This is a genomic window from Bacillus sp. ISL-39, assembly GCF_018613295.1.
GTDB lineage: Bacteria > Bacillota > Bacilli > Bacillales > Cytobacillaceae > Mesobacillus.
Map to the genome: position 1 here is coordinate 1 of NZ_JAGGQM010000015.1, position 51,322 is coordinate 51,322.

The window sequence follows — 51,322 nt, forward strand, 5'->3', positions numbered from 1 at the left end:
ATCAAACTCTCCAAAAAAGAGTTATGAGTTAGCTCATAAGTTAAAACGTTGGCTCATGTTCTTATAGAAGAAACATGATCATTTATTGTTTGTTGACGCTTGTTTGTTTAGTTTTCAAAGAGCAAGTTGTGCGTGCCGCTCAGAAGCGACTTTAATAATTTATCATATCACAGCGTTAAAAGTCAACAGCTTTTTTGATTTATTTTTTTAACATCAAAATGTTGTTAACCTGTTTGCGACTGTTTCTATATACTATCATCGGACATGCCCAGAGTCAACACGAATAACCCTTGAAATAATTGGGAAATATTTTGCTGCTGCTTTTTCTTCTATATATAAAAACAGCCGGCCTCCATTCAGGAGACCGGCTGTTTAGTTTCAATCTTATTTAGAAATTGTAATGATATTCTCGTCCTTCACATCCACATTGCCTTTCTTGTTGATGACAATGCTTTCCCCTTCTGAAAGGTTAGTGAATACGATTGGAGTAATAATGGATGTTGCGTTTTTCTTGATGTAATCAAGGTCAACCTTCAACAATGGCTGCCCTTTTTTCACAGCGTCATTTTCAGATACAAGTGTTTCAAATCCTTGTCCCTTCAGGTTCACTGTATCTATGCCCACATGGATAAGGATTTCCCGTCCAGAGTCAGATAGGATTCCGATCGCATGCTTTGTCGGGAACAGGTTGACGATTTTTCCGTCTACTGGTGATACAACTGTACCTTCAGCAGGAACAATAGCAAATCCGTCTCCCATCATCTTTCCTGAGAATACCTGGTCAGGGACTTCTGTGATTGGCAGGATTTCACCTTTAATAGGAGAAACGAATGCTTCTGCTGCAGAATCTGCATCATGATGCGTCTGCAACGCTTCCGGATTTACTTCTTCAATTTGCTGCTCAACCTCTGTTGCCTGGTTTGTTTCAACCGGACGAGGCCTTTTACCATTCATGATATCTCTCATCTGACCCTTAATCGTCTCTGAACGCGGCCCGAAAATGGCCTGGATGTTGTTGCCGACTTCAAGTACTCCGGCAGCACCCAGCTTTTTCAGACGATTTTTATCGACATTGTTAATGTCATTTACAGATACACGTAGTCGAGTGATACACGCATCAAGGTGGGCGATGTTTTCTTTGCCGCCCATTGCGTCAAGAACTTCATATGGAAGGTCGCTAGCTTGGCCTTTTGCACCGCCTTCTTCCTGATCTTCTTCAACCGCTTCACGGCCAGGAGTCATCAGGTTAAACTTGCGGATCGCGAAACGGAAACCAAAGTAGTAGATTACCGCGAACACTAAACCTACCGGAATGACAATCCACGCATTTGTCTGAGGATTGATCAGTCCAAACAGAATGTAGTCAATAAGACCACCAGAGAAAGTCATACCGATTTTTACATCTAATAGATGCATCGTCATGAATGAAAGACCTGCGAAAATCGCGTGAACTCCGAATAGTACTGGAGCTACGAACAGGAATGAGAACTCAAGAGGTTCTGTGATACCTGTCAGGAATGAAGTCAAAGCAGCAGATACCATCAAACCGCCGACTACTACTTTTCTTTCCGGACGTGCTTCATGGTAAATCGCTAATGCTGCAGCCGGAAGGCCAAACATCATGAACGGGAATTTACCAGTCATAAATGTACCAGCAGTCAGGTTTTGAACATTGTCCGCAATCTGAGCCATGAAAATACGCTGGTCACCACGGACTACATTGCCTGCCTCAGTCGTATAAGAACCAAACTCAAACCAGAATGGTGAATAGAAAATGTGGTGCAATCCGAATGGAATCAATGAACGTTCAACTACACCAAAGATAAATGCTGATAGTGTCAAGTTTGCGTGAACCATGTTTTGCGAGAATGCATTCAGTCCATTTTGGATAGGAGGCCAGATGACAAGCATGGCCAGGCCAAGCAAAATTGCTGTTCCTGCTGTGATGATCGGCACGAAACGCTTACCAGCGAAGAATCCAAGATAAGATGGCAGCTCGATTTCAAAGAATTTATTGTAAAGAGCTGCGGCAATAATACCAACGATGATACCGCCGAAGACACCCGTTTGCAGGGTCGGAATACCAAGGATGCTCTGGTAGTTAAGACCGTTCACATCCTCTGGAGTGATTTGAAGAACAGTACCCATTGTCACGTTCATGATCAGGTACCCGATGATTGCTGCCAGACCGGCAACACCTTCACCGCCAGCCAAACCAACAGCTACACCGACCGCGAACAACAACGGAAGATTTCCGAAGACAACGTCCCCGGCATTTTGCATAACAGCAGCCACCATATCGACGCCGCTGTTATCTAAAAACGGAGCAAGCTCCAATAAAGCAGGGTTTCTAAGCGCGGCACCAAGAGCTAGCAGAATACCTGCTGCTGGCAGCAGTGCAACTGGAAGCATCAGCGCTTTACCTACTTTTTGAAGAACACCAAAAGCTTTCTTAAACATAGGAAGACCTCCTGAAATTTTTTCTCCTAAAGCGGTTACAAACAGTAAAAAAACAAATAAAAAAGGCATGAGAAAGATGTCTCGAAAGAAGCATACGGATATATTACCCATAAAACTCCATTTCAATTACATTCTTTACTCATGCCTGATCGAATCAGTAACACGTAAGATATAACTGCTTTATTTAACTTTTTTCTGAAGCCTTTGCAAATGCATCGTCAGATACACGGCTTCAGCATCGCATACTTGTTTTTTCAAGGTCTGTTGCATCACTTTAATGAGTTTCCACGAAAGATTGTAGCACACTGGATATTCTTCTTTCAAGAGGATTGCAAATTTTTCTGGCTCCTCTACCGTTTCACCATTATTGACCCTTTCGATCGTAAAACGTATGTGGCGTATAAGCCTTGTGTAGTCTATACCTTCTTTATCGATGGTTATATCGAGATTTTCTTCAATTATCTGTACCAGTTTTGTCACAAGTTGCGAGTGTTTATTAACATCAGACAAATTTCGGTTCATTACCGCACTGTGGATATGGAGAGCAACAAATCCGATCTCCCCATCAGGAAGTTCAATCCCTGACTTCTCTTTAATCAGCTGTACAACATCTTTCGCGATTTCAAATTCGGTAGGATACAGTGTTTTTGTTTCCACCAAAAAAGGGTTTTTGAATTCCATGCCTTGTGCGATCCTGTTCACCGCAAACATTAAGTGATCTGTCAGGGCAACGTGGATGTGTTCGTTCAGCTGGCTGTCTGTCCTTTTCTTGATTAATTCAATAGAAGAAATGATGGCCTCATGCAGATCATTCTCAACAAAAGGCAAAAGCTTGATATAGTTCGCCTGCTCCTTTTCATCCTTCAGGACAAACATTTTCTCTGCCTGCCCCTCTTCAAGCCTGTCTCCTTTTTTTCGATTAAAGCCAATGCCCTTGCCGATCAGGATGACTTCCCCTAATGTTGGGTGGTCAGCAATCAAGACATTATTATTTAAACCTTTTTTTACTTCGATATTGTCCATGCCGGATCCCCGTTTCAGCTTGTTCTATGGGAATATCGTATAAAAGGAAGATTTATAAGTCAATCCGGAGTAATTAACACGACCTGTTCAATTTTTGCCAAAAAAAGATCCAGCGTCATCCGCTGGACCTCCTTGCTATTCTGTCAAAAACACAAAGTAAAGAACGAAAATCACAAAGAACAGATACATAATCGGGTGTACTTCTTTTGACTTTCCTTTTACAATCATCGTGATTGGATAAAAGATGAAACCTGCTGCGATTCCAGTTGCAATGCTGGATGACAATGGCATCGCAATCATAGTCAGGAATGATGGTACCGCGATTTCAAAGCGGCCCCATTCGATTTTACCAAGAGAAGAAACCATCAGGACTCCAACAATAATCAATGCTGGCGCTGTTACAGCAGAAGTAACGACTGAGAGCAGCGGGAAAAAGAATAGTGATAACAGGAAGAATCCAGCCGTAACAAGCGAAGCAAATCCGCTTCTTGCTCCTGATGCTACACCCGCAGAGGATTCAATATAAGATGTCGTTGTCGATGTTCCAAAAATGGAACCAACAAGTGAAGCGATTGAATCTGCAAACAATGCGCGGCCGGCGCGCGGAAGCTTGTTATCCTTCATTAAACCCGCCTGGTTGGCAACCGCCACAAGTGTACCGGCGTTATCAAAGAAATCAACGAACAGGAATGTCAGGATGATCCCGAGCATGGTTGATGTATAGAATGATGGATCGCCGAAAGCGCTGAAAACTGCTCCAAAGGTTGGTGCAACACTTGGTACTGCTCCGACTACTTTTTCAGGTGTTTCAATAAGGTTGAAAATCATTCCGACAATGACGCTTAGGATAATTCCGAAGAATACTGCCCCATGAATCCCTCTTGTCAGCATAATGACTGTAATCAATAAACCAAAAAGCGCTAGTAATGTATTGGCACTTGTCAGATCGCCCAGACCAACTAGGGTTGCTGGATTATCGATGATAATGCCCGCATTTTTCAATCCGATAAATGTGATGAACAATCCAATACCGGCTCCGACTGCGTGCTTTAGTTCAACCGGGATGGCATTGATCAATTTTTCCCGCCAGCCTGAAATCGTCAGGATCAGGAAGAACACACTGGAGATGAACACTGCTGCAAGCGCATGCTGCCATGGTGCTCCGTGGCTTAGGACGACTGTGTAAGCAAAGAATGCGTTCAAGCCCATTCCAGGAGCAAGGGCGATTGGGTACTTACCGATCAGGCCCATGATGATGGAGCCAACAGCTGCGGCAAGTGCTGTCGCTACGAATACAGCTCCTGTATCCATCCTCAATGCTTCCGGAAGGTCGGGTATGTCTGCCAGTGTGAGTATATTAGGATTAACAACCAGGATGTAGGCCATGGCGAGGAATGTGGTCATTCCGCCAATGAATTCGCGGCGATAGTTTGTGCCGAGCTTTTCAAATTCAAAATACTTCTTCATTTTTCTTTCCCCCTGAATAGAATTCAGGAAATAAGGCCAAAAAGAAAACGCCACGGGATACCGGGCGTTGACTGAAGGTAATAGGAAAAATGATGGCAGCAATCGAGTATTAGTTTGATAGATCGCCAGCCATGATTTATATACCTCGTAGTCAAGCCATTTACGGTAGCTCGGTAGAAACTTTTGGGCCATATCCCCAAGATTATACGACGAATTATGACAAATTATTTAAGTTCAGTTTTATTCTAACAGGGCTTTTGACCTGAGTCAATAAAAAAACGAACATTTTCATGTTCGTTTTTAAAATCGTTCGGATTTTATTCCCATTCAATTGTTGCAGGCGGTTTGCTGGTGATGTCATAAACGACCCGGTTCACGTGAGCCACTTCATTGACGATTCTTGTCGAGATGATTTCAAGGACATCCCAAGGAATCCTTGCCCAGTCTGATGTCATTCCATCAATCGACGTTACCGCACGGATTCCAATTGTGTAATCATAGGTTCTCGCATCACCCATAACGCCAACACTGCGGATATCAGGCAGGACGGTAAAGTATTGCCAGATTTCACGGTCAAGACCGGCTTTCTTGATTTCATCGCGGAGGATGGCATCTGATTCACGAACAATCTCCAGCTTTTCTTCGGAAATGGCTCCAAGGACACGGATACCGAGACCTGGTCCAGGGAATGGCTGGCGCCAGACAATTTCATCCGGTAGGCCAAGCTCTGTTCCGAGGGCACGCACTTCATCCTTGAATAATGTATTTAAAGGCTCGATCAATTTGAACTGCATATCCTCAGGCAATCCGCCAACATTATGGTGGGACTTGATCGTCTGTGCTGTCGCCGTACCGCTTTCGATAATATCGGTATACAATGTTCCCTGCGCAAGGAACTCGATGCCTTTCAGTTTTTCGGCCTCATCATCAAACACATAAATGAACTCATTTCCAATGATCTTACGTTTCTGCTCCGGATCGGAAACTCCCTCAAGCTTGCTGAGGAAACGGTCCTTCGCATCGACTTTGATGACATTCATGTTGAAGCCATCAGCAAAAGTCTTCATGACTCCCTCTGCTTCATCTTTACGCAATAAACCGTGATCAACAAAGATACAAGTCAGCTGGTCGCCAATCGCTTTGTGGATCAGCACCGCTACTACCGAGGAATCCACACCCCCGCTTAGCGCGCAAAGCACTTTCTTGTCACCGACCTGCTGGCGGATTTTCTCCATCTCGATTTCGATGAAGTTTTCCATCGACCAGTTGCCCTCGCATTCGCATACTTTGAACACGAAGTTTTTCAAAAGTTCATTTCCGTAGATGGAATGGCGAACCTCAGGATGGAATTGGACTGCGTAAAGCTTGCGGCTCTCGTCACTCATTGCTGCAATTGGGCAAGATGGATTGACGCCATCCACTGAAAATCCCGGCGGTGACATTGTGACGAGGTCTCCATGGCTCATCCAGACAATCTGTTCGCCCGGTGTTCCTTCAAACAGTCTGTTCTGGTTATGCAGAGTCAGCAAGGCCTTTCCGTATTCACGGTTCTTTGCCTTCTCGACCTTGCCGCCGAAATGCATCGTCATCAGCTGCATTCCGTAGCAGATGCCCAAAATTGGCAAACCAAGCTCAAATATTTCTTCATCACATCGGAAAGCCCCTTCATCATAGACAGAGTTCGGCCCTCCGGAGAAAATGATTCCTTTTGGATTCATCTCCTTGATTTCAGCTGCCGTAACCGTATGTGGATGAAGCTCGCTGTAGACGCCAAATTCCCTGATCCTTCTCGTGATCAGCTGGTTATACTGGCTGCCAAAATCTAATACAATAATCTTTTCCTGGTCTTTCAGCTCGGTTTTCATAAAGTCACCTCATTATAAAAATAGGAACGCGGAATATTACGTAAGCAGAAGGTATATAAATAGTATGGTTTGTCGCCGCGTTTTTTTTGCATGGCTCTGTTAAAGCAAAATATTGCATTTCAACTCCTGTTGATTGTAGTGGAAGGCGCGAAGACTCCTGCGGGATGAGAAAGTCATGGGGAGACCCCGCAGGCGCTTAAAGCGCCGAGGAGGCTCCCCGACTGCAAGGAAGAATTTGATCTTGAAAAAGCCGGCAGTAGGGCTTTTTCTTAATTCTTCCACGCGGAAAGCGAAGCGCCTGGAACGAAAATCAACAGTCAAGTTTAACAGAGCCTTTTGAATAAAAAAAGCCAGAATCCTGCCTCCAAAAAAAATAGGAAAGCAGGATTCCAGCCCGTTACGAACAAAAAGAAGCCTGCCTTCATAGTCAAATCATTTCCGGTGATTTGGTAGATACTTTCGAACCATATTATCGAGGATATATGAAGGTTGATTCTATATAGTTGCAAACATTGTATCAGTATAATAATTTATCGGTCAAGCACTAACTTTCCGGATCATGAACTCCCAATACTTTTTCGCATCCTGCCACATTTCTTCATCCATATCGCCGCGGTAAAGATACTCTTCATATTTTTCCGTGAGCCAGCGCATCTCGTTTGTAGAGAAGAATGAATCCACATAGTTGGCAAAGTCGCGCAATGTCTGGCCTTTCTCTCTCTTCAGGCCATATCTCCCTAGCTCTTTCAATAGGACGATATAGGCTTTCTCCAAGTACTTGTTTTGCTTTTTGTACTTATAAAGAAGGATATACACGATAGGGAGCCATTTCCCTCTCAATCTATATGAGATTGCGGCGAACACAGCAACTACGAGTAATGTGAGGAAAATCTTCTGCAGGTTATCCTTCAGGAATGCTCCTGCATTTTTCAAGCCTTCTGAAAAAGAGGCCTCTGGCTTACCGACCATTGCCTGCTCCTCTGGCAGTTCAGGCTTCACCGGAGCTGCTGGTGTTGTATCTTCCTCTTCTCCTTGGCCCGTTTGGTTTTGTGAGCCATTTTTATTGTCATACTCAAATTGAACGTTATTTGAAAATCCTTGCGTCGGCTCAAATGGCACCCAGCCGACACCAGGGAAATAACCCTCTACCCATGAGTGGGCATTGTTATTGGTAACCTCATAAAGACGGCGGCCATTCCCTAGTGTATCGATATATTCACCTTCTGTATAACCCTTTACCCATCGCGCTGGAATGCCGACGGAGCGCATCATGACAACCATCGATGTTGAGAAATTGTCACAGTAGCCGCGCTTTGTTTCAAACAGGAATTGGTCGACATAATCCTGATCTTCACCTGGGATTGCCACATTCGATTGATCATAGACAAATTCGTTCGACCGGAAGTACTTTTCAATCGCCTGTGCTTTTTCCAGCCACGTCCCTTTGTCTTTCGTAATCTCCTCGGCAAGCTCAACTACCCGCTCCGGAAGCTCTTCAGGTACCTGTGTATATTTTGAGAGAAAGGCAAACTCTGCTTCCACCTCTTCAGGTCCGGCTGCCTTAAGCTTTTCTACACTGTAGACCGGGTGATCAAAAGTAAGCGAGTATGGTCCAATCGAACCCGCTTGTCCATCCGCCATTGACATAATTTTTTCGGTTGTCGGATCAAGGCTGAATTGGAGCGAGGATTGCCCCGCAGATGCCTTGACTTGTGTCACCCCCAACGGATAGACAAGGTGAGGATAACCAATCTTGGGGATAACCTTGCTCGTCCGCTGTTCCGTTTTGACTTCTTCTTCAAAAGGCTGCATCGGGATGGTCTGCTCAGGTGAAAATTCCACTGGCACGGCAGTCCCCTTGTCTGTAATCCACCCTTTACCTGTATAGACGTCTTTGGTCTCGATCCGCCAGTAATGACGACCATCGGCTTCCGCAGTAAAAACGACCCGATCGTCTCCGATGAACGGCCCGCCAAGTGCGGAATCATCCGTTCCGTAACCGACTTTTTTAACCCCTCCGCCTCCTTCACCTGAATCCTCATTATATGAGGTGATGAACGGAACAGGGTCCGGCCAGATTGGGTCAGCCTTCGGGGCTGCATAGCCAATCCCTACGCTCAGGACAATCATGGCGACTAGCGGTACCATCCACCTTTTCACACTTTTCAGGTTCTTATTTATCTCTTCCTTATCTGCAATCCGGTAATACGCCAGAATCCCCATCACAGCAAAACCCGCAATCACGGTCCGGACGATCGCCAGGTCTGCTTCATAAGGAGTAAACGTATCCAGTACCGTAATATAAACGAGAGTCATGAAGAAAAACACGAAAATTTGTTTCCTGTTAATCAGCCAGTATTGAATCAGGTATGCCATCAGCCAAAGCAAGGTGAAAAACAGCAACGTCCTGAACGCATTGGAAATTTCGGTCCATTCTGCATTCATGATAATCCCTGAATTAGCGACAACCTCATTGAACAACTGGCCAAACCACTCCAGGCTGAAGAAAGTTCCCTCATAATACATAAAGTGGACGGAATATAGGATAATGATAATTTTTATGATAGATGACGGAAGAAACGGCATATTGAAGTAGGACATCATCAATGAAACAAACACAAAACCGAGAAACACACTTAGGTGTCCGGTATCTGTCAGTTCCTTCAATGGCCGAAGCCACTCCCACAGCAGCAAAAAGCTGAAAATATATAGCAAAAAGAAAGTGATGTCTTTTTTTGGATTATCGTTCCTCAACCTCTATTCACCTCCGAGAAGGCTTCCGCGAACTGTCCGTCATGTACCATAACAAGATGGATTCCCCTTGCATTGGCCGAGGCTCTTAAATTTTTCTCCGTATTCGCCAGGGATTCCTGACGATTCTTGACCAGGAAAATGCTGACTGATCCGTTCCGTTGATTATAGAAGGCAGCTTTTTCAATCAACTCTTTTGTCAATTGTGCGGTTATCAGCATGATGGAATTGTTCTGCTGCGCTAAAAAGCTCTCTGCCTCAAGGACCCGGTTAAACGGGACTGGGGACTCATCCCGGATTTTAGCAAGATGGTAGAGCAACTGTTGCTGCTGACCTTCACCGCCACGGGCAGGAAATGCCTTTCGCTCAGCACTTAGCGTCAATAAGCCTACCTGCGCGCCTTTTCGTAAAATCGCCCTGATGACTGAAGCAGTGAAAGATACGACAACTTCAAAGCGCGGTTCAGGGGCACAGTCCATCAGAACGGTCACATCATGCGATTGCCTCTGTTCGAATTCCTTTGTCATAATGTCATTCCGCCTTGCAGTCGCCTTCCAGTTAATCCATGAGAACCGGTCTCCCGGCTGGTATTCACGGACACCAATAGCCATTGACGTATCACGCTGGACACGCTCCTTCGAGGCCGTCATCCCCTGGTCAAAATGATGGGCGGCCGGCCTGTAAACCATATCCTGATACGCAGGATAAACCAGAATCTTGTTTTCAACCGGCAGCAGCTTTTCTTTTTCAATTAATCCGAGCGGATCCCCCGTTTTAAACTTGATGCCCTGTAATGTATGCTCACCGCGAGGAAGGTTTTCAATCGAGTAATCAAAGCCGAATACCCGGTTGAATCTTGGAAACAGCATAGTCCTCGCCTTTTGCAAATCCCGGTGACCGGAAAGTGTATCCCCGACTGCTTCTTCGCCAATCGCATAAAACAGCGGGAATATCCTTTTCCTTTCAAGTACGATGCTGGCTTTGAACTTCTCTCCAGCGTTAAATTCCTGTTTCGTATACACCCTTTCCGCCTTGATATCTTTTATAGAATAAAAAGCGAGGCCTAATGCATACAGAGCGAATGGCAAGAAGCTGTAAAACAGGAACCAGCTGACAAATCCGCCCTGGAACATGGCATAAGAAAAGGTAATCAAAATCAACAATAGTAAAACGATGAGCTTCCAAACTTCTTTGAACTTTTGGAAATATTTTTTCATATTACTTCACGAGCCTTTGAACCGGCACAGGCACTCTCGCCAACACTCTGTTGACAACATCCTCGGTTGTGATCCCTTCGAACCTGGCCTCTGATTTCAAAATGATCCTGTGGGCGAAAACATATGGTGCAAGGTACTGAATATCATCGGGAATGACATAATCCCTTCCGTAAATAAATGCATATGCCTGGGCAGCCTTCATCAAGGCGATGGATCCACGAGGGCTGACACCAAGATATACACTTGAATGACCGCGAGTCCGGCTAGCCAGTTCTACGATATATCGCTTGATCGTATCATCTACCACTACTTCTTTAATGCTCTGTTGCAGGTCACGCAGATCTTCAAGCGTTACAACAGGCTGCAGGTTTTCGATCGGAAGATTCCGCTGCGCCCGATGCAAAACTTCCATTTCCTCCTCCAGAGCAGGATAACCCATCTTCATTTTTAACAGAAAACGGTCAAGCTGTGCCTCCGGCAATGGATAGGTACCCTCATAATCAATTGGATTCTGTGTCGCCATGACGAAAAACGGCTTGCCAAGTATATGGGTCACACCATCAACCGTCACACTATGCTCTTCCATTCCTTCCAAAAGAGCCGACTGTGTCTTTGGAGATGTCCTGTTGATCTCATCAGCAAGAATGATATTTCCCATGATTGGGCCTGGCCTGAATTCAAACTCCATCTCTTTTGGATTGTATATCGAAACCCCTGTCACATCGGAAGGCAGCAGGTCTGGTGTGAACTGGATCCTCCTGAACTTGGCGCTGACAGACTTCGCGAGCGCACGGACCATCATCGTCTTTCCGACACCGGGTACGTCCTCTAGCAGCACATGTCCTCCGGCAAGCAATGCAATCAAGCTAAGCTCCGACACATTCCTCTTACCCGTCATCACCTTATCAATATTCGCTAATATTCTTTCAACTATTGGATTCATATGATTCCCCACTGAAACTTCCCCCTTAAAATCTATTTATCTATTTAAACTATTACTTTTTTACTCTAATAAGTCTATATTCGCTATTTTCTGCCAAAATCCTGTAATGTTCAGGGTGAAATTATTTCCACTTTGTGATAGACGGAAGATTTATCAGGAATGTTTCATCAAAAAAAAATAACGGCCTCATCCCCGAGAAGCCGTCATCAACACTTATATGAACTCTCTTTAACTTGCTGCCTTTGGTATCGCTCCCATGCCCTCAAGGATGATTTTCGCATCCGTATTTAAGTAGGCTTCAATATCATTCCGTAAAAATAATAGTGAGTGGTCCCTGATGATTACCTTCAAGCCTCTCAAGTCAAACTTTGAAGCATAGCTGTTCACCGTATTGATGACCGCCATTTCTTTCCTCGTAAGCGGCTGCTGTCCATCTTCCATCCTTTTCGTCAAAAATTCGAGCAATTCCCTCGCATTTGATTTTAAACGGCTGCGATGTTCATTCAGGATTTCGATGTTCTCCTCCATATACATCCTTGCGCCAGCAAAATCGAGTTCTTCGACACAATTGTTGATTCTCGCAACCAAATCCAAAACATGCATTACTTTCTCCTCCTGGTGTTCAAACTCTGCTTATCTTCTATATCGGACGGTAATCCTTCCACTCCATCATTTATGTATAATTTAGTGAATAAGACTTAGTGGCAGAATTTGATTTTAGGTAGAACAGGCTATATTAGAAGCGGGGCTGCATATGGGCACATTTCAGGGATAAATACACCCCTTTACATCGGATTTTCCTTACATAAGGGCACACTTTATGGATAAATGTACCCTTATGCATGGTGTTCGAACAAGAAGCTCCGTGAAACCTGCCATTCATAAGAAGCAGCAGCTGGATTCCACCAGCCGCCTCTTCCTTTATCTATGAGTCTTTCCATTTTCATCGACATAGATGGATTCAATAATGGTTCTTTCGAAAGGCTTCGCTTTCGCGTCTATTCCTGTTACTTCTGTTGTCAGGTTGTATACACCTGGCTCGGCAAGATCACCGTCGAGGACTTTGCCAGCTTTCGAACCTTTTCCTGCTTCCTTAAGCTTCTTTTTGCCATCATGCTCATATTTGATCCACTTTGTTTTATATGAAGCTTTCACACCTTGACTTACTTCCTTTTTCAGTTCAGCATCAAGCGGACTGTCAATGCTGACAACCATCAGGTATGAGGCGGCTGGCCCTGTCACTTTCCAATTCCCTGCCTCTGGATTTCCGATTTTAAAAGTATGGACCCATGCACCTTCGAAGAAGTCACCGGCATCCTGTTCGACTTTTGCCGCCTTATACTCCTGGCCATCCGGCCCCTTCAGTTTGAGCGAAGCCATCTTCTTTTCACTGAGGAATGCCATTTGGAAGCTTTCTGCGCCTTCCTCGATCACGAAACTTTCTCTGATCGCTTTCTCAGCTTTGCCGCCTTTGACAATTCGATTTGTCTCAGGTTCTGCCATGCTCTCGGCAGCTGAGAATGTATTTGAAATGGCCGGCTGTTCTGAGAGTGTATATGGTTTGAATATGGAAAAAGTATATGAGCCTTCGCGAATGGTCGTATGGTTCCAGGCCCCTTCCCGGATGATTGATCCGCCAGGCAAACGGGAGCTGGAAACCGTGACAACGCCATCATTGGAACCATAGCTGCTTAAATACAGACCTCCCCAATATAAAGCACTGCCGAATGAACCCCATTTGTATCCGCCTAATGTATAATAGCGGTTCAATTTTGCCTCAGCCTTTCCATCCGTAATGCTTCGGACATATCTCATATTCCCTGTCTGCAGTGAACGTGTCGCATCATTATTGTTTCCAAGCAAGGCTGCCAGCCACCAGGCAGAGCTGCTGTGGGCTAGGTCTGATAGCTGTGTGCCATGATGCGGTGATGAAAGAGTGATGACATTCGATACATACTGGTGCGCCCCGTAATGGACAAGCGCGGTCTGGGTATCGACTCCGCCTTTGCTGTGGCCAACCACGACCAGCTTCTTGGAGCCGAAATACTCATAAATTTGCCTTAGCTTTCCAGCCAGCATTGCCCCATTTTCCCACATATCTTTTTCCGGATAAAGGTCGATGAATGCTGTTTGATATCCATTGGCCAGAGCGGTCTCATACATATCATTGCCGTCCCACCAGACTGAGGCCGAACTGTTGTAACCATGAATGAAGACGATCGGCGACTTGGCTGGATCTACCCATGAAGGGTTAGAACCAACATACCATGTTCCAGGAGTTCCGGAAGATCCCCCGCCTAAATCTCCAGCTTTTGCAGCAACCGGCACCATCAGCAATAAAACCATCAATAATGACATAATCCTCTTACTCCTTCGCAAACCCATACCCCCTTTTTTCACATCGTTAAAAAGTATTATGTTTTGGTTTTATTTAGAAGGGTATTTCGGTTTATTTAGATTAGGAAAATAGTATCATCTGGTCAGCTGAACAAGAAATGCGAAAGCGCCTTGGTCAGCCCCGACAAGCGTTGGAGGGCCTGACAGTGAAGTCGTTCTTTGACTTCATTGGCAGGACCGTAACGTCTCGAGGGGCTAGGCGCTGGAGCTGAACATTTCTCGAAGTAAAATTTATACTTTCTTTTTTATTAATAAGAGCCTGCAAAAACCCTGCAGGCTCCACCCTATTATTCTCTTACAATTTTTGCATCTTTGATCATATCCTCAGTCAGCGTGATTCCTTCCTCTTCAGCGGCTTTTTTGTTGATGACCAATTCCAGGTTTTCCGGATAGCCAACCGGAATATCGCCAGGCTTTTTGCCCTTGAGGATTTCGACTGCCATTTTACCAGTGGTGTAGCCAAGGTCGTGATAATCTAGTCCATAGGAAGCGAAGGCTCCTCGTTTTACAGAATCTCCTTCACCCACGAACATCGGAATATCTTTATCATTTGCAACTGTGATCACAGATTCGAGCGCTGCTACGACAGTGTTATCCTTGGGGATATAGAGAACATCTACACGGCCAACCAGGGATTCAGCGGCCTGCTTCACTTCAGAGCTGGCTGAAATAGTAGTCTCTACCGCTTCGAGTCCCTCTGCTTCCAAAGCTTCCTTTGCATTTTTCACATTTACGACAGAGTTGGATTCCCCATTGTTATAAATAATCCCGACCTTCTTGGCATTTGGGATGAACTTTTTGATGGCAGCGATTGTATTCTGAATGGCATCCGGATGTGTATCTGTTGTACCCGTAGCATTTCCTCCTGGCTTCTCCATGGATTGGACCAGTTCAGCACCGACAGGATCCGTAATGGCAGTGAACAGAACTGGAATATCCTTTGTCGCCTGGACCGCCGCCTGGGCACTAGGTGTCGCTATCGCTAAAATAAGGTCATTTTTATCCGAAACGAACTTTTGCGCAATAGACGCATTATTGTTCATATCACCCTGGGCATTCTGGTAATCAAACTTCAGATTCTTTCCTTCCTCATAACCTGCATCCTTAAGCGCTTCAATAAATCCTTCCCTCGCTGCATCAAGAGACGGATGTTCCACAATCTGGGTAATCCCTATTGTGACTGTTTTCTCTTTCTTGTCACCACTCGCCTGGTTACTGCCTCCGCCACCGCACGCAGCAAACAGGAGCATCGCACCGCTTAGTATAACTGCCAGACTCTTCTTCATCTTTTATCCTCCCCAACTTTACGAAAATGGTTATGTAATGTCTTTGGTGAGTGAAAAGCCACTCCTCCTCCGGTAAATATTTTTTATATTATTTTTAATATTCTGATATTAACACGTGTACTTAGGTTTGGACAATATAAACTTTCAAAATGTTATCTAAGGAAAAATAAAATATTTAGACCTTCGAGATTAATAAAAAAGCCAGAGATACTGAAAACAAAAGCGACCTATCCTCAAGGGACAGGTCCTCATTTTTCCGTTATACTCTTGAAGGCTTGAAACCTTTTAATCTCAATGCATTCAACAATACTGATACCGAACTTAGGCTCATGGCCGCACCGGCAATCATTGGATTCAGCAATGGTCCGCCGAACAGGTACAAAATTCCCATTGCGATTGGGATTCCTACGACATTATAGGCAAATGCCCAGAACAGGTTTTGTTTTACGTTGCGGATGGTTGCTTTGCTTAATTCGATTGCAGTCGGTACATCCATCAAATCGCTCCTCATCAGGACTATATCTGCTGACTCCATCGCAACATCTGTTCCGGAGCCAATGGCAATCCCGATGTCAGCCTGTGCAAGGGCAGGTGCGTCATTGATGCCGTCTCCAACCATTGCCACCTTCTGGCCTTCATCCTGGAGCTTTTTGACTTCATTTGCTTTGTCTTCTGGTAAAACTTCGCTCAAAACGCGGTCGATTCCGACTTGTCTGGCGATTGCTTCAGCTGTGCGTTTGTTGTCGCCGGTAATCATTGCGACTTCAATTCCCATTTTATGAAGCTTTTCAACAGCTTTGAGGCTTGTTTCTTTTACCGTGTCAGCAACGGCGATGATTCCGGCAATTTTGCCTTCCTTTGCGATATACATTGGAGTTTTGCCTTCGTTAGCAAGTTGGTCAGAGATCTGTGCCAAATCTGCAAGTTGTATTCCTCGGTCATCCATTAGTTTGCGGTTTCCGAGCAATAAATTCTGGCCTTCGATCGTCACCTCGATTCCGTGGCCGACAATTGCGTTAAAGCCTACTGTTTTTGCCAGGCTGAGACCTTTCACTTGCGCCTCCCTTACAATCGCTTCGCCCAGCGGGTGTTCGGAACCCTTTTCAGCGGACGCTGCAAGGGTGAGAAGCTCCTCTTCTGTGATGCCATTAACCGTGACAATATCAGTCACAACAGGCTTGCCTTCAGTGATCGTACCGGTTTTATCAAATACGATAGTATCAACTTTGTGGGCCGTCTCTAGTGCCGCGCCGCTCTTGATCAATACGCCGTTCTCGGCACCTTTACCTGTTCCGACCATGATCGCAGTAGGAGTGGCCAACCCAAGCGCACATGGGCAGGCAATGACAAGTATAGAAATCGTGATTGTAAAGGCGAAGAGACCTGTCTGCCCTCCGAAATACCAGGCAAGACCCGTAAGAATTGCAAGTACTATGACGATTGGAACAAAAATCCCCGAAATGATATCCGCCATTTTCGCGATCGGCGCCTTTGATCCCTGTGCATCTTCAACCAGCTTAATGATTTGGGAAAGAGCTGTATCCTTTCCGACCTTTGTTGCTTCATAACGGACTGTCCCGGTTTTATTGATGCTGGCACCGATAATGTTAGAGCCAACCGTTTTTTCGACCGGGATGCTTTCTCCTGTCAGCATCGCTTCATCTACAGAAGTCGTTCCCTCGACGACAATCCCATCTACAGGCATCTTTTCCCCTGGTTTTACGATAACGATATCGCCAACCCGGACTTCATCGACAGAGACTTCCACCTCTTCTCCATCTTTTAAAACAGTAGCTGTCTTCGGTGCAAGGCCCATCAGCTTCTTGATTGCTTCAGATGTTTTACCCTTAGAAAGGGCTTCGAAGTATTTACCCAGCGTGATCAGCGTTAAAATAACCGCCGCCGATTCATAATATAGATTCCCCGCGTAGCTTTCATCGCCAATGACAATCATGACTGTCGCGAACAGACTATAGAGAAATGCGGCACTTGTTCCCAATGCAACAAGTGAATCCATGTTAGGGTGCCGCTTAATCAGTGTCTTGAAGCCGACTGTGAAAAATGGCTTCCCTAAATACATCACTGGAATTGTCAGGATCAGCTGGACAATTGCAAATGCAGCTGGATTTTGCATCGGGTCAATCACTTCTGGAAGCGGCATTCCGAGCATATGGCCCATTGATACAAGCAGCAATGGGATTGTAAATACACCTGAAATCCAGAAGCGTCTCCACATTTCCTTGATATGCAATTCCTTTTTCTCTCTGTCTGCATCAGCAGAAATCTCAGCGCCAATATCCTCCTGTGCTTCATAGCCGACGTCGGCAACTGCATTCTTGATGTCAGCCACCGTAACAGAAGTCGGATCGAATTGGATCACCATTTTTTCTGTTGCCATATTTACATTTGATTCCATGACTCCACCCAGTTTCCTTGTCGCTTTCTCAACCGACTGGACGCAGGATGAACAGGTCATCCCGTTAATAATGAAGGTCTTTTTTACAACATCTGTGATCGCCTTGTATCCCGCACCCTCTACAGCATCCTGGATATCTTTTATTTTCAGAGCATTTTCATCGAAATTAACCTTTAATTTTTCAGTCGCCAGGTTTACACTTGCTTCCTTCATGCCTGGCAGCTTTTTCGCAGCCTTTTCAACAGACTGAGCACATGATGCACAGGTCATGCCTTCAATCGTCAATGTTTTTTCAGTCATCTTAAATCAGCCACCTTTTGGATGTGGATTCAGATTCATAACCAGCTTCACGGACCGCCTCATTCATCTTATCTATTGTTTGTTTGGAATCATCATATTTCACTTTTGCCGTACCCTTCTTTAAATCCACCTTGGCTACTTCTACGCCAGGGAGCGATTTCAAGGATTTTTCAACCTTTCCAACACAGTGTCCGCATGTCATACCATCTATCTTCAATATAATCTTTTCCATTAGTAAACACTCCTTTGATTTAATGGCATTCCATATCATGATTTTCTTGGCAATGGCACTGACCGGGAACACAATTGCAGACAATCAGCTCCACTGCTTCCTTTTTCTTTGACTGTAAAACTTTCTCAAGCATCGCAATATCGTCATGGCTCAGTGTCGCTTCTGCAATGAGATCGGCGATTGTTTTTCCTACCGCCGTATTGCAGATGTGATTGAATAATCCAGCCTTCAGTGATTTAAGGCTTTCCTCCTCACTGACAGCCGCAGTGTATATGAATTTTTTTCCAGACGCCTCTGTGTTTAGGGCACCTTTTTTGACAAGGCGGCCAATGAAGGTTTTCGTAGTCGCAGGCTTCCAGTCTTTCTTATCCTGCAGCACATCAATGATCTCTTTGCTGGTCGCCTTCCTGCGCGTCCAAACAACCCTCATTACTTCCCATTCAGAATCGGTAATCTCTAGATTTTCTTCCTTTTGCATAGCCAGCACCTCTCTTGTTTACAATTGTAATCGATTTGTACTTACAGTTTACAACCGTAAACGATTATTGTCAACAGCTGAAATCCCAAATATATTTTTGATGTTTTACAAACGATGATACCCGCTGCAGTATTAGATAAACAGTCTTTAAATAATGACTTGTCCCTTTGCTGCTGAATCTCTTCGAATCTTAGATAAAGCAATAAATTGAAATGCAGGGGAACTTTTTTCTATAAGCGGAAAGGCAAAAGAATTTATAAAATTAGCTCAATAAAAAGGTCCCCCGCCAGTTGTGTAAACTGAGAAGAGACCTGTATGGCTGATTAGCAATATATAAGGTAATTGGTTTGATCCATTACTTCACCTAATGGAACCGGAGCAACCACGCCCCAAATCACAAATCCACTCGCAAGAACGAGAGAAATCCAGAACATATTTGATACCTTACTCACTTCTGCCAACTCCCCATGATCGATTTCCAAATAAGATATCGTTATGTTTCCCTATATCAATGCATCGATTCGCGAACACAACATAAGGGAGAAGAGCAAAATTCCCAAAATTCTGTACAAGTGTATATTATTACGTATTTATTAAGTTACCATTAAGGAGTATGATAGTAAGTAAAAAGGAAGTTTCGAGGCATACGAAAAGGTCCTGAACAAAGAAAGAGGTTTCCAAATGAATACAGCATATACTCCAACCAAAGAAACAACTAAAACAAAAGTTTTAGTCATTAATGCGCTATTTATTGCATTGACTGTCGTGGCAACCATGTTCATTAACATCAGGCTGCCAATTATGGGTAATGGAGGCCTGATCCATATGGGCAACATTCCTCTATTTATTGCCGCTTTCGTCTACGGAAGGAAAACAGGTGCAATAGCAGGAGCCTTCGGTATGGGCTTGTTCGACATCATCTCCGGCTGGGCATTGTGGGCACCGTTCACTTTCGTTATCGTCGGTGCAATGGGGTATGTAGCGGGATTGATGGCTGAAAAAATGCCCGGCAAGAAAGTGATTGTTTATTCCTTGGCAGTTGTCGTTGCCCTTGTCATTAAAATCGTCGGCTACTATTTTACTGAAGTAATCCTATACGGAAACTGGATCCAGCCATTTGGCTCTATCCCAGGAAATGTCATGCAGGTAGCGATTGCAGGTCTGATTGTCATCCCACTTGCAGGACGCATGAAGAAGTTGTTATAACTATGAAAAGCGCAAGCGCCTTGATCAGCCCCGACAAGCGCTGGAAGGCCGCACAGTGAAGTCGCTCTTTGACTTCATTGGGTGGATCGAAATCGAAAAGTATAGCCGACTGCCCAGAAACTCAGAAACTGGAGACTCCGACAAAGAAGCGCTTTTTGCTTCTGCGGGCGGAGTTGAAGTTTCGAAGTTTCTAGGAGGCGACACTGGACAAGCGACTCGAGGGGCTAGGCGCTGGAGCTAGACACTAATCTTAGTGCAGAGATGCTATACTTTCTTATAAAGATAAAATCCCCTATGGACCATAATCCATAGGGGATTTTATTATGTATTCATTGATCCGAGTTCAGTTAATATGGAAGTGCTAATTTTTTGTCGAATGCGTAATCATAAATTGTAGATATTTCTCGGGAAATTGTTGAATTTTGAAGGTGGGGTAATCGACACCTGGTTTTGCTGTCCGGAGGCATATTGAATGTATTTCGCATAGCGTATCGTCAGGCGATATATCGTAAAGCTTTCTGAAACACACAAATACTCACTTTTAGCAGTGCTCTTGTTCATATCGGTCAGCAATACGCTCTGTTCTTCTTGTTTTTTCAGTTTATTGAAGGTCTTTCATGCAACTTATTTCCGGAAAATCGCGGAAAGCCAACCCCATTTTCTATTCTTTAATTCTACTTCTAAACGTTTATTGAAATCACTTTGGGAGTTCCACTCATTCTTTTGCTCTTCCCGCATTTTCTGAATCTCTTTTTGCAGGAGCTCACTTCTCTCTCTTTCCTGCTGCAGCAAGTCTTCGTAATGGGCATTTTGCTGTTCGAGGATTTTTTCAATCTTCGCATTTGTTCTTTGTGCTGAATTCCCAATGCTGGAACTGATCACATGATGGTCCTGCTGAAGCTGGGAAACACTTGTTTTCATCTGGGCCATATCGTTTTTCAGCTGCATATTCATTTCACGTGCTGCTGCCAGTTCATTGACCATGAAAAGCAAAACCTCTTTCAATTGCTCAGGGTCCTGCGGTAAATTATTGCCATATGTATCGTTGATTGCAATCTCCGTACTGCCTGATCCATTGAGCCTTTGTTTTTGCTCGGCCACAAGATCTTTAGCCGTATCGTCCAGTGGCTTGTCCGTATCGCGCAGCGCTATAAGCGCTTTTATATCAGACTGGACAAAGATTCGGCGGTCGCCATCTTTCAAAAACTCGTAACCGTTGCGCTCCAGAATTTGTCCATACTTTCGGACAGTTGGAGTAGCAATTCCTACTTCCTCCGCCACTTCTTTTGTTGAGAATGCCTGTTCATTCGGCTGTATATCGTTTCGCATATCGCACCTCCTATCTACAATATGACGAGTTTCAACAATATTTGCAAGAGTCATATCGTCTAAATTTATATTTTAGCAGATATATCGCTATCCCTATATCGTTTGGAGATTATCTTCTTCACTCTGAATAAACACAGAAAGCTGGCTTTATTGTGAATTTGTTTTTAACTTTGGACCCTGTCTAGTTGTAAAAAAACCTCAGAGCCATTCCAGCTCTGAGATTTTTCTCAATACGATATTCCCGTTCTTGTATGTGTTTTTTCAAACTCGGCCATATTGGGATCAAAATACTTTTCATCATATTTTGCCACAAACTTGCCATCGTCTACATACCCGGAACCCCAGGTCGGATCCATGGTGATCCATTCACCATCAATTTTGGCTTCGACCCACGCATGTCTTGAAGGCCACCAGCCGCCGCGGGCCATGCCCTCAACGAACCGTGATTCTATATCGCTCGCTCTCAATAAAGCAATTGCCAGATAAGAATAGTCCTGGCAAACACCTGTTTTTAAATCCAGTGTTTTCAGAGCGCTATCATCCCATTCAAAATCATCCGTCTCCAGCTTTTCAACATCATAGGCAACAGTTTTGGCTACATACTCATAGATTGCTTTAGCCTTATCCCTCTCCGTGCTCTTTCCCGCGGTGATTTCACTTGCCAGCTGTCTGATCGGCTCTGAGTCGGATTGAACGCCCCTTGATGGCAGCAGGTCGCGCTGATCTTCACCGGTTGATTCAACCTCAAAGCGGGCAAACCCGTAAAATCGGAAGTAATCACTATTTTCTTCTTTTATCTCAGGCACGCTAAGTATAACCTCATATGTTCCGGGACCGAACCGCAGATAAAAGGAGTCATCAAATGTAAAGTCCTTAACCGGTATGACATCTAACGCTTCATCTTCTCCCTTTTTAGTCGTGATATAGATATGTGTTGTTTCAGGGCCAAACTTAGCATTAGGATCAATTTTCCCTTTTATACTGTACATTCCTTCCGTCTCTTCTCCGCCATATCCAGGGGACTCGAGCGTAACGCCGCGCTCTAGGTATTGATCCATATACTCAATCGGCAGCATCGTCTTGTCTGACTCATTATCAATTAAAATAGTCGTAGCCGTCTGGTAGTAATTCTCACGTTCTTCATCCGGAACGAGAACCTCGAGTTCATGTACACCTTTACCGTAAAATAAAGGCACGTCATAGCTGAATTTGCCATCCTTGATCGGCATAATATGCTTCCAGCTCTCCATATCCTTAGTCAGCTGAAGCATGACGGTATCTTCATCTGTCAGATTTCCAACTTCCCCTTCCAATCTAAAAAACTCGTTTTCTTTCACATAGCCAGATTCCATATCCAGCGCAACTTCCGCCTCTTGGCCAAACGGCGTCAGCACAAGATCACGCTGAATTTCAGGATTCACATTGTAAACATCAAAGGCGGTCGCTTCAAAATAATAATTCTCCGTTTCATCGCTAGGGATATGGACACTCACATGGTACTTGCCTTCCCCATTAAAAAAACGAATTGTCTGCTTGTACTTCCCATCCTTCAGCTTAGCGTAGTACTCATGCTGCTGTCCCGCAGGCCCTTCTTCATCTGCTGATACTTTGATCAATATATAATCCGACTTCAAAGAAGAAAACTTGTCAATCTTCCCTTCGACAACAACCTTCCCGTTGACCGCGAATTCTTTATGCTCCGGACTGGAAAAAGTGGAGCCAATCTCCCCGGCATAGGAACCCAGTTCAAGCGGCTGAAGCTCAAGCTCCTTGTTTTTTTTCTTCACCAGCTTTTCGTATTTATCCTCTTGTTTCTTCTCAGCCTTTGCCTTCGCATCACTCGGACTCGCATCACTGCATGCAGACAAAATGAAAAACGAGCTTAACAACAACAGCAAAACTGTTAAAATAGGATTCTTGCGGTTCATGAGTACCTCCTCCGGATAACTATCCATTTATTGTACGAATTTTTAAGGATGTTTTATTTACGGTTATCAGCCTGTTAAGTTTCTGGGACTTAAGACTCTATTTTACAAATATTCCTAAGTGGACATGACTCATATTTAAAAAAAGATTAGCCTGCTTAAATGCTAATCCAGATTTTATACAGTATAATAAATTAGCTACTTAGGTTGAAGGTACAATTTATAGCGTAACTGAAAGTCTCCATAGGAAGAAAATTGCTGCAAGTGCCAAACCAAAAAAAACTGTCTTTTTACTAATTGTATCGCCTTCTTCGTTAGTAGCCTTTAATGCTATTGAACCAGTAACAAATCCTATTATACCTAGTAACAACATCAAATAGACGTAATTTTCATTTCCTTCGAGCTGTATTCTTCCGTTTTCATCAGCTGCAGAAAATACCCAGATAAACGAACCTACTAAGGTTACCGTTAAAAAAATACCAGAGATAAACGTGAGTAACTTCTTTGACATGAAATCACCTCTAATTTCTCATGTCCAAATAACAAGTTGGGCCATACCAAAGAATTCGATGGTGAGGGTCTTTGTTCGTTCACTACCTCAATAGGTTTCCCCCATGAAACTAATTGTCAGGAGTATTTTCTTTGTAAATCTTGTCTATTTCCTCTAAAGTCTCATTCATTTCTTTATCTGTGGCATTAATCAGAACTGTTTGTAGTTCTTCTATAGAGTTCCTTTGTGTTTTATAGAAACTTTCGTTCATATCTAAAAGCTTGCTTTTCTGTTCAGACGTGATTTTCCCTTTGTTTTTCAAATCAGTAATTGAGAACATTATTTTGTTCTCCTCAAGGGTGATATTCGACTGCCAAGTATTGGTTATCATACGTACAGCCATTGACTGGTTATTATACTTCTCGTACGTATCTAACTCTTGAATATTACTCCAGTTCAGCCACTTTAATGACTCCTCAACCGTTTTAAAGAATTCATCCCTTAGCTGTTGCTGGCTTTTTACATTGGCATAGGATCCACCTGCTGCTTTGGCGATTTCCTGAAGCTGCTGCTGATCCTTGCCCGCCAAATCAATCCCGATGATATTGACTACAGGGGCAATCCCGGATTCTTTTAAACTTTTCGCTGCTGCCACGGGGTTCCCACCGCATGTTTCGATACCATCACTGACGATGTAGAGGATGTTCTTATTTCCGTCCCCTTTATATTGACTGAGATCCTTTTGCGCTTCAGTGATTGCTTGGGCTAATGGTGTCCAGCCCGCAGGCTTAAATTTACTGAGAGCCTGGCTTAGGCTACCCTTGTCATAAGGCTGCATTGGATAAACGAGCTCATTGGACGAGCATGACAGGCTCTTATCCTTATCCGAGCCGGTGCCTTTATGTCCATACACCCTCAAGCTGATATTAGCTTCTTTCGGGAGGGGGCGGCGAATTTTTCTATCGATTCCTTCGCCAGTTCCATACGTGTCTTTCCATCCATTTGTTTTGCCATGCTTCCGTTGGAATCGAGGATTACTTAAATATTGAAGGTTTCCGCCTTTACTTAAGACGGGGCTTCCTGACCAGGTGCGCTGACAGTTCCAGACGTCATGACTGCCTTTGGGTCTTCATATTCCTTTTTAAAAAGTGAACAAGTGCTCAAATAAGCTGGTTAATTCTGATTCAGAAGCCTCCTCGGAAAGAGCCGGAATAGCTTCCAGAGCATTTTTGACCCCTTCATCACCAATGCCCTCCGCAGAAGCAAGTGGCCCAACTGGATATACCATCATTTCCTCGAGATTGCTAGGCACTGGTGAACTATCTAAATCAAACTCTTCTTCTTTTTCATTAGGCATATCGGCTCCTGCCGCCTTTTCTGCGGTTTCCTTTTCTTTCTGCTCACTTTTCACAACTTCCTGGGCTTTTGTATCTTCCTTTGGTTCGGACGAACATCCTGTAATAAATAACATACTGAACACAAGAAAGATGATTCGTCGTTTATAATTCACTTTTTTCTCCCCCTTGTAATAGATTTTTAATTGTGGCTTCTATTTGCTATATTGATAGATTGCAATGATAAGCCTCCAAAAAGACGGAACAGTAAGCTATTTTGACCCGCGCTATTACATTTGGATCACCTATATCCCTCATCAACATTCTTTATTGGAATCCTCCCTATCTCGTACCTGTTCAGGAATGCTAAAAAAGAGATTAGCTTAGGCTAATCTAAATTAATCAACTTATAATTAGGAAAAGATGTAACGTTATATTGTGACTGACAGTCTCCAAAGCATAAAGATAACGGCAATGGTTATACCCGAGATTACTGTTTTCTTACTTATCGTTTCACCCTCGTCATTCATAGACCTTAAACTAATAAACCCAGTCACTGAACCAACTATACCAAGTAACAAAAAGATTAATGCAATATTTTCATTTCCTTCAAGGTATATTTTTCCATTTTCATTTTGCTCAAAGTATGCCCACACCAAGAAAGCAATCAATGTCCTCAAAATAGTAACTCCAGAAAAAATATCAAGTGCTTTTTTTGACATTTAATCACCCTACCTACACATAAAAATTGAAACTTGGTTGAATTCAGGATTAAAGATAATTTTTATCAAATCATTATTATTGTTTATATCCTGCCTACCACAAGGCGGAGGGACGGTTCCGCTGTCTCAAAAAATCATATATTATCTTCCATATGTTCCATCCTGTATGTAAACTAGGACTCTTACTTATTCTTTGGAAGATTCCAAGTGTATGCATTCTATAATGCAACCGAAAGCCTCCAGATGAAGAATATCGTTGCTATTGCCAACCCAGGAAGCACCGACTTTTTACTAATAATGTCACCCTCTTCATTCGATGCTCTTAATGATATTGAACCGGTAATCAGGCCAAGAATAGATAAGCCCAAAAACATATAAGCGATATTTTCATTGCCTTCAAGATATATTTTCCCATTTTCGTCCGCTTCAGAAATAGCCCAAATAATAGCTCCGGTTAAAGTACCCACAATGATAATCCCCGTTATTATGGTTAACAACTTCTTTGACATGGAATCACCTCTAATTCCTCATGAACAGGATCATGTTACTGAATGTAATCCAATTATCCTTTAGACATCATTCTTTATTAACTGTCATTATTTAAGTTCTAAAAAAAGAGATTAGCCTGTTAAAGCTAATCTCGATATTAAACGGCAAACACTCTATGATTTATGGTGATTGAAGTATAAAATAATATTAAACGAATCTTACACTAACGACATAAACACCCTCCAAACTAAAAATAAAAGAGCAATAGTGACGCCAGTAATTACAGATTTGCGTGTGATTTTATTACCTTTTTCCTTTTCACTACTGAAATCAATACCAGCCAATATAAGACCAACAGTCATGAAGGCAACGAAAATTATTAAAGTCGTCTGGTGATCTTTAGGGTCAATAACTCCACTTTCTTTTTCTACATCATATGCCCACACAGCAAATAGCCCAAACACTATAAAAGTGTATAAATACGTTATTGGTGTAAGTGCTCGTTTCTTCAACTATATCCCCCCAATCAAATTTTAATTGTATGTTGGATTTATATTTGGATTCATCCTATTGTTCTGGTTTTGCAAATGACTTCCCGAGTCTGTTTGCTCATTACTACCTTCATTGTTTTTTTCAGTATTAGATGCATCTTTTTTATCCGTAGTGTCTTCTGCTTCAGGAGCATTCTTCTCATTAGAACCCTTCTTTTCAGAAGGCTTTTCACTATTGTTACCATTTGATTCCCCGGTATTGTCAGCATCTATTAACTCATCTATTTGGTCGTAGCTCCACTTAACTAATTCCTCAGCAGATTTTGTGCCCACTTCATTCAGATGTTCGCTGACAACCATTCTTGATATTATATTCTCCACGGCAACACCTATAAGTTTAGTGGATAAAACCGAAATCCCAAACCCTAACAAAAAGTTCTCAAATGACCAATCATTAGACTTGAAGCCCTCAACCAAATAGTTTTCAACTCCACCGTAAAGACCTAAAAGGCCAACAACAGACCAACTCAAAGTTACTCCTGCTAAAATGATAGGCCCTAGTATAGCTCCTGAAAACCCACCAATTAATGCATCGATCAACATTTCTTTAAAAGTAAAAGTTTCACCTTTAAATAGTTTACCTACAATGGATGCAGTGCCCCCGCCTAAAAATCCAATAGGAAACCCTTTAACCATTAATCTCCAAAAGGCACCTGAATAAAATCCTCGAAGCTGCCCCCATAACGGCCTCACCTTCACCCATCTATAGGCAGCAACAGCTTTCGTTCTTATCCAAGGCCAAGCCACAGTCCTAGCCCAGCCCCAAATAGCAGCCGGGCGTCCTCTAAGCCATGGCCATGCGGCCGTTCTCCACCAGGTAGCGGCAGCAGGCCAGGCAACTGTCCTGATCCAGCCGATTGCTGCGGCGAATGCGCCGGTGGCATAGCCAATATACCCTAGTACTCCTCCAACAAGAGCGAAACTAAACGCTCCCCAGAAGCTGTAATTATCACCCGCGAGCCATTGATAGGTGAATCCGCCAATAAGCGCACCAGCCACAATAATCAGCCCTGCGACAATCCCAAGAGGAATAGCGATTACTCCAAAGAAAACAAGGAGCGCAATGACACCGATGATAATGCCCGCTGCAAGAATTCCTCCGAGCAGCGTCTGTGCCCATTCATTTTCACTGAACCAGTCTCCAATACTTTTAAAGAAGTCTTCGATGTTACCCCACACGTCTGTTGCAAGATCCCAGGCATCATTCCAGTTGTCTTTTGCGAAATCCCAGGCATCATTCCATTCATCAACCGCCCAGTCTTTAAACTTGTTCCAGCCATCGATCAGACTGTCACCAATTTCACCCAACTCATTCAATGCCTTTTTCCACCAGGGCAGGGGACCATCTTCACCATCAACCGGTTCCCCTCCCGATGCATCGGTTGGTTCTGTTTTACTCAAACCTTGCTTATTGGTTTCGACTTCTGTCAAATCCGCCGAGGCAGGGATTAGAACGGCAAACTGTATCAGAAATAAAGCCATAAATGCTAAAACGATTCTAAATCTTGGATTTTTAATTATCATCTACTTTATCACCCTTTTAAAAAGAAGTGAATGCTCCATTAATCATGGGTTAATGGACCATTGTGCAGACTAGTCACAGAATATGTCAAAGCCATCTGGCTCCCCGATCCTTGCAGATGATTCTGCGGTGATAGCCGGGACTCCTTCATCTGGGACTGTCGTATATTGACCCTTCCGTTCTGTCACGACATAGATGCGGAAATCCTCGGGGATAAAGGTCATTTGTTTTATTTTGTCATTCTGGTTTTCCTTCGCGAATTTCTCCGCTTCCTCACGAGCTTCTGTCAAATTGTCCCTGACCGCCTTGCAGGCAATATCCCTCACGCCATCATCATCAAAGAAAAACTTCATGGCTGTCTTTGCTTTGACTTCGACAGAATGATCCAAGATCCAGCTGACCATATCGCCAGGCATATTTCGGCCATCATAATGGTCTTCCATCATTTCTACAAACTCTGCTAATAGTTCACTTTCAGAAGGAGGCGGCGGTGGTTCCTCTCCTTCCGCAGGAGGCTCTGAATCTGCAGAATCCTCCAGGAACTGTTCCCAGGCTTCTCCTAATGCATCCAGCTCCTCCTGGGTTTTCTCCTGCAGCGTTTCCTTCATCGTGTCCTTGGAGGACTTTGCCGCCGCCAAGGCCGCCGAGTCAGCACCTGTTTGGGTCACCCGCTTATTGATGAATACATTTGAGAAATCAAAGAACATCATAGCTATGAAAATAGCAGCTATTAGCATGCCGACCATAATGATCAGCATGCCGCTGCCTCTCTCATTGTTAATATAGTTTTTCAGATTTTTAATCGTCATCCGGTTCTTCCTCCATTGGCATCACTGCATCCATCGCAAAGGAGAATTTCATTTCCGAAATCAGCGGAAGGGCCACAATTGGCGCCTGGACCTCCACCTCAACCCTGGCTTCATCAGAACCAGGACCACCTGATATACTTAAAATTTTCACGCCATAGGCTGATCTTTTGGTGACATTTTCCCAGTCAGGATCATGTACAGAAGCTGCCCTTGCACCATCCCGGGCAGCCGATTCTGCGACGACAACTGAAAAGGCAATCAGCGCAACCTGCCAGATGATCAAGAAAGCCAGAATAACCAGCGGGAACATCGCGACAAATTCGATCGACTGTGAACCCTTTTCATTATTAAGAAGCTTTTTTATTTTCCCTTTCAAATTTAACAACCCCGGATTTTTATTATGCTCCTGCGCCAATCTTTCCTACCAGTTCACTCAACTTATTCATAATCGTTTTTCCAAGAGATGTATCCTCACCGATGCCTGAAGCAATTGCACCCATGACCGCAAGGACAACAAGGCCTAATGCAACCCACTCAAGCGCCTGGGCACCTCTCTCATTGTTCACATAACGATTGTATACACCGGTCATCTTCACCATAGTTTTCTTTAACATATTATTTCATCTCCCGATTTGTATTTTTTATAGTTAATCCTTCTACTTAAAGAAGGAGTCCAACCCAAATGCTTGAGGATTGTAGAAAATATTTAACGCAAGCAAACCGATGATAAGGCCGAATACGGCTGGAGCCACGAAAAATGTGGTAACCAGCGTGATTTGCGGACTTGCTTTGGCTGCCTTTTCTTTAGCAATGAAACCTCTTGTCGCCCTTAAATCATCCGCCTGGAGTTTAAAGGTCCGGGATACCGGCACACCAAGTGAAGATCCTTGTATCAATCCGTTAACCAGTGAATGAAGTTCCTTCGAAGAATTCCTTTCTATCAAGCTCTGATAAGCGGTCAACCTGGGAACACCGAGTTCGACTTCCTTGTTGAAGCGATCAATTTCTTCGCTTAGCGGCCCCTCAAATTGCTTTGTTACTTGTTTCAGGGCTGAATCCAAACCAACCCCGGCCTGCAGGGTAACACTGACGGTATCAAGAAAATCAGGCATCATGATGCTGATTGTTTCCTGTCTGTATTTCGCTTTGAAATAAAGCCACAGACTTGGTCCTAAAAATCCGCCTAAAATGGAGATTAATAGAATCTGGAGTCCTGATGGCATTCCCAGAATAGAGTAGAAACTGCCAAATCCAAGCCCGATCAAACCAAGCACAAACCTGAAACCATAGAAATCCTGGATTTGCATCCCTAGAGGGTTTCCCGCCTCCTTTAGCATGCGGTCGTGTTTATCGATCTCCGCAAAAAACGGATATTTAATCCCGACCGGGCCTGCCTTGATTCCCCATTGGAGAATCGGTGACAACAATCTTTCTCTTAATGGGGTCTTTTTCTTCCGATTTTTTGGATTATATCCCTGGGAAAGCAGGAGCTTTTCTTTTTTTGCGATAAACAGATACAGATAGACAAACCCAATGAAGAGCGTCAGCAGTATGAGCGAAAACATCACCATTGAGAAAAAACCGATTAATTTCATCTTATCTACACCCTTATATTTGTAATTCTCTTAATTAAAATGAAGGCAAAAAAGACTAAGGCTGAAAAAGCTAAAAATAACAGCAAACCAAAAGGTGTAAATAAAACATTCAAAAACCCTTTGATGAAGAGATTCATCATCATCGCCATCAGAAATGGCATAACGACCAGGATATAAGCGATCGAGCGGCTTTCTGCCGTGACGGTCTGGATTTCCTTATGGACACGGCTGCGTTCTTCCAGGGTTTCAGCCATTGAAGAAAGAACTTCAGCAAGGTTCCCCCCCACACGCTGCTGTATCAAGATTGTACTGACAAAAATATTGATATCATTACTCGGTACACGCTCCCTAAAATCATTCATAACGGTCTCAAGGCTGTCTCCGAGTTTAAATTGGTAATCCATCTTCTGAAATTCCAGGCCGCTGGGCTCCTTCATATCCCGCCCAGCCATTTCAATTGCCTGCGGTATGGTTTGACCGGCCTTAATACCATTTGACATCATCCGGCACACTTCCGGAAGCTGTTTGTTGAAAACTTCTGTCCGTTTATTTTTAGTAGAATTCAGGTAAAACTTAGAACCCAATGAAACGATTAAATAAGCGAACAGGATTGCCATGATGATATAAAGCCCTAAGACAAAGTGATTGATAAAGGTCAAGAGCGCAAGCAGCAGAATATAGATTCCCATATATTCAGAAGGTTTCAACGGAATATTGCCCTGGTACAGTTTCCTTTCCAATTCATCTGAGAGTTCTGACCGGTCGAAACGGTCACCTATTAACAAGACGAAGCTTTTTCGTTCCAGGCTATCGCTTTTATCGAACCATTGATCTACTCTTTTTACCGTCCCTCTTGTATTACGGCTCTGCACAATATAAAACATGCCAATGATGAAAAAGAAAATGCAGCCAGTCAATAACAGCAAGGCAGTTGTCATGTTACTGCACCCGCCTGGAAGTGATCTTTCGCGAATTCAACTCCATAAGATACAAAGCGCTGATAGAGCTTTGGCACATAGCCTGTCGCAGCGAAATTGCCGACAATCGTTCCATCAGCCATTGTTGCTTCCCGGTTGAAACGAAAAATATCACGCGCAAAAATTCCCCCGTCTTCCTCCACCAGTTCAGCAATGCTGACGATCCTTCTTTTACCGTCAGAGAAGCGAGAGGTTTGGACGATTAAATCAAGCGCCCCAACGAAATAGCCTCTGATTACCTCAACCGTCAACGGAAGTCCTGACATTATGACCATTGCTTCCAATCGGCCAAGGGCATCCTTCGGGCTGTTGGCATGGACAGTCGTCAAAGACCCTTCATGACCTGTATTCATCGCCTGAAGCATATCGATTGCTTCCGAGCCACGGACCTCACCGACAATGATCCTGTCGGGACGCATCCTCAGCGCGTTCTTAACCAGATGGTTGATCGTAACTTCCCCTTTTCCTTCCATGTTCGGCGGCCTGGCTTCAAGCCTTACCAGGTTGTCATAATTGAAACGAAGCTCTGCCATGTCCTCGATTGTGACGATTCTTTCACCTCTTGGAATCGAGGCTGACAGGACATTCAGCAGGGTCGTTTTACCGCTTCCTGTCCCGCCGGATACGAGGATATTTGCTTTTGCTTCAACTGCAGCTTGCAAAAAGGTTGCCATTTCATTTGAAAAACTGCCAAATCCCATCAAATCTTCTAGCGTAAATGGATCCTTTTTGAACTTCCTGATCGAAATCGATGGACCATCAATACTGATTGGTGGAATGACGGCATTTACACGGCTTCCATCCAGCAAACGGGCATCTACCATCGGTGAACTTTCGTCGATCCTCCTGCCAAGCGGCGCAATGATCCGATCGATAATGTGCCGGACATGCTCATCGTCCTTAAACCGCACATTCGTTTTTTCTATCTTCCCCTGCTTCTCTATGAACACCTCGTAAGCACCATTCACCATGATTTCTGTAATCGAATCATCTCTTAACAGAGCTTCCAGTGGTCCATATCCCACAGACTCATTAATAATCTGCTGGATAATCTGTTCAATCTGGTCATTGGGAATAATAACTTTTTCTTCATCGATCATTTGCATGATCAGTCGTTCGATCGTCTTTTTTCGTTCGACAGGTGATAAGGTCGTTATGTTTTCAAGATTGGCTTCCTTTATCAGACGGGATTTATAATGCCTCACCCATCTGTCGACCTGGGATTGTTCTACGTTCCATTCACGTTGCGGCGTGATTTTTTGTGTGCTTAAAATGGACGCTTTCTCTACCCACGACATTCAAATCACCCCTTTGTACGATTTTGCATTTCATCCACATACTTTTTCATGGATTTCGAGACCTTGTTGCTGCCCTTATCCTTCTTCTTTTTATAAAAGCCTTCTCCCATATTGATGAATGGCTGGATTGAGAAGAAGTCAGATTCAATGCTGCCATTCACTTCACGGCCAATGATTTTTTCCATATCCTTAAGAGTTAATTCAAGCTTTGGATGGTATCGATTAATCAGGACTGATACCTCTCCTCCTCTGCCAATCTGGAATCGCTCAAACAAATCCTCTGAATACTTAAAGGCTCTCAGCCCTAGGCTGTCAGGTGTCAGAATGTAATGAATATGATTAGCTTCATTCAGTCCCGTAAAAGTTGAATTGTTGATGTGGGGCGGCAAATCAAGAATGATGTAGTCATAATGGCTTTTTGCTACACGAATCAGTCTTCCGATTAATTCATCAGGAATTGATTCTGCCTTTGCCGGATTCGCTGGACCGGTCAAAAGCGTTACCTTTGTTTCTTCATGATAGTTTGAAACGTTTTGCAGGTGGCGGATATCCATCTCATCCATAACTGGAATTAGATCAAAATAAGAACGGCCAGGCTGAATGCCAAAAAGAACATCTGCATTTCCGAATTGAGCATTCAGATCAATGAGCAGAACCTTAAAACCATGATGGATACTCAAGGATTGAGCCATCAAGCTGGCGAGCAAAGTCTTGCCGCTCCCGCCCTTCGCACTATAAAAGGCATGAACCTGGCCATTGCCATATCCCATTTCTGTTTCTTTTTGGAACTTAAATTGCTCTTTCGAGGCTTTCAACGCTTCTAACAACCTGTTTTTCTCACCAGGCAGGACGACTACATCCTTTGCCCCTGCTACAAGCCAGGTTCTCGCTTGCTCAAATTCGTAGTTGCGTGTGAGACCCAGGACAATGCTTGAGGAAGACATTGGAATTTGCTGCGGGTTCTCAATTGTATCTAGATCAACAAATATATAATGATAGGACTGCTGCTCACGAAACGTCCTCTTCCATTCAGTCACAACGGATATTTCGATGTTTTCCTCGCTGACCAACTGCAGCAGTTCCTCACTCCAGCTCCTATCCTTGCTAATCAGCAAACCTTTATATATACTCACACTTTCGCATCCTTCCAAAGCAATGAAATATTTATGATTAAGGTGTTACTCTCAGGAGTGATGCCCCCTGAGTTTAAAATGATATTAGATTAAAATTTTAATATATTCTAAGGTTTAGACTGTTCCTTAGATGCAGGCTTGTCGGCTGGCTTGGCTGTCTTCCCGGCTGGAGCTTTCTGCTGGTCTGTATTTCCTGCTGCTCCAGCTTCCCCATCAGCTTTATTTGGTTCCTGCTGCTTTTGGTCTGCTCCTTCAGCTTGTTGGGAATTCTCCGCTTCCTTAAGCTCTTGCTTACCTGAAGATGCCTGATTTACCCTGAGCACCCTGATTTGCTTTGCTGAGTTCTGGTAATGGATTAAGCTTTCTGCATCTTCAATCGGCAAGGAAATCCGCACCCGGGGCGGTTCTTCATCAATCTCTTCTACTTCCACAACATAGATATTCTGGAATATGCGTTTGGTCTGCATTTTGTCATCTTTTCCGGTAGTAACAATGATATCTACAAGGTCGCCCGGGGCAATGGTCTGCTGATCGACCAGGACGATCTCCGTCGCATTCAGCCAGACAACCCTTTCGTTTTCCGGGATATCTATTTTCTTTCTCACAAGGTTTTTAGTAAGTAGGTCTCCACCATTTAAATCCACGACGGTAATGACTTCTTCTAAATCCTTCTCATCTGTAATGAATCCTTTTTGTGCGCTTGCTTTTGGAAGCTGGATCCATTCAATGTCTTTAGCTGTAAGCTCATAATAGGATTTCACATCTTCCTTTACCGCTGCAACCGCTACAGTCTTACCAAGCTTCTCCTGTGCCTGGTTGATCTGGACGAGGATGACCCCCGCTGCTACTAGAGCAAGTAAAAAAGAAATCGTTAAAAATAAAATTGCTTTTCTTTTAGAGTCAATCATTCATTTGTCACTCCATTAGTTTTCTTCACATACAGCGGCACGGCCTGATCAGCAATCAAAATATCCACCACATCTGAGTGGACTGGCAGCCCAGTGCTTTCCAGCTGGTAAAAGCTCGCTCCCTGGCATTCAAAATCCAGCTTTGTTCTCGATGCCATAATCAGCATATCGGAAGGATTATGTTTCAAGATTTCATCAAGCAGCCCTTGTTTCATTCCTGAGACAAGGGGCTTTTCACTCGTATGCTCAAATAAAAAATACTGCTTGGATTTTCTTTCCTTCAATGCAAGGTAGTTAGAGGGTTTGCGGTATTTCTGGTTGTTAACTACTGTCAGTCTCTTATAATTTCCTGTGAAAGCAATCTCCTCTGCATCAGCAAGATTGGCTTGCTCAAGAATGAGGTATACTGCTAGTGCCTTGTTTTCCGAACCATCAAGAATGTAAAGCTTTTCATTAGGAAAATACCAGTTTTTCAGCCGTTTGATGATCCCGCTATCGGTTGTAAAAGCATCATAGATATATAGAACAGAGCGATGGGTTTCCAGTAAAGCCCCTACTTCTTCAATCTCCTCCTGTAGAGTGCGCTTGATGAGCGGCAAGCTTCTTTGGAAAATGCCGCCCTTTCTTGAGGATATATAATCATGTAAAGAATCTGCTTTTTTCAATTTAGAAATCCGGATTGTTGCAGAACCCGTAATGTCCTTTGGGATACCCAATGATTCATCCACCACAATATGCATTCTGGATCCTCTCTTCTCTCATCAGCTGGCATTAATCTGGTCGATTAATTCCTGGCGTCTTTTGTCTACTTTTTCTTTTGCTTGTTCCATCAGGGATTCACTGAAACTGTTTAACTCCTCATATCGGATTTTAATCAAATCATAGATGGCGTCTCTGTCTTCGGGTTTAATTTTTTCCTGCTTCTGCAGTTCCGATAATGCATCTCCTAACAGCATTCTTTCCGAGTCTGCAACATCCATGAAATCACGCCTGATTCCTCCGACCTGCTGCTTTAAGTCTGCGGTCCTGAAGTTGATCTCTGTTTTGCTGGATGCTTTAGAGATATTTTTCTCAATGGAAGACATCGCTTCACCCATCAGTTTGTTTATTGTGTTTTCCAGTTCTACCTTTGAGTTGACTGTATAGTATTGGCCATTTCCTGCTTGAGCTGCCGCTTTAAGCTGCCTCTGTCCTTCATCATCCACATTAAAGCCAATGATATTGACCTTGACCTGCAAATCAGAGTTTGCGAGCTTTCTAGCTTCTTCAACTGGGTCACCATCACATGTTTCAATCCCGTCACTCACAACATAAAGAATATTTTCTGTATTTTCAGCTGCCTTTGTTTTTAAGTCGTCATATCCGGCTTTTATGGAGGCTGCTATTGGCGTCCAGCCGCTTGGCTTAAACTTATTCAGCGCAGCGCTGAAGTTTTGTTCATTATAAGTATTGGTTTCATACATGACCTCTGTACTTGAACAGGATAGCTGTTTATCTTTGTCATCTCCTGTTCCCTTATGTCCATAGGTACGTAAGGTGATCGGCGTCTCATCCGGAAATCCGGCCGCAAATTTTTTGACGGCATTTTTGGCTAAATCCATTTTTACTCCGCCTGAAACCTGCCCGTTCATACTTCCGCTTGAATCGATATGTATAGCAATATTCTTGGTTTTTTGTTTTTCGCCGGCAATGTCATAATCACCATAATCAGGTTCATAGTTTACAAGGTTTTGGTACACTCCTGTATAATCCATGCCAAACCAGTGAATCAGTCCATTTAAAATCTCCTGGTCAGATTGCTCTTTCGTTTGGAATTCCGCCATCAATTTGTCCATGTCGCTTATAGAATCTTCTTCCGCCTTTCCTGCCTTGGAAGCTGCCTCTGCCATCTTTTCTCCAATTAGCTGGTTGACGATTTCTTCACCTGTCATTGCAGCTTCGGGATAATCAACCTTTTCTGCAGCTTCCTCTTTCTCTTTCTTCTCCTCCTGCTTTACCGGCTCACTGCTTTCTTTCTCAGCCGCACCCTGATTAGAACAACCAGTGGATAGAGCCGCTATAGCAATGCCGAAAATTAGTGCTGCAATCCTCTTCATTTCTTTCTCCCCTTCTCTTGCTCAATCTTTAAGATTTTTCTCTTTTTCTCGATATGAAAATTATGGAAATATTTATTTGTTTATTTCCAGTTTTATGATTCATTAAACCCATTTATTTGGAACTTCTCATTTTTATTACTATATATTTACTATCACTTGTTCACTAAACCGTCAAATAATACCCTTGACAAACCAACTCACTCCAGTGATTATTTTCCCAGAAACATCTTGAATCTAAGATTTTTCCATAGGTAATTTTTCATGCTTTTATTTTTAATTAAAAATATTCTAGCTGTTGGATTTTGTTGGATTTTGTCGGATTGATTTCAAATGTTAAGTTTTATAGGCATACAGATCTATTTTTAGTGTTGAAAAGGAAATATTTTCATTCATCCCATGCTGCTTCCTTCATTCCTTTTCTCTAATAAGTTATACGTTTGGGCACTGGTGAAATTTTCAGACTTTTTACTCATCTAGGGATAGTAGGAAGAAACCATTTTATTATTCTTCACTCTCTTAATAAACCGTAATAACACAATCTTAATTCGTTTAGACATTAATGATGGTCCTCTTTTGTTAAGGCTCTTTTCGTAAAATTTTTTGCTTTCTCAACCAAAAGTAAAAAACGGCACCTGAATTTTTATGAGTTCTAAAGCTATCTATATTCAGAAGTCTTCTCGAAAAGAGCCCGATCCCTTTTATACCCCCGATTTTTAAACATGTTCGAAAAGCAACAATCAATGGGAAAACAGCCATTTTTACAAAAGATTGATTAACGCTTTTTCCACCCAACTAGAGAAGGAACCTTTTATAACAACAGCAAAGAAAAAAGAAAGGAGCTAATACCCCTTTCCCTTTTCTCAACATTCCCGTTATTTATCTAACTGTGAAAAACACAATTTTAAGATGAATTTGCCGTTTATACACCTTGTGAATCAAAAACCGCAAAATCCTGATCGTCCAATACAAACATGGAGCCGTTCCATTTTAATCTATTCTGTATAAAATCTAATGAATCTGCGTAAAACCTTCCTGCAAACTGTTGGTACGCAAATAGTTCATATACTTTATTTCCGTCAAAATCGAGCTTTCCATTTGATGATTTCGCAACTGTCCGGAGACAACCATTGATTTCTCCGCTTGTTGTTATGAATATGTTCTGTAACATAATTGCTTATTAATACATCTGTAATCTACAAATTAACAACAACCACGATACACACGAACAAAATGATGATAAAGCGATTTATATCAAGTATTTTAAAAACTAAAAATAAGCGGCCCGCTTTGGACCGCTTAAAATTAAGGTAGACACCAACGAATTTATGATGGTTTTTCATTCTTTGCCAGTCAGTATTTAATTGTTCTTAAACATTTTATCCCATGTATCAAATTTTAATTTCAAGATCAACTGAAGACTTGTAATAATTAATGTAATTTCGATAGCTAAAGTGAAATCAATATCGTTCTTTCCCTGTATCTTTAAATTTTATTTTTGGGTTATAAATTATTTAATTGAATTCTTATATTTAGTTAATGCCTGGTCACTTACTTCAACTTTATCTTTATCAGGGATTCTTTTGTATTCATTCATTATTTTCATTGCTTCTTCCTTAGCTTGATTCATAGCTTTATTATCACCCGAACGCTGAGCTTCAAAATATTTCGCCTTGCTTCTGCTTAAATCACCATTTAGTGAGACTTCGCCCAATATAATAACCCCTTTCCAAAATATCTAGGGCGGCATTCTCCCCTATTTATAAGCCAATACCCTTGTACATTTTTTTAGCTGTTAGAAAAAGTGGTCGGCAAATTTATTTCTCCAGCTGAATTTTCCATTAACATCCGGATAAAAGCATTCTAATAACATCTGAACCTTTCGCATGAACTGTTGCCTGCCATCCGCAATCCCTCCTGACTTTTATATGTTAGCACTAACTAACAATAAATCTAAATAAAATTGTGGTTTTACCCTGCCTTCTTCTCTTGATTCACCGGAAAGAAAAACTTTTTCATTAATAGATTAACTAAAGGTGTTTTTGATATGAATTGCACCAAATAAGGCCTTATATTAGATACAACAGGATTGGTAGTAAAAATCAATGATTCTACTTTAATCTGTAATTTTTGAAGTTGGTCTGCTTCCGGTTTCCTTTTCTTTTCAATCTCTGACAATTTGTATTTTGAATAATCTTTCTCCAATAATGCTTCATGTATAACATCCGCAGCAACAATAGAATCAGCTAAAGCAACATTGATACCAATGACTCCAATGGGGGTCATAACGTGTGCAGCATCTCCGACTAAGACTAATCCATCCGTTGCCCAATGTTCCAATGTTAAAGAAATGACTTGTAGCTTAACAAACTGTTTGGAATTCTCTACTTGCTCTTTTAACTCTGGAAATTGTTCAATTACGAGGCTCCTAATTTCTTGATAGTTATTTTCTTTTACCCTGGCCTGCTGCTCTTTGGTAAATGTATATCCTATTTGCATTTTGTCTGGATACTTTGGAATCATGAATAAATTATTCTTCCCTGTAAACATATACATTAACTCATGAGGCAAGTGTGATGGCCAATCTATAGTGAACCAAACCAAATTACTGCGATGGTGTTCATTAGTAGCCTTAAATGATGTTTGTTTTCTTATAGTTGATTGTCTTCCGTCACTACCAACAGTTACATTAGCATAGATCTCATTTGGTTCTTTTTCAATGGTACCGGACACCCCATTTATATGATTATCTTCATCTCTAAGAATTGTTTTAATATTAGAGTTGAAATACATTTTAAAATTTGGGTGTTTTTTTGCTTCAACTAACAAGGCTTGGATAAATGTTGATTGAGCCATTTGAATGGCATAGGGATATTCTTGAGATATATCATTCATTTTAAATTCCATAATTCTATTACCTTTAAAGTGTATCCCCCCTTGTGCAATTTTCTTGTGGGGTTGTTCAAGAATATATTCAAGTAAGTTTATTTTGTCGAGTAACTGTAAAGTAGACGGCTGCAGAATTTCACCTCGATAATCACGGTCAAAGTTAGAGAATTTCTCTAATAATATTACCTCGTGTCCTTGTTTTGCTAATAATAAGCCAAGCAAAGCTCCTGAAGGCCCTGATCCTACTATGCATACATCTGTATTTATTTTTTTCATATATTATTCACCCCAGTTATAAAGTATTTGTTAGTTAGCATCAATATTGATCTAGTAGTTACCCAAAAGACTATAACAAAATTAGTAATGTTAGTAACTACTTACATTCATTATAGTTGGATTTCTGCCGGATGTAAATATTAAATTTAATTTTTTTTAAATTGAATAAGATATTTTCTATGCAAAATAAATAGCAAGAATGTTTGTATGAATTGTTCGCTTACGAATCCTAAATGGTTAAATGAAATTTATGCAGTTAAGAAGTGTAATTAATTTGAAGGGGTAAAAAGTAGAGAAGGTACCAAACTTTCGTTACTATTCTAGTACCTTTATGTCACGCAAGAAACGAAAAAAGAAGCTTCCCACAAGTTTGGTCAACTTATGAGAAGCTTCTTTCATTTTTCATTATGTTAGCAAATCGCTTTAAGACCCTTATAGATCAAGGCGTAAAGCGGCTTATTACATCATTCCGCCCATGCCGCCCATGCCGCTCATGTCAGGCATTCCGCCGCCGCCTTCTTCTGGAATGTCGGCAACTACTGCTTCAGTAGTCAAGAACATTGCAGATACGGATGCTGCGTTTTGAAGTGCATAACGAGTCACTTTAGTTGGGTCCACGATACCGGATTCGATCATGTTTACCCACTCGCCAGTTGCAGCGTTGAAGCCTGTGCCTACTTCTTCGCGCTTCAGGCGCTCAACGATGACTGATCCTTCAAGGCCAGCGTTGTGAGCAATTTGGCGAACTGGTTCTTCCATAGCGCGAAGGACGATGTTCACGCCAGTAGCTTCGTCGCCTTCAGCCTGGATTCCAGCCACTTTGTTGTATACGTTAAGAAGCGCTACGCCTCCGCCTGATACGATTCCTTCTTCAACTGCAGCGCGAGTTGAGTTAAGGGCATCTTCAATGCGAAGCTTGCGTTCTTTCAATTCAGTTTCAGTAGCAGCACCAACCTTGATGACTGCAACACCGCCAGCTAGCTTAGCAAGGCGCTCTTGCAGCTTTTCACGATCAAATTCAGAAGTTGTTTCTTCCATTTGAACACGGATCTGGTTTACGCGGCTTTCGATTGCAGCGCTGTCTCCAGCACCTTCAACCACTGTTGTGTTTTCTTTTGTAACCACAACTTTAGAAGCGCGTCCAAGTGATGTGATTGTAGCAGACTTAAGTTCACGGCCAAGCTCTTCAGTGATCACTTCACCGCCAGTCAATGCAGCGATGTCTTCAAGCATAGCCTTACGGCGGTCACCAAAGCCAGGAGCCTTGACAGCTACTGCGTTGAATGTTCCGCGAAGCTTGTTGACTACTAATGTAGCAAGTGCTTCACCTTCCACATCTTCAGCAACGATCAATAATGGCTTGCCTTGCTGGACAACCTGCTCAAGAACAGGAAGGATTTCCTGGATATTGCCGATCTTCTTGTCAGTGATCAGGATATATGGATTTTCAAGAACTGCTTCCATTTTGTCAGAATCAGTTACCATGTAAGGAGATGCATATCCGCGGTCGAACTGCATACCTTCAACAACGTCCAATTCTGTAGTGAAGCCTTTAGATTCTTCGATTGTGATAACGCCGTCGTTGCCAACGCGCTCCATTGCTTCTGCAATCAATTGGCCTACTTCTTCGTCAGCAGCAGAGATTGCCGCAACTTGTGCGATCGAAGCTTTGCCTTCTATTGGCTTGGAAATAGCCTTTAACTCTTCAACAGCTGTAACAACAGCCTTTTCCATACCTTTGCGGATGCCCATTGGGTTAGCGCCGGCCGTTACGTTCTTAAGACCTTCGCGGATCATCGCTTGAGCAAGAACTGTTGCAGTAGTCGTTCCGTCCCCAGCAACATCGTTTGTCTTGCTTGCTACTTCAGCAACAAGCTTAGCACCCATGTTTTCGAATGCATCTTCAAGCTCGATTTCTTTTGCGATCGTTACACCATCATTCGTGATAAGAGGTGAACCGAATTTCTTCTCAAGAACCACGTTGCGTCCCTTTGGTCCAAGAGTTACTTTTACTGCATTTGCAAGAGAATCTACCCCGCGAAGCATCGCGCGGCGTGCTTCTTCACTGAACTTAATTTCTTTTGCCATTGTAAAAAGACCTCCTCAGATTATTAATATTTTAACGTTCTGTCTATAATCGCAGTGATTATTCTACAACTGCTAGAATGTCGTTTTCACGTAGGATCAGGTACTCAGTTCCCTGGTACTTTACTTCTGTGCCTGCGTATTTTGAGAAGATAATGCGGTCTCCGACTGCAACTTCAAGAGCAACGCGCTCACCGCTTTCAAGAACTCGGCCAGTTCCAACAGCTACGACTTTACCTTCTTGAGGTTTTTCTTTCGCTGTGTCGGGTAAAACGATACCGCTTGCAGTTTTTTCTTCAGACTCAACAAGCTCGATAATAATGCGATCTCCTAGTGGCTTGATCAAGTGAAACAACCTCCTCAAATTATATGTAGATTATTTTTTATTAGCACTCGCCTCAATAGAGTGCTAACACAATTTATATAATAATGAATCTCCATTTTTTTTGCAAGCGTGAAGCCTAATTTTTTTATAAATTTTAGCATTTAAATCCAGCCTCTTTCCCTTCGACAGCATGTACTATTTTTCGCATATCCGTGGGAAGCCCGGCTAAAAAAGACCACCATAAAGAGTATGCCAGTTCACAGGAATTTTAACCAAAATATTCACGAGACACCCTGATATTTGAACTTTCCCGATGATTACTAGTAAAATGGATAGATAGCATTCTTATAATTGCTTTTATGGCATACACATAGACCGATCCGAATAGAAGGAGATTATCATATTGAAAAAGGAATACTGGTACGTCATTATCGCCTATATCGCCATGCAGCTTTCAAGCTTGATCGGTATCCCGATTGTTGCCTTTATCGGAGCCGCAATGGGAAAAAGCCTGGAGGAAATGGAGACCCTTTCGATTCCCTACTGGCTCGTGATCAGCTTTTCGCTGACACTTGTGATTGTGCTCCTGCTCCTAAGGAAGGAACGCCGGACAGGCGCCGACCTGCGTGATGCTTCATCACCGGCAAGCTCAGCTGTCTGGGCATTCGCAGGTGTATTCCTTGCTCTGTTCGCCCAATCGATTGCTGCAAGCATCGAGAACATGCTTGGGATCGAAATGGGCTCGGAGAATACACAGGAAATCATCAAGCTGATTGAAATGTTCCCGATTGTCATTTTGGTCAGTTCGATTATCGGCCCAATTTTAGAAGAAATCGTCTTCCGAAAAATCATTTTCGGCAGCCTGCATAAGAAAATGAATTTCTTTTTCGCCGGACTGATCAGCTCCGTCATTTTCGCGCTTGCGCATATGGAGCCGGAGCACGTGATCCTGTACTCAGCAATGGGGTTCACCTTTGCTTTCCTTTATGTAAAAACAAAGCGGATCATCGTGCCTATCATTGCCCATGTTACAATGAATACGATGGTTGTACTGATTCAATCCGTATTTAGGGAAGACATTGAGAGAATGATAAAAGAAGCAGAGAAAATTCAAAGCTTTATTGGGGGATTTTAAGTTATGAAGCAATCGCCTATATTTTCAGGCATTGTCTACATCTTGTTAGGCAGCTTATTCACCTATTTCGCCATCCAGAATGTAAATGAGACAGGCTGGGGATTCTTCAGCTATTTGCTTGTAGCCCTTGCCACGTTCGACTTTGGCTCTGGCATCAGGATGATCATGTTCCATTTCAAACTGAAGAATATACAGAAAAAATAGCTCCTTCATCGTGAAGGAGCTGTTTTTTATTCTACCGATTCAGTTGTTTCAGTATCTGTTGGATAATGTTTTAAGAAATAAATCAATGACTGCAGTTCAACCGCCAAATCAATGTGATGAATCCTGATGGACGCCGGCACATTCAGTCTCGCTGGCGTGAAATTAAGGATTCCCTTGATATTCGCCTGCACCAATCGGTCTGTTATCGGCTGTGCTACTGCTGAAGGAACAGTCAGGATTGCGACCTGGATTCCTTCCTCGACGACAACCTTGTCCAGGTCATCCATATGATATACTGCTACGTCGCCAATCTTCGTGCCGACCTTGTCAGGGTCAACATCAAAGGCTATCTCAATCTTCGTGTTATTGTTTTTGGAAAAATTATAATTCAAAAACGCTGTTCCCAGATTCCCGACTCCAATCAAGGCTACCTTCGTCAGTTCATCCTGATCAAGTGTCTTTCGGAAGAAAGTCAGCAGGTAATTCACATTGTACCCGTACCCTTTTTTACCCAAAGCTCCAAAGTAGGAAAAATCCCTTCGGATAGTCGCTGAATCCACTTTTACCGCTTCACTTAATTCCGCGGATGACACCCTTTGCTTCCCTGAAGAATGCAAGTTCAATAAGAACCGGTAATATAGTGGCAAACGTTTTGCGGTTGCCTGCGGAATCTTCATAGCATCATTCGTCATTCTCCATCCTCCACCCTCTGTCCGTATTTCTATCTCAACTTTTCTTCTCTCTTGAAATCACCGTTTTTACCGCCGGTTTTTTCAACAAGATATGTCTTGCCGATCACCATGCCCTTATCTGCGGCCTTGCACATATCATAAACAGTCAGCGCACATGCTGAAGCTGCTGTTAGCGCTTCCATTTCCACACCTGTATTCCCTTTTGTTTTTACAGCTGCGGCGATGTTCAAAATATAGTCATTTTCATTTTGCTCCCAATCGAATGAAAGGTCAATGCCTGTCAATGGAATCGGGTGGCACATCGGGATGATTTCAGACGTCTTCTTCGCTGCCATGATGCCTGCTACCTGCGCGACAGCAAGTACATCCCCTTTTTTCATTTTATTTTCAGTGATTCTCACATATATATCTTCGTTCACGGTTATGCTTGAATGGGCGACTGCCGTACGGACCGTCTCTGGTTTTTCGCTGACATCGACCATCTTCGCTCTGCCCTCTTCGTTAAAATGCGTAAATTCTGCCATAATAAAGCTCCTTTCTACCAAATGATACACTATTTTGTCAAACTTGTGTGTGAACTTTGTTTCAATGTTCTCAATAATATAGCGGAATTTTAATACCATGGGACCTATAGCAGGGCGCACATATTGCCGTGCCTATATTATTGGGTTACACTATCTCTAAGGCAATAGAGGTGAAAAATAATGATATTATTACAAGTTAATCAGCTATCAAAATATTTTGCTGCTGATCTTATTTTATCGAATATAAAGTTTGAAATACAGACTAATGACCGAGTAGCGCTTGTCGGCCGGAACGGGGCAGGAAAATCAACCCTGCTGAAAATCATCGCCGGGTACGAATCACATGACGGCGGTGAGATCATCCGGCCAAAAGGTACGACAATTGGCTATCTGGCCCAAAATACAGGGCTTGAATCCGAGAAAAGCATCTGGGATGAAATGCTGGGTGTTTTTGATCATCTGCACAACATGGAAAAAGACTTGCGCCGGCTGGAGGAAAAAATGTCGGATCCTGGAATCCTGTCTAATCAGACAGAATACGACAGAGTCCTCAAAGAGTATGACTTGCTGCAGGTTCAGTTCAAGGAAAAAGGCGGATACCAATATGAAGCCGATATCCGTTCCGTCCTTCACGGCCTGAACTTCCATTCTTTTGATTATTCCACAAAGATATCCACTTTAAGCGGCGGACAGAAAACTAGACTCGCATTGGCGAAGCTATTATTGACGCGCCCGGATATTCTGATTCTGGATGAACCGACGAACCACCTGGATATTGACACGCTTTCCTGGCTTGAGCAGTATTTGCAAGGCTATAGCGGAGCCATCCTGATCGTCTCACATGACCGCTACTTCCTTGATAAGGTCGTGAACCAGGTATATGAAATCTCCCGCCATCAGCTGACGAAGTTTCCTGGCAATTACAGCTCGTATTTAGAGCAGAAAGCCGCGAATTATGAGCGGGATTTGAAACTGTATGAGAAGCAGCAGGATGAGATCTCCAAGCTACAGGACTTTATCCAGCGTAACCTGGCCAGGGCATCAACAACTAAGCGTGCCCAGAGCCGACGGAAACAGCTTGAAAAAATCGACCGTATGGACAGGCCTAAGGGTGATGAAAAATCCGCCACGTTCAGCTTCCAAATTGAGCGCCAGAGCGGGAATGATGTCCTGAAGGTGAATACACTTGCTGTCGGCTATCAGAATGACATCGTATCTGAAAATATCTCGTTCAATCTTTCCCGTGGGGACAGTACGGCACTGGTTGGACCGAATGGCGTTGGAAAATCAACTTTACTAAAAACAATCGTTGAGAAACTGCCCTCGATTAACGGCAATATTCAATATGGTTCCAATGTTTCGATCGGCTACTATGATCAGGAACAGGCAGAGCTCAGCTCGAATAAAAAGGTATTGAATGAACTTTGGGATGAATACCCCCTGAAGTCTGAAAAAGAAATCCGCACAGTACTTGGGAACTTTCTTTTCTCAGGTGATGATGTCTTAAAAATCGTCTCCACCCTGAGCGGTGGTGAAAAGGCCCGTCTGGCACTGGCCAAGCTGATGCTGCAGAATTCGAATTTCTTAATTTTGGACGAGCCGACAAACCACCTTGACCTGGACAGCAAGGAAGTTCTCGAGAATGCCCTGATTGATTATCCAGGCACCATCCTGTTCGTCTCACATGACCGCTATTTTATCAACAGGATCGCGACAAAGGTTCTCGAGCTCGACCGTGCTGGTTCAACTGAATACCTTGGCGATTACGATTATTACGTCGAGAAAAAGCTTGAGCAGGAAGAGCTGAAGGCATTGGCAGAACAGGCCGCCAAAGCATCTGGAAGCTTTGTGGACAACTCAAAGCAGGACAAAACCTCCTATCAGCAGGACAAAGAAGCGAAAAAACTCGAACGCCAGCGCAAACGCCGCATGGAAGAAGTGGAAGCGAAGATTGAACAGCTGGAATTAGAAGTTGCTGAATACGAAGAATTGCTCTGTGATCCAGAGGTTTTCCAGGATCACGAAAAAGCAGGAGAGATCAATAGTAAGATTGAAGCCGCAAAAAAGAAACTCGATGAACTGATGGATGAGTGGACAGAGCTGGCTTAATGATGAATAACCGGACATGAGGGTGTCCGGTATTTTTTTGTACTGAAAAATTGGTAAAAAACTGAGGAATTTCCAATTCGCTATAAAAATGAGATTTTCGCTATATTATTAAGTTTTGCGCTATAAAAAATAAAATGGCGCTATATTATCCTGATTTGCGCTATAAAAAGTAAATTTGCGCTATATTATTCTAATTTATGTTATAAAAGTTTTTTAGCAAACCAGACTGAGCACTAAAAATCCTTTTACTTTAATTTAAAATGACATAAATATCATTTTTTCGACAATTTCTACGACAGAACTAAAATAATCCACAAAAAAAGTCCCGAGTAAAAACCGGGACTTTTTGTTCACATAGTTATTCACATAGTAAAGACTGATTTATAGCTTATCCAGAGAGTTTTCCACATTATCCACAAAAACAGCGGTTTTTATCCACATTATGCACATTTCCGCATCTGAAACATCAACATATCCACAGAAGAGTCTGACAACATTTTTTTGCTTGCGACTTTAGTTGTGGATAGTTATCTCCAGACCTGGATTTCCATTCAAAGTTAAATTCGCTCGCTGGCCCTTTTCATATAAAACGCTTCCTGCCGCGGCAATCATTGCAGCATTGTCTGTGCATAAAAACAATGGGGGAATAACTATTTCCACATCCGAGCCTGTAAATTCTGCGGATAGTTTTTCTCTTAATCCTTTATTTGCTGCAACTCCTCCAGCAAGCAGTACTTGTTTTACTCCGTATTCCTTAACTGCCTTCTGCGTTTTAGTGACAAGTACATCAATCACACTCTCCTGGAAGCTGGCTGCAAGGTCTTCAGGTGCGATTTCCTCTCCACGCTGCTGTGCGTTATGCACAACGTTGATCACAGCTGACTTCAATCCACTGAAGCTGAAATCATAGGAACCTTCCTCCAGCCATGCTCGAGGCAGATTGATTGTTGCCTTTCCTTCATGAGCCAGCCGGTCGATATGCGGACCGCCGGGATATGGAAGGTGCAATGTCCTTGCAACCTTGTCATAGGCTTCACCGGCTGCATCATCCCGAGTCTCGCCAATCACCTCGAAATGACCGTGTTCCTTCATATAAACGAGCTCAGTATGTCCGCCAGACACGACAAGTGAAAGCAGCGGGAAGTTCATCTCCGCCACAAGCCGGTTCGCATAGATATGACCGGCAATATGATGGACTCCAACTAGTGGAATGCCATTCGCAAACGCCAAAGCCTTTGCAGCGTTCACTCCGATTAATAGAGCGCCAACCAGGCCAGGGCCTTCGGTCACGGCAATAGCATTCAAATCCTTAATATCCACATTAGCCTGAGCTAATGCTTCCTCTAACACAAGCGTCACCTGTTCAACATGATGCCTGGATGCGATTTCAGGTACAACTCCGCCGAACCGCTTATGGCTCTCAATCTGGGAGGCAACGACATTCGCAAGGATTTCACGTCCATTTTTTACGATTGCGACTGCTGTCTCATCACAGCTTGTCTCTATTCCCATTATTAATTGGTCTTTTGTCATTATAAATTCACCCACATTACTATAGCGTCTTCCATATTGTCAGTATAATATTGTTTTCTTATAGCCCCTTCTTCGAAACCAAACTTGCGATAAAGATTCTGGGCCTTTTCATTGCTGACCCTGACTTCAAGTGTCATCCTAAATGCACCCATTTCCCGAGCCAGCTCCATGACCTTTGCCATAAGCGCCTCTCCAAGCTTCATGCCTCTATATTCCGGAAGCAAGGCAATATTTGTGATATGTGCTTCATCTATGATGATCCATACTCCACAGTAACCAACTACCCTTTGATCCACTTCCACTATCAGATAATGCGCAAACTGGTTCTTCGTCAACTCATTGAAAAAAGCTTCCTTGCTCCATGGAACAATAAAGGATTTGAGCTCTACCTCCATCACTTCATCCAGATCATCAACCGTCATATTGCGGAACGTTATCGTCTTATTCATTTTCTCTTCCCACTTATTGTTTAGTCTCTTGTGCTTTCAGCCAATTAGCCTCTGCTTCTGCCAGGCGGATATAATTTGGGACGAATGTATGAAGGTCAACAGCCTCTTTATCCCGTCCCAATAATGCAAGCTCTGCCGGTCTAGGGTTCAGCTCCGTAATCTCTGCCAAGACAGCTTTGTCACCAAGCTCTTCCCTAATGACCTCTTCATGAAGTTTCAAATCATTGCTCGTGAACAAAACCCTGCTGTCCAACTCATTCAATGTTTTTACCCAATCGGCTGACATGACAAGCTGATCCTTTTTTACCGCCTGCAACTTTTGATCTTCGAATTTATATAAACCTGTATAAATCTGTCCTCTCCTTGCATCAAAGAAAGGAGAAACATACCCGTCAAAATAACGTCCTGCCGATGCTGCAGCCACCTGAAGACTCGAGACACCTGACAGCGGAATCTTCAAGGTCCAGGCCATGGTCTTCGCAATCGTCACGCCGATACGGACACCCGTGTACGATCCAGGTCCTTCAGCGACTACAATCTTTGATAGGTCTGCTGGCTTTATGTTGCATTCTTCCATCAATGTCTGGATCGCCGGCATGACCCGAACAGAATGATTCTTTTTTATATTGGAAATATACTCGCCCAAAACAGTCTCGCCATCAAGCAAACCAATACCCAAAACATAATTGGACGTATCAATCGATAATACCTTCATTTAAAAAATCTCCTTACACAATTCTTCATACCGACTGCCCTTCGGCTCAGCAACGATTCTTCTAGCCCCATTTTCATCAAGAAATAATTGAAGAAGCAATAGCTCTTCAGGCAGCTGGGCTTTAATCAAATGAGCCCATTCCACAACCGTCACACCATTACCTTCAAAGTATTCTTCAAAACCAAGATCTTCAAACGCATCCTCGACACGGTAGACATCCATATGGTACAACGGCAGCCTTCCCTGGTACTCCTTGATGATGGTAAACGTCGGGCTGTTCACATTCCTGGTGATGCCCAAACCTTCGGCAAGACCTTTTGTAAAAGTCGTCTTACCCGCACCTAAATCCCCTTCAAGGGCAATGACATCTCCCGCTTGAAGAAGACCAGACAGCCTCTTGGCAAAACCCTTTGTGTCTTCAGGCTGTTCTGAAATGTATTGATAAGTCGCCATATATATCACCTAACTAACAGTCAATTTTTTAATAAAAAGCGCAAGCACCTTGGTCAGCCCCGACTAGCTTTGGAGCCAGACACTTATCTAAGTAAAACATCCTTTAAAAGATAAAAAAACCTTAGGAAGCCTCCTAAGGATGAAGATTCTATATGTAGTTTACACGATTTATCAAAGACGAGCAAAAAAACCAGCTATTTTTCCAATTTAGACAATAAAAAAAACGAAACCCTGTTTCGTCCTGAAAAACTACCAAACTATAAAAATGGCGGTCCCGACCGGGATCGAACCGGCGATCTCCTGCGTGACAGGCAGGCATGTTAACCGCTACACCACGGGACCAATATGTAGTAAAAGATGGATTATTGCGGGGGCAGGATTTGAACCTGCGACCTTCGGGTTATGAGCCCGACGAGCTACCGGGCTGCTCCACCCCGCGTCGATAATAATAATTAATCCATTAAATTGTTCAAACAGCCCGGCGGCGTCCTACTCTCACAGGGGGAAACCCCCAACTACCATCGGCGCTGAGAAGCTTAACTTCCGTGTTCGGTATGGGAACGGGTGTGACCTTCTCGCCATCGCCACCAGACTATTTGATTGAGGTTTTTGCACCCTCAAAACTAGATAATGTTGTAAGAAGAAAACAAGAAGAACGAGTAATCTATTTTGGTTAAGTCCTCGAACGATTAGTATCAGTCAGCTCCACACGTCACC

48 protein-coding genes, 2 tRNA genes, 1 rRNA gene and 2 riboswitches are annotated in these 51,322 nt (G+C 43.1%); of the genes, 4 read left to right on the top strand and 47 right to left on the bottom strand.

Translation table 11 applies throughout. The annotated features are described in order from the left end of the window. Window positions 1–384 precede the first annotated feature (384 nt). The 14 genes from ptsG to J7E37_RS22290 all read right to left on the bottom strand — a co-directional run bounded on the left by ptsG (window position 385) and on the right by J7E37_RS22290 (window position 19,287). The gene (ptsG, locus tag J7E37_RS12895) at window positions 385–2,460 is read right to left on the bottom strand and encodes a glucose-specific PTS transporter subunit IIBC (protein ID WP_215024274.1); all 2,076 of its coding nucleotides are present in this window, start codon (window positions 2,458–2,460) and stop codon (window positions 385–387) included. A gap of 180 nt (window positions 2,461–2,640) precedes the next feature. After that, window positions 2,641–3,483 carry a glucose PTS transporter transcription antiterminator GlcT gene (gene glcT / locus J7E37_RS12900; RefSeq protein WP_215024276.1) on the bottom strand — a complete coding sequence of 281 codons (843 nt, stop codon included), beginning with the start codon at window positions 3,481–3,483 and terminating at the stop codon, window positions 2,641–2,643. Between the two features lie 135 nt (window positions 3,484–3,618). Next, a complete protein-coding gene (locus J7E37_RS12905) occupies window positions 3,619–4,950 on the bottom strand; it encodes an NCS2 family permease (RefSeq protein WP_215024278.1) in 1,332 nt (443 codons plus the stop codon). A 128-nt stretch (window positions 4,951–5,078) separates the two neighbouring features. Then, window positions 5,079–5,180, bottom strand: a riboswitch (purine riboswitch). A gap of 87 nt (window positions 5,181–5,267) precedes the next feature. Continuing rightward, window positions 5,268–6,815 (bottom strand): glutamine-hydrolyzing GMP synthase, encoded by a 1,548-nt coding sequence (gene guaA, locus J7E37_RS12910; RefSeq protein ID WP_215024280.1) that lies wholly within the window; start codon window positions 6,813–6,815, stop codon window positions 5,268–5,270. A gap of 404 nt (window positions 6,816–7,219) precedes the next feature. Next, window positions 7,220–7,321, bottom strand: a riboswitch (purine riboswitch). Window positions 7,322–7,352: 31 nt separating this feature from the next. After that, window positions 7,353–9,569: a DUF4129 domain-containing transglutaminase family protein gene (locus J7E37_RS12915; RefSeq protein ID WP_215024282.1), complete on the bottom strand. Its 2,217-nt coding sequence runs from the start codon at window positions 9,567–9,569 to the stop codon at window positions 7,353–7,355. Continuing rightward, window positions 9,566–10,783 carry a DUF58 domain-containing protein gene (locus J7E37_RS12920; RefSeq protein ID WP_215024284.1) on the bottom strand — a complete coding sequence of 406 codons (1,218 nt, stop codon included), beginning with the start codon at window positions 10,781–10,783 and terminating at the stop codon, window positions 9,566–9,568. The genes J7E37_RS12915 and J7E37_RS12920 overlap by 4 nt, the downstream gene beginning before the upstream one ends. A 1-nt stretch (window position 10,784) precedes the next feature. Next, a complete protein-coding gene (locus J7E37_RS12925) occupies window positions 10,785–11,726 on the bottom strand; it encodes an AAA family ATPase (protein ID WP_214782537.1) in 942 nt (313 codons plus the stop codon). Window positions 11,727–11,954: 228 nt separating this feature from the next. Then, a complete protein-coding gene (locus tag J7E37_RS12930) occupies window positions 11,955–12,329 on the bottom strand; it encodes a hypothetical protein (RefSeq protein WP_215024286.1) in 375 nt (124 codons plus the stop codon). A gap of 318 nt (window positions 12,330–12,647) precedes the next feature. Then, window positions 12,648–14,084, bottom strand: a complete 1,437-nt coding sequence (locus J7E37_RS12935; protein ID WP_215024288.1) for a lipase family alpha/beta hydrolase — start codon at window positions 14,082–14,084, stop codon at window positions 12,648–12,650. 326 nt (window positions 14,085–14,410) lie between these two features. After that, entirely contained in the window at window positions 14,411–15,409 is a 999-nt protein-coding gene (locus J7E37_RS12940) for an ABC transporter substrate-binding protein (RefSeq protein WP_215024290.1), read from the bottom strand. 259 nt (window positions 15,410–15,668) lie between these two features. Then, the gene (locus J7E37_RS12945; RefSeq protein WP_215024292.1) at window positions 15,669–18,125 is read right to left on the bottom strand and encodes a heavy metal translocating P-type ATPase; all 2,457 of its coding nucleotides are present in this window, start codon (window positions 18,123–18,125) and stop codon (window positions 15,669–15,671) included. Between the two features lies 1 nt (window position 18,126). Further along, entirely contained in the window at window positions 18,127–18,357 is a 231-nt protein-coding gene (locus J7E37_RS12950; RefSeq protein ID WP_214782481.1) for a heavy-metal-associated domain-containing protein, read from the bottom strand. 19 nt (window positions 18,358–18,376) lie between these two features. Then, entirely contained in the window at window positions 18,377–18,835 is a 459-nt protein-coding gene (locus J7E37_RS12955) for a CopY/TcrY family copper transport repressor (protein WP_214782484.1), read from the bottom strand. Between the two features lie 323 nt (window positions 18,836–19,158). Next, window positions 19,159–19,287, bottom strand: a complete 129-nt coding sequence (locus J7E37_RS22290; protein ID WP_285290330.1) for a hypothetical protein — start codon at window positions 19,285–19,287, stop codon at window positions 19,159–19,161. A 229-nt stretch (window positions 19,288–19,516) separates the two neighbouring features. Between J7E37_RS22290 and J7E37_RS12960 the strand changes: the two genes are divergently transcribed. Next, window positions 19,517–20,041: an ECF transporter S component gene (locus tag J7E37_RS12960; protein ID WP_215024294.1), complete on the top strand. Its 525-nt coding sequence runs from the start codon at window positions 19,517–19,519 to the stop codon at window positions 20,039–20,041. A 624-nt stretch (window positions 20,042–20,665) separates the two neighbouring features. Here the strand turns inward: J7E37_RS12960 and J7E37_RS12965 are convergent. From J7E37_RS12965 to groES, 24 genes are all read right to left on the bottom strand, one after another. After that, window positions 20,666–21,370 (bottom strand): hypothetical protein, encoded by a 705-nt coding sequence (locus J7E37_RS12965; RefSeq protein WP_215024295.1) that lies wholly within the window; start codon window positions 21,368–21,370, stop codon window positions 20,666–20,668. A gap of 227 nt (window positions 21,371–21,597) precedes the next feature. Next, complete coding sequence (locus tag J7E37_RS12970) at window positions 21,598–23,298, bottom strand: transglutaminase-like domain-containing protein (protein WP_215024297.1); 1,701 nt, start codon at window positions 23,296–23,298, stop codon at window positions 21,598–21,600. A 217-nt stretch (window positions 23,299–23,515) separates the two neighbouring features. Next, window positions 23,516–23,806: a hypothetical protein gene (locus tag J7E37_RS12975; RefSeq protein WP_215024299.1), complete on the bottom strand. Its 291-nt coding sequence runs from the start codon at window positions 23,804–23,806 to the stop codon at window positions 23,516–23,518. A 109-nt stretch (window positions 23,807–23,915) separates the two neighbouring features. Then, window positions 23,916–24,704 (bottom strand): vWA domain-containing protein, encoded by a 789-nt coding sequence (locus J7E37_RS12980; RefSeq protein WP_215024301.1) that lies wholly within the window; start codon window positions 24,702–24,704, stop codon window positions 23,916–23,918. Between the two features lie 222 nt (window positions 24,705–24,926). Next, entirely contained in the window at window positions 24,927–25,295 is a 369-nt protein-coding gene (locus tag J7E37_RS12985; RefSeq protein WP_215024303.1) for a hypothetical protein, read from the bottom strand. 255 nt (window positions 25,296–25,550) lie between these two features. Then, window positions 25,551–25,841, bottom strand: coding sequence for a hypothetical protein (locus J7E37_RS12990; RefSeq protein ID WP_215024305.1), 291 nt, complete (start codon window positions 25,839–25,841; stop codon window positions 25,551–25,553). 218 nt (window positions 25,842–26,059) lie between these two features. Then, complete coding sequence (locus tag J7E37_RS12995) at window positions 26,060–26,350, bottom strand: hypothetical protein (protein ID WP_215024307.1); 291 nt, start codon at window positions 26,348–26,350, stop codon at window positions 26,060–26,062. A gap of 198 nt (window positions 26,351–26,548) precedes the next feature. Beyond that, window positions 26,549–26,842: a hypothetical protein gene (locus tag J7E37_RS13000; RefSeq protein WP_215024309.1), complete on the bottom strand. Its 294-nt coding sequence runs from the start codon at window positions 26,840–26,842 to the stop codon at window positions 26,549–26,551. 21 nt (window positions 26,843–26,863) lie between these two features. After that, window positions 26,864–28,405: a hypothetical protein gene (locus J7E37_RS13005; RefSeq protein ID WP_215024311.1), complete on the bottom strand. Its 1,542-nt coding sequence runs from the start codon at window positions 28,403–28,405 to the stop codon at window positions 26,864–26,866. A gap of 69 nt (window positions 28,406–28,474) precedes the next feature. Beyond that, on the bottom strand, window positions 28,475–29,212 hold the full coding sequence (locus tag J7E37_RS13010) for a pilus assembly protein TadG-related protein (RefSeq protein ID WP_215024313.1): 738 nt from the start codon (window positions 29,210–29,212) through the stop codon (window positions 28,475–28,477). After that, on the bottom strand, window positions 29,202–29,588 hold the full coding sequence (locus J7E37_RS13015) for a TadE/TadG family type IV pilus assembly protein (protein WP_215024315.1): 387 nt from the start codon (window positions 29,586–29,588) through the stop codon (window positions 29,202–29,204). Before J7E37_RS13015 ends, J7E37_RS13010 begins: the two co-directional genes overlap by 11 nt. Window positions 29,589–29,610: 22 nt before the next feature. Beyond that, window positions 29,611–29,826, bottom strand: coding sequence for a hypothetical protein (locus tag J7E37_RS13020; protein WP_215024317.1), 216 nt, complete (start codon window positions 29,824–29,826; stop codon window positions 29,611–29,613). 42 nt (window positions 29,827–29,868) lie between these two features. Beyond that, on the bottom strand, window positions 29,869–30,807 hold the full coding sequence (locus J7E37_RS13025; RefSeq protein WP_215024318.1) for a type II secretion system F family protein: 939 nt from the start codon (window positions 30,805–30,807) through the stop codon (window positions 29,869–29,871). A gap of 5 nt (window positions 30,808–30,812) precedes the next feature. Beyond that, window positions 30,813–31,745 carry a type II secretion system F family protein gene (locus J7E37_RS13030; protein WP_215024320.1) on the bottom strand — a complete coding sequence of 311 codons (933 nt, stop codon included), beginning with the start codon at window positions 31,743–31,745 and terminating at the stop codon, window positions 30,813–30,815. After that, window positions 31,742–33,082 (bottom strand): TadA family conjugal transfer-associated ATPase, encoded by a 1,341-nt coding sequence (locus J7E37_RS13035; RefSeq protein WP_215024321.1) that lies wholly within the window; start codon window positions 33,080–33,082, stop codon window positions 31,742–31,744. The genes J7E37_RS13030 and J7E37_RS13035 overlap by 4 nt, the downstream gene beginning before the upstream one ends. 5 nt (window positions 33,083–33,087) lie before the next feature. Further along, a complete protein-coding gene (locus tag J7E37_RS22105; protein WP_215024323.1) occupies window positions 33,088–34,215 on the bottom strand; it encodes a CpaE/TadZ family protein in 1,128 nt (375 codons plus the stop codon). 107 nt (window positions 34,216–34,322) lie between these two features. After that, complete coding sequence (locus J7E37_RS13045; protein WP_215024326.1) at window positions 34,323–35,123, bottom strand: CpaB family protein; 801 nt, start codon at window positions 35,121–35,123, stop codon at window positions 34,323–34,325. Then, a complete protein-coding gene (locus J7E37_RS13050; protein ID WP_215024328.1) occupies window positions 35,120–35,863 on the bottom strand; it encodes a hypothetical protein in 744 nt (247 codons plus the stop codon). The genes J7E37_RS13045 and J7E37_RS13050 overlap by 4 nt, the downstream gene beginning before the upstream one ends. Window positions 35,864–35,884: 21 nt before the next feature. After that, complete coding sequence (locus tag J7E37_RS13055) at window positions 35,885–37,219, bottom strand: VWA domain-containing protein (protein ID WP_215024330.1); 1,335 nt, start codon at window positions 37,217–37,219, stop codon at window positions 35,885–35,887. Window positions 37,220–38,138: 919 nt separating this feature from the next. Next, window positions 38,139–38,387, bottom strand: a complete 249-nt coding sequence (locus J7E37_RS13060) for a hypothetical protein (protein WP_215024332.1) — start codon at window positions 38,385–38,387, stop codon at window positions 38,139–38,141. Between the two features lie 339 nt (window positions 38,388–38,726). Continuing rightward, window positions 38,727–38,930 (bottom strand): hypothetical protein, encoded by a 204-nt coding sequence (locus tag J7E37_RS13065; RefSeq protein ID WP_215024334.1) that lies wholly within the window; start codon window positions 38,928–38,930, stop codon window positions 38,727–38,729. A gap of 257 nt (window positions 38,931–39,187) precedes the next feature. Next, window positions 39,188–40,381, bottom strand: coding sequence for an FAD-dependent monooxygenase (locus tag J7E37_RS13070; protein ID WP_215024336.1), 1,194 nt, complete (start codon window positions 40,379–40,381; stop codon window positions 39,188–39,190). A 459-nt stretch (window positions 40,382–40,840) separates the two neighbouring features. Then, window positions 40,841–42,469 carry a chaperonin GroEL gene (gene groL / locus J7E37_RS13075; RefSeq protein ID WP_214782510.1) on the bottom strand — a complete coding sequence of 543 codons (1,629 nt, stop codon included), beginning with the start codon at window positions 42,467–42,469 and terminating at the stop codon, window positions 40,841–40,843. Window positions 42,470–42,527: 58 nt separating this feature from the next. Beyond that, the gene (gene groES / locus J7E37_RS13080; RefSeq protein ID WP_214782512.1) at window positions 42,528–42,812 is read right to left on the bottom strand and encodes a co-chaperone GroES; all 285 of its coding nucleotides are present in this window, start codon (window positions 42,810–42,812) and stop codon (window positions 42,528–42,530) included. Between the two features lie 382 nt (window positions 42,813–43,194). On the opposite strand from groES, the gene J7E37_RS13085 reads away from it, so the two are divergent. Together J7E37_RS13085 and J7E37_RS13090 are read left to right on the top strand one after the other, a co-directional pair. Further along, on the top strand, window positions 43,195–43,926 hold the full coding sequence (locus tag J7E37_RS13085) for a CPBP family intramembrane glutamic endopeptidase (RefSeq protein ID WP_214782514.1): 732 nt from the start codon (window positions 43,195–43,197) through the stop codon (window positions 43,924–43,926). Window positions 43,927–43,929: 3 nt separating this feature from the next. Beyond that, window positions 43,930–44,130, top strand: coding sequence for a YdiK family protein (locus J7E37_RS13090; protein ID WP_215024338.1), 201 nt, complete (start codon window positions 43,930–43,932; stop codon window positions 44,128–44,130). 26 nt (window positions 44,131–44,156) lie between these two features. On the opposite strand, the gene J7E37_RS13095 is transcribed toward J7E37_RS13090, so the two are convergent. Together J7E37_RS13095 and moaC are read right to left on the bottom strand one after the other, a co-directional pair. Beyond that, window positions 44,157–44,822: a redox-sensing transcriptional repressor Rex gene (locus tag J7E37_RS13095; protein ID WP_214782518.1), complete on the bottom strand. Its 666-nt coding sequence runs from the start codon at window positions 44,820–44,822 to the stop codon at window positions 44,157–44,159. A 29-nt stretch (window positions 44,823–44,851) separates the two neighbouring features. Further along, window positions 44,852–45,346 (bottom strand): cyclic pyranopterin monophosphate synthase MoaC, encoded by a 495-nt coding sequence (gene moaC, locus J7E37_RS13100; RefSeq protein WP_215024340.1) that lies wholly within the window; start codon window positions 45,344–45,346, stop codon window positions 44,852–44,854. Between the two features lie 180 nt (window positions 45,347–45,526). Between moaC and J7E37_RS13105 the strand changes: the two genes are divergently transcribed. After that, window positions 45,527–47,455, top strand: a complete 1,929-nt coding sequence (locus J7E37_RS13105) for an ABC-F family ATP-binding cassette domain-containing protein (RefSeq protein WP_215024342.1) — start codon at window positions 45,527–45,529, stop codon at window positions 47,453–47,455. A gap of 513 nt (window positions 47,456–47,968) precedes the next feature. On the opposite strand, the gene tsaD is transcribed toward J7E37_RS13105, so the two are convergent. From tsaD to rrf, 7 genes are all read right to left on the bottom strand, one after another. Beyond that, a complete protein-coding gene (tsaD, locus tag J7E37_RS13110) occupies window positions 47,969–48,988 on the bottom strand; it encodes a tRNA (adenosine(37)-N6)-threonylcarbamoyltransferase complex transferase subunit TsaD (RefSeq protein WP_215024344.1) in 1,020 nt (339 codons plus the stop codon). Further along, on the bottom strand, window positions 48,988–49,437 hold the full coding sequence (gene rimI / locus J7E37_RS13115; protein WP_215024346.1) for a ribosomal protein S18-alanine N-acetyltransferase: 450 nt from the start codon (window positions 49,435–49,437) through the stop codon (window positions 48,988–48,990). Before rimI ends, tsaD begins: the two co-directional genes overlap by 1 nt. Window positions 49,438–49,450: 13 nt before the next feature. Further along, on the bottom strand, window positions 49,451–50,152 hold the full coding sequence (tsaB, locus tag J7E37_RS13120; RefSeq protein ID WP_214782531.1) for a tRNA (adenosine(37)-N6)-threonylcarbamoyltransferase complex dimerization subunit type 1 TsaB: 702 nt from the start codon (window positions 50,150–50,152) through the stop codon (window positions 49,451–49,453). After that, window positions 50,153–50,605, bottom strand: coding sequence for a tRNA (adenosine(37)-N6)-threonylcarbamoyltransferase complex ATPase subunit type 1 TsaE (tsaE, locus tag J7E37_RS13125; protein ID WP_214782534.1), 453 nt, complete (start codon window positions 50,603–50,605; stop codon window positions 50,153–50,155). A gap of 266 nt (window positions 50,606–50,871) precedes the next feature. Next, window positions 50,872–50,947 (bottom strand) — tRNA-Asp (locus J7E37_RS13130). A gap of 23 nt (window positions 50,948–50,970) precedes the next feature. Continuing rightward, window positions 50,971–51,044, bottom strand: a tRNA-Met gene (locus tag J7E37_RS13135). 37 nt (window positions 51,045–51,081) lie between these two features. Beyond that, a 5S ribosomal RNA gene (rrf, locus tag J7E37_RS13140) occupies window positions 51,082–51,197 on the bottom strand. Between the last annotated feature and the right edge of the window lie 125 nt (window positions 51,198–51,322).

Bases quoted from the DNA above. Each gene is read 5' to 3' on its own strand.
- ptsG (WP_215024274.1), bottom strand. From the start codon at position 2,460: ATGTTTAAGAAAGCTTTTGGTGTTCTTCAAAAAGTAGGTAAAGCGCTG.
- glcT (WP_215024276.1), bottom strand. From the start codon at position 3,483: ATGGACAATATCGAAGTAAAAAAAGGTTTAAATAATAATGTCTTGATT.
- J7E37_RS12905 (WP_215024278.1), bottom strand. From the start codon at position 4,950: ATGAAGAAGTATTTTGAATTTGAAAAGCTCGGCACAAACTATCGCCGC.
- guaA (WP_215024280.1), bottom strand. From the start codon at position 6,815: ATGAAAACCGAGCTGAAAGACCAGGAAAAGATTATTGTATTAGATTTT.
- J7E37_RS12920 (WP_215024284.1), bottom strand. From the start codon at position 10,783: ATGAAAAAATATTTCCAAAAGTTCAAAGAAGTTTGGAAGCTCATCGTT.
- J7E37_RS12925 (WP_214782537.1), bottom strand. From the start codon at position 11,726: ATGAATCCAATAGTTGAAAGAATATTAGCGAATATTGATAAGGTGATG.
- J7E37_RS12930 (WP_215024286.1), bottom strand. From the start codon at position 12,329: ATGCATGTTTTGGATTTGGTTGCGAGAATCAACAATTGTGTCGAAGAA.
- J7E37_RS12935 (WP_215024288.1), bottom strand. From the start codon at position 14,084: ATGTCATTATTGATGGTTTTATTGCTGATGGTGCCGGTTGCTGCAAAA.
- J7E37_RS12940 (WP_215024290.1), bottom strand. From the start codon at position 15,409: ATGAAGAAGAGTCTGGCAGTTATACTAAGCGGTGCGATGCTCCTGTTT.
- J7E37_RS12945 (WP_215024292.1), bottom strand. From the start codon at position 18,125: ATGACTGAAAAAACATTGACGATTGAAGGCATGACCTGTGCATCATGT.
- J7E37_RS12950 (WP_214782481.1), bottom strand. From the start codon at position 18,357: ATGGAAAAGATTATATTGAAGATAGATGGTATGACATGCGGACACTGT.
- J7E37_RS12955 (WP_214782484.1), bottom strand. From the start codon at position 18,835: ATGCAAAAGGAAGAAAATCTAGAGATTACCGATTCTGAATGGGAAGTA.
- J7E37_RS12960 (WP_215024294.1), top strand. From the start codon at position 19,517: ATGAATACAGCATATACTCCAACCAAAGAAACAACTAAAACAAAAGTT.
- J7E37_RS12965 (WP_215024295.1), bottom strand. From the start codon at position 21,370: ATGCGAAACGATATACAGCCGAATGAACAGGCATTCTCAACAAAAGAA.
- J7E37_RS12970 (WP_215024297.1), bottom strand. From the start codon at position 23,298: ATGAACCGCAAGAATCCTATTTTAACAGTTTTGCTGTTGTTGTTAAGC.
- J7E37_RS12975 (WP_215024299.1), bottom strand. From the start codon at position 23,806: ATGTCAAAGAAGTTACTCACGTTTATCTCTGGTATTTTTTTAACGGTA.
- J7E37_RS12990 (WP_215024305.1), bottom strand. From the start codon at position 25,841: ATGTCAAAAAAAGCACTTGATATTTTTTCTGGAGTTACTATTTTGAGG.
- J7E37_RS12995 (WP_215024307.1), bottom strand. From the start codon at position 26,350: ATGTCAAAGAAGTTGTTAACCATAATAACGGGGATTATCATTGTGGGT.
- J7E37_RS13005 (WP_215024311.1), bottom strand. From the start codon at position 28,405: ATGATAATTAAAAATCCAAGATTTAGAATCGTTTTAGCATTTATGGCT.
- J7E37_RS13010 (WP_215024313.1), bottom strand. From the start codon at position 29,212: ATGACGATTAAAAATCTGAAAAACTATATTAACAATGAGAGAGGCAGC.
- J7E37_RS13020 (WP_215024317.1), bottom strand. From the start codon at position 29,826: ATGTTAAAGAAAACTATGGTGAAGATGACCGGTGTATACAATCGTTAT.
- J7E37_RS13025 (WP_215024318.1), bottom strand. From the start codon at position 30,807: ATGAAATTAATCGGTTTTTTCTCAATGGTGATGTTTTCGCTCATACTG.
- J7E37_RS13030 (WP_215024320.1), bottom strand. From the start codon at position 31,745: ATGACAACTGCCTTGCTGTTATTGACTGGCTGCATTTTCTTTTTCATC.
- J7E37_RS13035 (WP_215024321.1), bottom strand. From the start codon at position 33,082: ATGTCGTGGGTAGAGAAAGCGTCCATTTTAAGCACACAAAAAATCACG.
- J7E37_RS13045 (WP_215024326.1), bottom strand. From the start codon at position 35,123: ATGATTGACTCTAAAAGAAAAGCAATTTTATTTTTAACGATTTCTTTT.
- J7E37_RS13050 (WP_215024328.1), bottom strand. From the start codon at position 35,863: ATGCATATTGTGGTGGATGAATCATTGGGTATCCCAAAGGACATTACG.
- J7E37_RS13055 (WP_215024330.1), bottom strand. From the start codon at position 37,219: ATGAAGAGGATTGCAGCACTAATTTTCGGCATTGCTATAGCGGCTCTA.
- J7E37_RS13060 (WP_215024332.1), bottom strand. From the start codon at position 38,387: ATGTTACAGAACATATTCATAACAACAAGCGGAGAAATCAATGGTTGT.
- J7E37_RS13070 (WP_215024336.1), bottom strand. From the start codon at position 40,381: ATGAAAAAAATAAATACAGATGTATGCATAGTAGGATCAGGGCCTTCA.
- groL (WP_214782510.1), bottom strand. From the start codon at position 42,469: ATGGCAAAAGAAATTAAGTTCAGTGAAGAAGCACGCCGCGCGATGCTT.
- J7E37_RS13090 (WP_215024338.1), top strand. From the start codon at position 43,930: ATGAAGCAATCGCCTATATTTTCAGGCATTGTCTACATCTTGTTAGGC.
- J7E37_RS13095 (WP_214782518.1), bottom strand. From the start codon at position 44,822: ATGACGAATGATGCTATGAAGATTCCGCAGGCAACCGCAAAACGTTTG.
- moaC (WP_215024340.1), bottom strand. From the start codon at position 45,346: ATGGCAGAATTTACGCATTTTAACGAAGAGGGCAGAGCGAAGATGGTC.
- J7E37_RS13105 (WP_215024342.1), top strand. From the start codon at position 45,527: ATGATATTATTACAAGTTAATCAGCTATCAAAATATTTTGCTGCTGAT.
- tsaD (WP_215024344.1), bottom strand. From the start codon at position 48,988: ATGACAAAAGACCAATTAATAATGGGAATAGAGACAAGCTGTGATGAG.
- rimI (WP_215024346.1), bottom strand. From the start codon at position 49,437: ATGAATAAGACGATAACGTTCCGCAATATGACGGTTGATGATCTGGAT.
- tsaB (WP_214782531.1), bottom strand. From the start codon at position 50,152: ATGAAGGTATTATCGATTGATACGTCCAATTATGTTTTGGGTATTGGT.
- tsaE (WP_214782534.1), bottom strand. From the start codon at position 50,605: ATGGCGACTTATCAATACATTTCAGAACAGCCTGAAGACACAAAGGGT.